Below are 57,671 nucleotides of genomic sequence, written 5' to 3' on the forward strand. Positions count from 1 at the left end.
CGCAGCCGACTGGAGCCCATCAAAAAGGTGGTCAAGATGCTGCGCCGTCACGAGACCGGCTTGCTCAACTTCAGCCAGCACAGAATCAGCAATGCCTGTGCTGAAGGATTCAACAGCGCCATCCGGCTCATCAAGGCCAATGCCCGTGGGTTTCGCAGCTTCACGAACTACCGGGCAAGCATTCTGTTTCATTGCGGTAAGTTGGATTTGGGTTGGGCGTGAGGAAAAAATCACAGTGAAATTAACGAAGAGCCAAACAGGTTGGATGGCAGGCCGATGACGGTATCGATGTGACCGTCCTTGAGCAACTTGGTGCGGATGCGTTCCTCGGCCCCGCCACGGAAGAGCACCCCATGCGGCAGGATGATCGCCATCACGCCCTCATCTTTCAGGAAATGAAAGCCGTGCAGCAGAAAGGCAAAGTCCGCCGCCGACTTGGGGGCCAGGCCGTGGTTCTTGAAACGCACGTCGTCCGCCTGGGCGTCGTTCGACTCCCAGCGGTAGCTGAACGGCGGGTTGGCCACGATGGCGTCAAAGGCGGGCTTTTTGGCCGGGTTCAGCTCGCGCAAGATGTCCCAGTCGTTGGTCAGCGTGTCGCCGTGAAAGATTTCGAACTCGGTGTCCTTCACCCCGTGCAGCAGCATGTTCATGCGCGCCAGGTTGTAGGTGGTGATGTTCTTTTCTTGCCCGTAAATCTTTCCAATACCATGCGGCCCCATGCGCTTGCGCACGTTCAGCAGTAGCGAGCCGGATCCGCAGGCAAAGTCCATCACGCTTTCCAGCCGCTGCTTGACGCCGGTTTTGGGCTCCTGGCTGTCCAGGGTGACGATGGTGGAGAGGATGTCAGAGATTTGCTGCGGCGTGTAGAACTCACCCGCCTTCTTGCCCGAGCCGGCGGCGAACTGGCCAATCAGATATTCGTAAGCGTCGCCCAGCGCGTCAATGTCGGTAGAAAAGTCCGCAAGCCCCTCGGCAATCTTCTTGATGATGGTGCAAAGCTTGGCATTGCGCTCCGGGTAGCCTTTGCCCAGCTTGGATGAACCCAGATCAATTTCAGAAAACAAGCCTTGAAACGTGCTCTCAAATGATTCTGTCTCTATGTATTTGAAGCCCGCCTGGAGCGTGTTGAGCATCTCGCCATTCTGGGTGCGGGCCATGTTAGCGATGCTGCTCCACAGGTGCGGCGGCTGGATAACGTAATGCACCTTGCGGCGCATCTGTTTCTCAAATGCAGTCACGTCGTCCGGGTTGTTGGCGTACCACAGGGCCAGCGGCACGCGGCGCTTGCCGCCCTCTTCCTCGTTGTTCACTTTTGGGTAGTCGCTGCCCAGCTCTTTCTTTGCAGCGGCCTCGTAGTTGTCTGACAGATAGCGCAGGAACAGGAAGGACAGCATGTAATCGCGGAAATCGTCCGCGTCCATAGCCCCGCGCAGTTGGTCGGCAATGGCCCACAGGGTCTTGCCCAGTTGTTTTTGGTTTTGTTCGGTCATGTTGGGTTGTGTCTTATTCGGTGGATGCGTCGGGCAGGTCCTGGAGCGCACCGATCAGGCGCTTTTCCCGCTCAATCTCTGCAATCAGCTCTTCCTCTGTTGGCAACACCCGCTGGTATTTGGAGGCAAAGAGCTGCTGACTCTCTTTGATCACCGAATACTTGACGACGGTTTCATCCTTGCTATCACAAAGAATGATGCCGATGGTCGGGTTGTCGTCCTCGCCGCGCTTGAGGTCATCGAACATGCGCACATACATGTCCATCTGACCAATGTCCTGGTGGGTTAGCTTGCCCGTTTTCAGGTCGATGATGACAAAGCACTTGAGCAAGTAGTTGTAGAAAACCAGATCAAGGAAAAAGTGACTGGTTTCGGTGCTGATGCGCATTTGGCGCGCCACAAACGAAAAACCCTTGCCCAGCTCCAGCAAGAACTTTTGTAGCTCATCAATGATGGCTTGCTCCAACTGACTTTCTTTGAGTTGGCCGGACTCGGGTAGCTGCAAAAACTCCAGCACATAGGGGTCCTTGATGAAATCCAGGTGTGCGGCTTTGTTTGCAGAGCCTGAGGATTGTGTTTGGGTGGACAGCAGACGCTGATAGTCCTTGGTCTGGATATGCCTCTCCAGCTGGCGCACAGTCCAGTTCTGAGCCCGTGTTTCCTTGCAGTAGTATTCAATGGCTTGCTGAGAATCGGTCCGAATGATCAAGCGCAAGTGGCTCCAGCTCAATTCTCTACACAGCGTGTAGAGAATCTGCTGATCAGGAAAGACCCGGTAGAACTGGCGAAAGTTGTACAAATTGGCATAAGAAAACCCCTTGCCGAAATCTGCCGTCAGAGCCATAGACAGCTCTTGCATCAACCGCGTGCCGTACTGGGCCTTGTGCTGCCCTTGCAGCTCCTCTTGCACGATCCTCTGGCCGATCAGCCAGTATGCCTCGACCATGGCCGCATTCACTGCCGACCGCGCTTTGCCGCGTGCTTGCTCCAGGATGTTTTTGATATCTGCGTGAAAAGCAGTCAATTCGGTCATGCAAGCATCTCCTGAACTGCCGGGGATTTCTTGACGGTTGACCTTTGATTCCCGGCTGCGGCAGTTGTCAACTGTTGGTTGACAACTGAAATTTGGGCCCGTAGGTCTTCGGTGCTGTAAATAATCGGGGCGCTCATGTCCTACTCCGCATGCAGCACAAAGTTGTACTTTGCTATGAGGCCGCTCATCACCTCTTCGAAGATATCCAAGTTGTCTTGAACGACGATGTCCGACTCGTAGTAGTAAACCTTCTTGTGCGACAACGCATTGACAATGTCTGCAACTCGGCTCGGCTCGTTGATTCCGATTTGATTCAGTACATAACTGAATTGCCCAACACCCAGGAACGATGCCACGTTCTCCAAAACCTGCCGCAACAACGCGAAGTGGTATGCACGGACGTCTTTGGCCCCGCGAGCCAGGGTCAGTACTTGAAGCACGCGCAGGTGGTACAAGAACACGTCGTTCCGGCAGTTCTCCAGTTCAAGCTCACCCGACTTCGCGCTCAAGATGTGCAACTTGTAGAGAGGCTTATTGTTCTTCTTGAACTTGTCGCTCTTTTCGCCCTTCGTAATCCAGTCACTCAGAATTGAGAACAGTCCAAGGTGGTGCGTTGTGACGATAATCTTGCGTTTCTCGAACTGCTTCTCAATGAGGTCGTACAGGGTCGCCGCCGTAACGAAGATGTTGTGGTCGTCCAGGCTGGAGACTGGGTCGTCGATAAAGAAATGGCGCGACTGTTTGTTGGCCCAGCCCTCAACTTCGAACAACGCGAGAAAAAAACACCAGACAAAAATTCTCTCTTCCCCGCGCGAAATCTTGATAGGCGGCTGCGGCAAGTCCGGGTTCTGGTTCGGGATGAAAAACGTAATCGACTCGATCCCCTTCTCCGGGTCGTCTTCATACGGGTCGAATGCAAACCCGAATTTAGGCTTATAGGCGTTGAGCTTGTCGCGAACGTTGTCCTCTGTCATTGAGGAGTGGAACTTGCTGAGACTACTTGGCAAAACGGCTAGCCGAACATTGGCCCCGTCGTTCTCTTCATCGTTGTTCCAGACAAAAAGATCTTCGCTGTAAGCGTTGTAGTAGACGCCGGTGTGGCTGCCGTCCTCTTGCTTGGTAGCGTTCTTGTATGCGACGCTGAGTTGCGTCTTTCCGGTCGCGTTGAAGGCGTACATGAGCATGATCCGCGCAGGATCATCCAGAAGCGACTTAGCAATGTCGTTGAGCATCATTTGAACGCCACCGGATATGGGAAGAGTTTTTGCATCAAACCCCTCTTGTGTATCTTTAGAGTTTCGAGTTGATGGGTTTCGGCAAAGATTGTTTCGTCGAGTGAGGACAGGCAATATGCGGTGCGCTTCTGCTCAGGCAATTCTGGCGTCATCAATTCGACAGACGAGAACAGCGATTTATTGACGATGGGAACGGCCTGCCTCCCTGCGAGGTTGGCAATCTTTTCTGCAATGCCGCTGAGCGCGTAGTAAACAAACCCTTCAAAATTCTCTGAACTCGGTATGACTGCATTGATTTGTTGGTTGGTGGCGCACTCTTCTCTGTTCTGTGCAATTTTACCAATAGTGGAGCCAATGCAAACGAACAAGATGCTGTCGGCCTCTATCGGGCGAGTCCCACTAAAACCAAGCGCAGTCAAGGTGGTTTTTGTCTTCTCAATGAATCTGCTGTCAGAGATATCTGCAGGCGAAACAAAAAGCCTGTCCCCACCGTAGTATTCCGGCTTGGCCGTGCTGGGGGTACTTCCAGTCACGACTTCACCGAGTTGCCCGATTGATTTGGGCGCCCAATCCCCCGCATCCCGAAACTCAGGAAACCGCAAACGCGGTTGGGTTTCGCCTTCGCGGGGGAAAAGCTGCTGCATCTGCCCTTGTTTATGGGTCTTGAGCGCGTCTACTTTGCGGGCTTGCTCGGCGATCAGCTCGTCCAACGAACTCAGGCAGTCGGCGATTTTTTGTTGTTCGGCGAGTGATGACTTCCCATTGGGGAGTGGAACAGGGAGTGCGCGCAGGTCGCTATCGTTAATGCTCAACGAACCGTGAGCACGAGCACCGACTTGAATGAACTTTCGCAACCACTGACCATGCAAATTTCCTTGGAACAGGTAATTCAGATAGCGAGGGTCTGGTGAATCCCCAATGACGCGGAAGCAGGTAAATATGCTGTTTGGCACAGCGGCAAGCTTGTCGCCAGAATACAGCGCGAGGAATCCCTCTGGGTACTCTTTGGTCGCGCTCTTGTTATAGGCAAAGTCGTATGGCTTTAATACCAAGTAGTTTTTGTAGGAGTCACCGGCAATGACTCGGCCAAACTTGTCCTCCTGGCTGACGAGTCCAACGCCGGATGTGATGCTCATGGGAACACATGTCTTGTCGCCAACCTTCTCCGTGCTGATCGAAGCTAGGGAACCCAGTTTTTCCTTTGTCCACTCACCAGCCCCCAGAAACTTCGGAAAACGCAGCGTGGGCACCAAAGATGCCTTTTCTTTACTGCTCATACGCACTCAGCCCAGAAATCTCACGCCCCTGAGCGCGTTTTATTAGCAAAGGCACCAGCTCTTTCATCAGCGCCAGTTCAGCCTGGGCACGGGCCTTCCAGCCCAAATCCAGCGGGGCCATGAGGTCGCTCAAGGCTTCGCCATCAAAAATCATGCGCTGCAAGATGCCGTCCACAAAGGCCTGCAGTGCGGCCGGGGCCAGCTGGTGCTGGGTGGCAATGGCGGTCAGCTCGGTGCTGTCTTTTTCTTTCTTGAAGCGGGTGTAACCCTCGCGGATGGCAGTCTCACTCAGGCCTTCCCCCGCCTTCAGGGTGTTGATGTAGGCGGCTATGTCGTCACGCTCGTTCATGAACTTGGCGTCGGCCTGGATGAGTCCAATGAGCTGCTCGCGGCTCATCTTCTGCTTGCCCGGCCCTTGCTGCGAGAAGCGCGACATGAGGCCCATGATGTAGTCATAGTCGACCACGGCGCTGGCAAACAGCACAAACTCAAAATCGAGCTGGTCCACGTCGGCCGCGTCGCCGCCTGCCTCTTTGTCGCCCCTGCCTTGTTGCGCCTTGAGGCGTTGGGCCGTATCAAGGTACACACCACGAAAGCCTTGCAGGTCTTCTGCGGGCAATATGTGCTCGATGGCGGTGGCGTTGTCGTCGGTCAGGTCGGTGTACTGGTCGAGCTGGGTTTTGAGGCGCTGCACTTCCTTGAAGTGGCTGATAAAGGCGGCGCGGGCATCATCGCCCTTGAGATTGGGCACGGCCTCGGGCGCGCAGGCCAGCCCTTGGGACTGCATGAAGTCCGCCAGCCTGGTAACAGCAGCGTCCAGCTTTTGAATGACGACCGGGGCCTTGTCCACCAGCCAGATTTCGCGGGCCTGCTCACCCGTCTTCTCGCCCGAGAACAGGGCAATAGCAGCGTCGACATTGCCTTGTTGCTGGCGAAAGTCGAGGATGTTGCCGTAAGGCTTGGTGCCGTTGAGCACGCGGTTAGTGCGTGAAAACGCCTGAATCAAACCGTGGTACTTGAGGTTTTTGTCTACGTACAGGGTGTTCAGGTACTTGCTGTCAAAGCCGGTGAGCAGCATGTCCACCACGATGGTGATGTCGATCTTATTGGCAGCTGGAAAGTCGGCATTGGGCCACTGCTGGTCTTTGATGCGCTGCTGCACGTCTTTATAGTATTCGTCGAACTCACTGACAGTATGGTTGCTGCCGAAGCGGGCGTTGTAGCTGGCGACGATGGCCTTAAGAGAGGCCTTCTTGCCCTCGGGGTCCACTTCGTTGTCTTCCTTTTCTTGCGGCAGGTCTTCCTGAATTTGCTTGACATCGGCATCGCCCTCGGCGGGCGGGGAGAAGACACAGGCGATGTTCAGCGGCTGAAAGTCGGGGTTGGCAAGCTGTTTGGCGGTTTGCAGCACGGCAAACAGGCCGTGGTATTCGATGGCGTCGTTGATGCTGTTGGTGGCCAGCAGGGCGTTAAAGCGGCGCCCAGCGGTGGCGGTGTCGTGCTTGGTCAAGATGGCTTCGATGACGGCTTTTTTGGCCAGGGCCTCGCCTGGCTTGGGCAGCTTCTTGCCTTCGGGTTTGAAGTAGTCCACATGGAAGCGCAGCACGTTAGCGTCTTCAATGGCGTGGGTGATGGTGTAGGCATGCAGCTGCTTTTGAAACAGGTTTTCTGTGGTTCTGAACTGCCCTTCATCCCCTTCGAACTGCTTGGCCGTGGCATTCTTTTCAAAGATAGGTGTGCCGGTAAAGCCGAAGAGTTGCGCCTTGGGGAAGAACTCCTTGATAGCATCGTGGTTCGCGCCAAACTGGGAGCGGTGGCATTCGTCAAAGATGAAGACGATGCGCTTGTCGCTCAGCGGCTCTAGCTGCTCTTTATAAGTGGCTTTGCCGTGTTTCTTTTGCTGCTTGTTGCGCTTGCTGGTATCAATCAGCGCCAGGCCCAGCTTCTGGATGGTGGTGACGATGACTTTGTCGGCATAGTCGTCAGACAGCAGCCGGCGCACCAGCGCGGCGGTGTTGGTGTTTTCCTCCACGCAGCCTTCCTGAAAGCGGTTGAACTCCTCGCGGGTCTGGCGGTCAAGGTCTTTGCGGTCCACCACAAAGAGGCATTTATCAATGTCCTCACGGTCTTTGAGAAGTGTGGACGCCTTAAAGGACGTGAGCGTTTTGCCGCTGCCGGTGGTGTGCCAGATATAGCCGTTGCCGCAGTTCTGCTGAATGCAGTCCACGATCTGCTTGACCGCATACACCTGGTAGGGCCGCATCATGAGCAGCTTTTGCTCGCTGGCCACCAGAACCATGTAGCGGCTCAAGGTTTGGCCAAGCGTGCATTTGACGAGGAAGGTATCGGCAAAACTGTCGAGCTGGGTAATCTTGTTGTTCGCCTCATCAGCAAACTGATAAATCGGCAAAAAGCGCTCGTCTTGGTTAAACGAAAAGTGGCGGGCGTTGTTGTTGGCGAAGTAGTAGGTGTTAGTGCGGTTGCTAACGATGAAGAGCTGCAGAAAGCACAGCAGGGTCTTGGTGTAGCCGTTGCCGGGGTCGTTTTTGTAGTCAACGATCTGTTCCATGGCGCGGCGCGGGTTGATGCCCAGGGTCTTGAGCTCAACCTGCACGCATGGCACACCGTTGATGAGGATAAGAACGTCGTAGCGATGGTGGCTGTTGTCGGTGTTGATGCGCAGCTGGTTGACGACCTCAAAGGTGTTTTTGCACCAGTCTTTGATGTTGACCAGGGTGTAGTTCAGCGGAGTACCGTCTTCGCGAGTGAAAGCATTTCGCTCGCGCAGGGTGCGGGCGGCGGTAAACACATCCGGGGTGACGATCTCGTCGAGCAGCCGCGCAAACTCACTATCGGACAGCTTGACGCGGTTGAGGGCTTCGAACTTTTCACGGAAGTTGCACTCTAGCGAGGCGCGGTCACGAATGTCCGCGCGGTACTCGTATTTGAGGCCTTGAAGCTTGCCGATGAAGCCGTATTCGATCTGCTCCTCTCTGACGACAGGACTCGGTGCGCGGGACGGCAGGTCGTAGGGGAGCTTGGATGAAGGCATGGATTGGCGATTGTCGTGATCGACTGATTAAGGGCTGTGCGCTTTGTGGATTACCCACGATTGTGACCGTTCAGCCTACGCATTTCTACCACCTCCACAGCAAAAAGCCCGAGCCGGTAAAGGCTCGGGCGTTGCAGGGGCGCCAGGATGCCTGTTCTACTTGCGCACCGGTGGTAAATCCGTACAGCTGCCATGCGCCACTTCAGCCGCCATGCCAATGCTCTCGCCGAGCGTCGGGTGCGGGTGGATGGTCTTGCCGATGTCCACCGCGTCGGCGCCCATCTCGATGGCCAGAGCCACCTCGCCAATCATGTCGCCAGCATGCGTGCCGACCATGCCGCCGCCCAGGATCTTCCCGTGGCCATGGGCCTCCGGGCTGTCGTCGAACAACAGTTTGGTCACGCCCTCATCTCGGCCATTGGCAATCGCGCGGCCGGAAGCCGTCCACGGGAACAGGCCTTTTTTGACCTTGATGCCTTGCGCTTTGGCTTCGGTCTCGGTCAAGCCCACCCAGGCGATTTCGGGGTCGGTATAAGCCACGCTGGGGATCACGCGGGCGTTGAAAGCGGCGCTGGCGAGTTCTTTGTTGCCTTGCAGTTCACCAGCAATCACTTCGGCGGCCACATGGCCCTCATGCACTGCCTTGTGTGCCAGCATGGGCTGGCCGACGATGTCGCCGATGGCGAAGATGTGCGGCACGTTGGTGCGCATCTGGATGTCGACGTTGATGAAGCCGCGGTCGGTCACGGCCACGCCGGCCTTCTCGGCAGCGAGCTTCTTGCCGTTGGGTGTGCGGCCCACGGCTTGCAGGACCATGTCATAGGTTTGCGGCGCAGGGGCGGTGCCGCCCTCTTCCGCTGCGGCAAAGCTCACTTCGATGCCGGCCTGGGTCGCCTTGGCGCCCACGGTTTTGGTCTTGAGCATGATGTTGTCAAAGCGTGGCGCGTTCATCTTCTGCCAGACCTTGACCAGGTCGCGGTCGGCGCCCTGCATCAGGCCGTCCAGCATCTCGACCACATCCAGGCGCGCACCCAGCGTTGAATACACCGTACCCATTTCCAGGCCGATGATGCCGCCGCCCAGGACCAGCATGCGCTTGGGCACTTCTTTGAGTGCCAGCGCACCGGTGCTGTCCACCACGCGCGCATCGTCCGGCATGAAAGGCAGGTGCACGGCTTGCGAGCCCGCAGCGATGATGCAGTTTTTGAACGCGATGGTCTGGCTCTTGCCGGTTTTTTCCTGGCCTTCGGCACCGCTGGTTTCATCGACCTGCAGGTGATTGGCGCCGACAAAGGCGCCGTAGCCGCGCAGCACCGTCACCTTGCGCATTTTGGCCATGGCAGCCAGGCCACCGGTAAGCTTGCCGACGACTTTTTCCTTGTGCGTGCGCAGCTTGCCAATGTCCAGCGTGGGTTCGCCAAAACTCACACCCAAGCTGTCAAAGTGTTTGACCTCGTCCATCACGGCGGCCACATGCAGCAGCGCCTTGGACGGGATGCAGCCGACATTCAGGCAGACGCCGCCGAGGGTGGCGTAACGCTCGACCAGCACCACCTTCAGCCCGAGATCAGCCGCGCGGAAAGCCGCTGAATAACCGCCGGGGCCGGCGCCCAGCACCAGCAGGTCGCAATCGAGGTCGGCATTGCCGGTGAACGTGGTGGCGGTGGGAGCGGGGACACCCTCACCCCGGCCCTCTCCCGCAGGAGAGGGAGTTGATGCCGGCTGTTTCATGCTACTCCCTCTCCCGCTTGCGGGAGCGGGCTGGGGTGAGGGCGCAGCGGCGGGGGCGGCAGCGGCGGCGGCCTCCAGCAACAGCACGACGCTTCCCTGCTTGACCTTGTCGCCCAGCTTGACCTTGAGCTCTTTCACGACGCCGGCCTGGCTGGACGGGATCTCCATCGAGGCCTTGTCGCTTTCGACCGTCATCAGGCTCTGGTCTGCCTTGATGGTGTCGCCAGGTTTGACCAGCAGTTCAATGACGGTGACCTCGTCGAAGTCGCCGATGTCGGGGATCTGGATGTCTATCAATGCCATGTCTCTTTTCTCCGCTTGAGGGGTCGGGGTCAGCTTACTTTTTGAGCTTGACCGTGAACAGTTCCGCCGGGCCGGCGGAGTTTTTGTCGAATTCGCAACCGGCGTTCATGCCGGCCATCGCCACTTCGCGCGCCGTTTTGGCCTTTTCCCAGGTCGCGTGCATGGCACCCAGCGCAAAGCTGCGTCCGGACCCTATGCCCCAGAACTCCTTGAACTCGAACACCTCGCGGTAGCTATACAGCCCATAGATGCCGCTGGCATTGGCGATCAGCACGCTGAACTGGCTGGACTCGTAAGGGTCGTTGTCGTCTTCTTTGGTCTGCAGGAAAAAAGCCTCCTTGAGCACCGGGTGCACCTTGTTGAAGGTGTCGAAGACCTCGTCCTTGCTGCCAAAGCGCAGCTGGTCCTTGGGCAGGGTGGCCAGGGCCTTGCGCAGCACCGGAAAATGCGCCACCGTACCGGCCATGCCGATGTAACTGGCGCCAGCCGGGGCATCCACCTTGAATATCTTGCTGTTGACCTCGTAGCGGCTGCCCAGACGCGTATCGCCAAAGGTGATGAGCGCGTCCGTGGCAATCACCGCCTGCCCGGCCTTCCTGACCACCACAAGGGTCGTCATTCCGGCAATCCCTTCAAGCAGGGGCCGCGGGACTGGCTCCGCCAGACCGCAGGAGCAGCGGCCCCCTCGGGGCTGGCGCCTTCGGCTCCGAACCTGCTTGAGCAGGTTTGGACAGGCGCCAGAAGCGAAGCCTCTGGCGAGCGGCGGCCTGCAAGGTGCAGCGAAGTACACGAAGTGACGAGCGTGGGGGTCAAAGCAGCACGCGGCGGAAGTCGGCCAGGATGGAACCGAGATAGGCGTTGAAACGAGCAGCACCGGCGCCGTCGATCACGCGGTGATCCCACGCCAGCGACAGCGGCAGCATCAGGCGCGGACGGAAGGCCCCACCTTCGTGGCTGGCGTCCCAGACCGGCTCCATCTGGCTCTTGGATACGCCGAGAATGGCCACTTCAGGCGCGTTGATGATGGGTGTGAAATAACGCCCCCCAATACCGCCCAGCGAAGAGATGGTGAAGCTCGCGCCCTGCATCTCGGCCGGCGCCAGCTTGCCGTCGCGCGCTTTTTTCGCCAGCTCGCCCATCTCCTGCGAGATCTGCATGATGCCTTTTTTGTCGACGTCCTTGAGCACAGGCACCATCAGCCCGTTGGGCGTGTCAGCGGCAAAACCGATGTTGTAGTACTGCTTGTAGACCAGCTGGTCGCCGTCGAGTGAGCTATTGAACTCGGGAAATTTCTTCAAGGCCGCGACGCTGGCCTTGATCAGGAAGGCCAGCATGGTGACCTTCACGCCTGACTTTTCGTTGTCCTTGTTGGTGGACACGCGGAAAGCTTCCAGGTCGGTGATGTCGGCATCGTCATGGTTGGTGACGTGCGGAATCATCACGTAGTTGCGCAGCAGGTTGGCGCCGCTGATCTTCTTGATACGCGGCAGGTCCTTGCGCTCGACAGCACCAAATTTGGCGAAGTCCACCTTGGGCCAGGGCAGCAGGTCCAGCCCTGCGCCGCCGCCGGAAGACGCGGGTGCCTTGGCAGCCTGCGCCTGGGTGCGCACCTCGCCAGCCATGACGGATTTGGTGAAAGCCTGCACGTCGTCCTGGGTGATGCGGCCTTTGGGGCCGCTGCCCTTGACCTCGGCCAGCGGCACGCCGAGCTCGCGCGCGAACTTGCGCACCGACGGTGAGGCGTGTGGCAAGTTGCCGGTGGGGGTGGAAGGTTCATGCGCGGGCACGGCGGCTGCCGGTGCGCTGGCAGGTGCAGGCGAAGATGCAGGGGCGGACGCCGGGGCGGCGGGGGCCGGCGCAGGCGAGCCGGCGGGCGCGGCCACGACGCCGTCGAGCAACAGCAGCACGTCGCCGACATTGATCTTGTCGCCGAGCTTGATCCTGATTTCTTTGACGACGCCCGCCTGGCTGGACGGAATTTCCATCGAAGCCTTGTCGGACTCGACGGTCGCCAGCGACTGCTCGGCCTTGACGGTGTCGCCGACCTTGACCAGCATTTCAATGACCACAACGTCCTTGAAGTCGCCGATGTCGGGCACCAGCACCTCCAGGGGGCCACTGTCTGCAGACGCTGGCTCTGCTACTGATTTTGTAGCTGCCGGCGCATGTGCAGCAGGGGCTGGTGCCTGTTTTTGTTCAGAAACCGGAGCGGCAGCAGGCGTGGCCGCGTCGGCGGACTCCAGCAACAGGACGACCGATCCTTGTTTGACCTTGTCGCCCAGCTTGACCTTGAGCTCTTTCACGACGCCGGCCTGGCTGGACGGGATCTCCATCGAGGCCTTGTCGCTCTCGACCGTCATCAAGCTCTGGTCAGCCTTGATCGTGTCGCCGGGTTTGACCAGCAGTTCGATGACGGTGACCTCGTCAAAGTCGCCGATGTCGGGGATCTGGATGTCTATCAATGCCATGTTCTTGTCTCCGTTCGCTCTGTTCGTTCGCTGCGCAGTGCTCAGGCGTAAAGCGGGTTGATCTTGTCGGCATTGATGCCGTATTTCTTGATGGCCTCGGCCACCTTGGCGACCGGCACGGTGCCGTCTTCACTGAGCGCCTTGAGCGCGGCCACCACGATGTAGTGGCGGTTGATTTCAAAGTGCGCGCGCAGCTTGCTGCGGAAATCGCTGCGTCCAAAACCGTCGGTGCCCAGTACCTTGTAGGTGCGGCCTTTGGGAATGAAGGGACGGATCTGCTCGGCGTAGGCCTTCATGTAGTCGGTGGAAGCGACCACCGGGCCGGCACTGGTTGAGAGCTGTTGCGTCACGAAGGGGATGCGGGGCGTGTCCAACGGATGCAGCAGGTTCCAGCGATCGGCGTCCTGGCCGTCACGCGTGAGTTCGTTGAAGCTCGGGCAGCTCCACACGCCCGCGGCGACACCCCAGTCCTTCTCAAGCAGTTCCTGGGCGGCAATGCTTTCACGCAGGATGGTGCCGCTGCCCAGCAACTGGACCGTTGGCGCCTTGGCGGCAAGGGCTGGCGCCTGTTTGCACAGGTACATGCCCTTGATGATCTGTTCTTCGGTGCCGGGCTGCAGGCCGGGCATGGCGTAGTTTTCGTTGAGCAGCGTCAGGTAGAAATACACGTTGTCCTGGCGCTCGACCATGCGCTTGAGGCCATGGTGCAGGATAACGCCGACCTCGTGCGCAAAGGTCGGGTCGTAAGAGACGCAGTTTGGAATAGTGCCGGCCAGTATGTGACTGTGCCCGTCCTCATGCTGCAGGCCTTCGCCGTTGAGCGTGGTACGTCCGGATGTGCCGCCCAGCAAAAAGCCGCGTGCCTGCATGTCGCCGGCAGCCCAAGCCAGATCACCGACGCGCTGGAAGCCGAACATCGAGTAATACACGTAGAACGGGATCATGATCCGGTTGTTGGTGCTGTACGAAGTGGCCGCCGCAATCCAGCTGCTCATGCCGCCGGCCTCGTTGATGCCTTCCTGCAGGATCTGGCCTTTCTTGTCTTCCTTGTAATACATCACCTGGTCTTTATCGACCGGCGTGTACTGCTGGCCGTCCGGGTTGTAGATGCCGATCTGCCGGAACAGGCCTTCCATGCCGAAGGTGCGCGCTTCGTCCACCAGGATGGGCACCACGCGCGGGCCCAGCGCCTGGTCGCGCAGCAACTGCGTGAGGAAGCGCACATAGGCCTGTGTGGTCGAGATTTCGCGGCCCTCGGCCGTCGGCTCGATCACCGACTTGAAGGTCTCCAGCGCCGGCACGCTGAAGCTTTCGTCGGCCTTGACGCGGCGGTGCGGCAAATAACCGCCCAGTGCCTTGCGGCGCTCATGCAGGTACTTCATCTCTGGCGTGTCATCGGCCGGTTTGTAGAACGGGATGTCGGCGAGCTGGCTGTCGGGGATAGGGATGTTGAAGCGGTCGCGGAAGGTCTTGATATCCTCGTCCGAGAGTTTCTTGGTCTGGTGGACGTTGTTCTTGCCCTCACCGATCTTGCCCATGCCAAAACCCTTGACGGTCTTGATCAGCAGCACGGTGGGCTGGCCAACGTGATTGACGGCGGCGTGAAAGGCTGCATAGACCTTTTGCGAATCGTGGCCGCCGCGGCGCAGTTCGAAGATGTCCTCGTCGCTCATCTTGGCGACCATCTCCAGCGTCCTCGGGTCCTTGCCGAAAAAATGCTTGCGGACATAGCCGCCGTCATTGGCCTTCATGGCCTGGTAGTCGCCATCGACCGTATCCATCATGATCTTGCGCAGCGCCCCGTCCTTGTCGCGCGCCAGCAGCGGGTCCCAGCTGCTGCCCCAGATCAGCTTGATCACGTTCCAGCCGGCGCCGCGGAAGTCGCCCTCGAGCTCCTGGATGATTTTGCCGTTTCCGCGCACCGGCCCGTCCAGGCGCTGCAGGTTGCAGTTGATGACAAACACCAGGTTGTCGAGCTTTTCGCGCGCTGCCAGGCCGATGGCGCCCATGGACTCGACCTCGTCCATCTCGCCGTCACCACAGAACACCCAGACCTTGCGGTTTTCAGTGTTGGCAATGCCGCGTGCATGCAGGTATTTCAGGAAACGCGCCTGATAAATCGCCATGAGGGGACCCAGCCCCATGGACACCGTGGGGAACTGCCAGAACTCGGGCATGAGCTTGGGGTGCGGGTAGCTCGACAAGCCCTTGCCATCGACCTCCTGGCGGAAGTTGAGCAGTTGCTCTTCGGTCAGGCGACCTTCGAGGTAGGCACGGGCATAAACACCTGGCGACACATGGCCCTGGATGTAGAGGCAGTCACCGCCATGGCCTTCACTTTCAGCATGCCAGAAATGGTTGAAACCGGCACCAAACAGGCTGGCCAACGAGGCGAAAGAACCGATGTGGCCGCCCAGGTCGCCGCCATCGGCCGGATGCAGGCGGTTGGCCTTGACCACCATCGCCATCGCGTTCCAACGCATGTAGGCGCGCAGGCGGCGCTCGATTTCAAGGTTGCCAGGAGAGCGCTCTTCCTGATCCGTCTCGATGGTGTTCACGTAACCGGTATTGGCCGAAAACGGCATGTCTATGCTGCCCTGGCGGGCATGCTCGAGAAGCTGCTCTAGCAGGTAGTGGGCGCGCTCGGGGCCTTCGCTCTCGATGACGGCGGTCAGGGCTTCCAGCCACTCCCGTGTTTCCTGGGCGTCCTTGTCGAGCGCGTCGTTCGCGGCCTTGCCTAAAGTGTCCACACGTGCCTGGTCCGGATTTGCAGCCATGGTTTTGTCTCCTGCTGTTCGCTAGGGTGCTAGCGTGGTGTTGAGTAGCGTCTTCATCACGTTTTAACGCAATTTAGATTCAAGCCCCTAGTTTCTCATAACTTTTATTAAATTTCAAATAGCGCATATTGATTTCATATTAAGAAATTTAGTGAGTAATTGAGAATTGACCTGCACACACCCGATAAATCCCCCGGTCGATGGCATTGCGTCCCTGGGGAATACACCCCGGCACAGCCATCTGTCCCTTAAACTTGACGGCCCACCATGACCGTCCCTTCACCCGCCCCCCCCGCCCGCCCGCCCGGCACCGCCCCGCTGGCCCGCTGGCGTCACTGGTGGCGCAAACAATCGCCTACCCGCCAGGACAGATTTGTCACGCTGGGCCCGCTGCTCGCCGTGATGCTGTTCCTGGCGGCCGTGATTGCGGCCTTCGCCTACTTGCGCATCGAGGAGATCGACCGCGAACAACAAGCCGTCAAACGGGATGTCGAATACGCCCAGCAGCGACTGCGCCTGCGGTTGCTGGAGCGCCAGGAACAGCTGATGCGCCTGGGCCGAGACGTGTCGAACAAGGAGCTGGACACCGAGGAGTTCGTCGCGCAGGCCGAGTCGCTGGTCAACCAGTACCCCGAGTTGCTGGCTGTGACCTGGGTGGACTCGCGCCGCAAGGTCAAGGCCACCTATGTCTCGCCAAGCGCCAACGTGGCGCAGGTACGCGCGACCGGCGACCAGCTCAAATACGGCGAAACAGAGGGTACGTTCAGCCTGGCGCGCGATTTGCGCCAGCCGGTTTACTCGCGCCCACTGACCACCCGGGACGATGCGAGCTACAACGGCCCCAGCCTGCAGTTGCAGGTACCGCTGGACGACCAGGGCAAGTTCGGCGGCGTGATCATGGGCGAATACGCGATCGACGGCCTGCTGCGCTTTGGCGTTCCAACCGAAGTCACCGCCAAATACGCGGTGGCGCTGCTCGACGACAAGGGCAAGTTGCTGGCCGGCAACCTGCCGCCACCGCGAAACACCGCCGCCAAACTGCTGCCCTGGTCTGACGAAGCCCAGGAGTACGAGATCCCGGTTTCTCCGGTCGGCAATGGCTTGCTGCTCAAGGCCCAGGGCTACCGGGCATCGCTCGGTGTCGTGGGCAGCGGTTTTTTCTGGCTGGTGAGCGCGCTGAGCGCCCTCACAGTCTGGATGCTGATGGGCACCTGGCGCCACACGCGGCGACGCGTGCAGGCGCAGGAGGCGTTGATCTCGGAAACCAACTTCCGCCGCGCCATGGAAAACTCCATGCTGACCGGCATGCGCGCGCTTGACCTGCAGGGCCGCATCACCTATGTCAACCCGGCGTTTTGCCAGATGACGGGCTGGAGCGAAGGTGAACTGGTGGGCCGCACCGCCCCCTTCCCCTACTGGCCCGAGCAGGACCGCGACACGCTGGCAGCGCGGCTGGACGACGAGTTGCACGGTCGGTCCACACCCGGCGGTTTTGAAGTGCGCATCAAGCGCAAAAGCGGCGCAATTTTCGATGGCCGCATGTATGTTTCGCCGCTGATCGATCCGCGCGGCCAGCAGACCGGCTGGATGACCTCGGTCACCGACATCACCGAGCCCAAACGCATTCGCGAGGAGCTCTCCAACTCCTATGAACGCTTCACCACCGTGCTTGAAGGGCTGGACGCCGCCGTGTCCGTCGCGCCGCTGGGCAGCGAAGAGCTTTTGTTTGCCAACAAGCTCTACCGCGCCTGGTTTGGCGGGGAGGTCTCAGGCCACATGAACCTGATTGCGCAGGCCGGCGTGCCGCCCGTGGCGCCCACCAACGACACGCTGGACCCCGTGGACGGACTGGCCGGCTTCCCGACCGACACCCTGACGACGGCCCAGACCGAAAACGCCGAAATTTTTGTGCCCGAACTCGGCAAATGGCTGGAAGTGCGCTCGCGCTACCTGACCTGGGTGGACGGTCGCCTCGCACAGATGGTGATTGCCACCGACATCACGCCGCGCCGCCACGCCGAGGAGCAGTCGGCCCAGCAGGCCGAACGCGCCCAATCGGCCAGCCGCCTGATCACCATGGGCGAAATGGCATCCAGCGTCGCCCACGAGCTCAATCAGCCGCTGACCGCCATCAACAACTACTGCAATGGCATGGTCTCGCGCATCAAGGGCCAGCAGATCAGCAATGAAGACCTGCTGGTGGCGCTGGAGAAAACGGCCAAACAGGCACACCGGGCCGGGCAGATCATCCAGCGCATCCGCTCCTTCGTCAAACGCAGCGAGCCCAACCGCACCGCGTCCGACGTGGCCACCATGGTCAGCAACGCCATGGAACTGGCCGACATCGAACTCCGCCGCCACAACGTGCGCCTGAGCCATTACATCGCTGCACGCCTGCCGCCCGTGATGGTCGACCCCATCCTGATCGAGCAGGTGCTGATCAACCTGATGAAAAACGGCGCGGAGTCGATCGCCCAGGCCAAGCGGCCCACGGCGCGCCGCAGCGTCGAGTTGCGCGTGGTGCCCAAACACATCGATGACCAGAGCGTGATCGAGTTCTCGGTGCTGGACTCGGGCAAGGGCCTGTCGCCTGAAGTCATGAGCCGCCTCTATGAAGCCTTCTACTCGACCAAGGCCGAAGGCATGGGTATCGGCCTGAAGCTGTGCCGCAGTATTGTCGAGTCGCACCAGGGCAGGATGCAGGCTGAGAACCTCTACAATGGCGACGAAGTGGTGGGGTGCCGGTTTACCTTCTGGATCCCCGTGACTCCCCTGCTTTCACCAGCCCTGGCTGCCACAGAAACACCGTCCCCTCCGGCCGGCGTTCACTGACAAGCTGTTTGATACCGTTTACGCAAAAGGTTTGGCATGAGCTTGATTCCAAAAAAAGGCACCGTGTATGTCGTCGATGATGACGAGGGTGTACGTGACTCGCTCCAGTGGCTGCTCGAAGGCAAGGACTACCGGGTGCGCTGCTACGACTCCGCCGAAACCTTCCTGAGCCGTTACGACGCGCGCGAAGTCGCCTGCCTGATCGTGGACATCCGCATGGGCGGCATGACCGGCCTGGAACTGCAGGACCGCCTGGTTGAACGCAAATCTCCTCTTCCCATCGTTTTCATCACCGGCCACGGCGACGTGCCCATGGCCGTGGACACCATGAAAAAAGGCGCGATGGACTTCATCCAGAAACCTTTTCAGGAAGAAGCCCTGGTCAGCCTGGTCGAACGCATGCTCGATCAGGCCAAGGAAGCCTTCAGCGAACACCAGCAGTCGGCCAGCCGCGACGCCCTGCTCGCCAAGCTGACCTCGCGCGAAGCGCAGGTGCTCGAACGCATCGTGGCGGGCCGCCTGAACAAGCAGATTGCCGACGACCTTGGCATCAGCATCAAGACGGTGGAGGCGCACCGCGCCAACATCATGGAAAAGCTCAATGCCAACACTGTGGCCGACCTGCTGAAAATCGCGCTGGGCTCGAGCGCACCCAAAGCCTGACCCCTTTCTTTCGCTATTGTTTCGATAGCTGCTTGCGCCCGTGGTTCATGGACCAGCGGGCGTTTTTACTTCAAAAATCGACACATGACTGCACAACTCATTGACGGCAATGCATTGTCCAAACAACTGCGCGGCGATGTCGCCCTGCGCGCCGCGGCCTTGCGCGCAAGAGGCGTGGTCCCCGGTCTGGCCGTGGTGCTGGTCGGCGAGAACCCGGCCAGCCAGGTGTATGTGCGCAACAAGGTCAAGGCCTGCCAGGAAAGCGGCCTGCACTCGGTGCTGGAGCAATACCCGGCCACGCTCAGCGAGGCCGACCTGCTGGCGCGCGTGGATGCGCTGAACCGGGACCCGGCCATTCACGGCATCCTGGTGCAACTGCCGCTGCCCGCGCACATTGATGCACACAAGGTCATTGAAGCGATTTCACCGGCCAAGGACGTGGACGGTTTCCATGTGGCCAGCGCCGGCGCGCTGATGGTCGGCCAGCCCGGCTTCTGGCCCTGCACGCCCTACGGCTGCATAAAGATGCTGGAAAGCCTCCATGACGGAAAAGGTTACGACCTGAGGGGAAAACACGCGGTAGTGATAGGCCGCAGCAACATCGTGGGCAAACCCATGGCGCTGATGCTGCTGCAAAAAAACGCCACCGTCACCATCTGCCACAGCGGCACCCAGAACCTCAAGGCCCTGACACTTCAGGCCGATGTGGTGGTTGCCGCCGTGGGCAAACGCAATGTACTGACGGCCGACATGGTCAAGCCAGGCGCGGTGGTCATCGACGTCGGCATGAACCGCAACGAGGCTGGCAAACTCTGCGGCGATGTGGATTTCGAAGGCGTCAGGGAAGTGGCCGGCTGGATCACTCCGGTGCCGGGGGGTGTCGGCCCCATGACCATCACCATGCTGCTGGTCAATACGCTCGAAGCGGCTGAAAAGGCCCCCACGGTTGCTCGCTTCGCGTAGCGCCCTGCCCCCCTAGGGGGCCGCTGCGCCTGCGGACTGGCAAAGCCAGATCCGCGGCTCCTGCTTGAAAAGAAGGGGGCAGTCTTTGGATACGCAGGCTAAGCGGCGTCCGCTTTCGTCGAATGGCTGAGGACCCACAGCGTCCAGCCGGCCGCCAGCCATTGCGCCACATACATCGCGGTGCCGAGGCCGTGCCAGAGCTTTAGATTGCCACCATCGGCGCGCGCGTTGACGATGCGCGGCGACATGCCAAACTCGACCAGCACCGCCAGCAGCAGCCCAACCACTACATATTTCATAGCAGCTTGCGCAGGAGGCGTAAGGGCCCCGGCCTCTTTTCCCTTAAGAAGCAGCAGCAAAAAGAAGGCACAACTGATGCTCAGCCAGGTCTGGGCCGTGAACAGTTTTGCAGCCATGGCGCCGGCGGCCGCAGGGCTGGGCAGGTGAATGAACAACATCGGCACCACGACAAAACCCAGACCGGTCAGGCTGCCCCACCAGAGGGCGGCCAGAAGGATGCTGATCCGTGGCTTCATGGGCCAGGCTAGATGTACATCACCGCGATGATTTCGTAACGCTTGATGCCGCCGGGCGCCTGCACCTCAGCGGTATCGCCCTCATCCTTGCCGATCAGCGCGCGGGCAATCGGCGAGCTGATATTGACGCGGCCTTCCTTGATGTCGGCCTCGTCCTCGCCAACGATCTGATAAGTCACCTTGTCACCAGTGTCTTCGTCCTGGAGCTCGATGGTCGAGCCAAAAACGACTTTACCGCCGGCGTCGACCTCGGACGGATCGATGATCTGGGCCGCCGACAGCTTGCCCTCGATTTCCTGGATGCGGCCTTCGATAAACCCCTGGCGGTCCTTGGCGGCATCGTACTCGGCGTTTTCGCTCAGGTCGCCCTGGGCACGCGCCTCGGAAATCGAGTTGATCACCCACGGGCGGTCAACGGTCTTGAGCTGGTGCAGTTCGGCCTTGAGCTTTTCTGCGCCCTTTTTTGTAATGGGAATGGTTGCCATGGTTTGAGTCCTCCAAAAGCGAAACCGCCACCAGTCACCCGGCGGCGGCGTCTTAACATGTTTGTCCTGGTGCCAGTTTAATGCATCTGCACCGGCACCGAATCGGTACTTGCCCCGATCAGACCAACTGGGCGTGCAGCTCCTGAATCGAGTGCACGGTCAGGTTGTCCAGGTACTTCATGCCCTCGACCGCCGCTTCGGCGCCAGCAATCGTGGTGAAGGTCGTCACCCTGGCCAGCAGCGCCGAGGTGCGGATCTGCCGCGAATCGGCAATCGCATTGCGGCGCTCTTCCACGGTGTTGATGACCAGCGCAATCTCGTTGTTCTTGATCATGTCCACCACGTGCGGTCGGCCTTCGGTGACCTTGTTGACCACACCGCAGGCAATGCCCGCGGCCGCAATCGCCGCCGCTGTGCCTTTGGTGGCCACCAGCTCGAACTTCAGTTCCGCCAGCGCGCGCGCCACGTCCACCGCGCGGGCCTTGTCATTGTTCTTGACCGTCAGGAAGACCTTGCCCGAGGTCGGCAGCTTGGTGCCGGCGCCGAGCTGCGACTTCACAAAGGCTTCTCCAAAGGTTTTGCCCACGCCCATCACCTCGCCGGTGGACTTCATCTCGGGGCCGAGAATCGTGTCTACGCCCGGGAACTTGACGAAGGGGAAGACCGCCTCCTTGACGCTGAAATACGGCGGTGTGACTTCTTTGCCAATGCCTTGTGAGGCCAGGGTCTGGCCGACCATGCAGCGCGCCGCGACCTTGGCCAGCTGGATGCCGGTGGCCTTGCTCACGAAGGGAACGGTGCGGGAAGCGCGCGGATTTACTTCCAGAACGTAGATCACGTCCTTGCCGTCCACATGCTGGATCGCAAACTGCACGTTCATCAGGCCGACCACGTTGAGGGCCTGGGCCATCGCGGCGGTCTGGCGCTTGATCTCTGCAATCGTGTCGGCAGCCAGTGAATACGGCGGCAGCGAACAGGCCGAGTCGCCACTGTGCACGCCAGCCTGCTCGATATGTTCCATCACGCCGCCGATGAAGGTCACGCCTTCGGAGTCGCGGATGCAGTCGACATCACATTCGATGGCGTCGTTCAAAAAGCGGTCCAGCAGCACCGGCGAGTCGTGGCTGACCTTGACGGCTTCGCGCATGTAACGCTCAAGGTCGCGCTGCTCGTGAACAATTTCCATGGCGCGGCCGCCCAGCACATAACTCGGACGCACCACCAGCGGATAACCAAGGGCAGCGGCTTTTTCCAGCGCTTCCGGCTCGGTGCGGGCCGTGGCATTGGGCGGCTGGCGCAGTTTCAGTGCATGCAGCAGTTTCTGGAAACGCTCGCGGTCTTCAGCGGCGTCGATCATGTCGGGCGAGGTGCCGATGATGGGCACGCCGTTTTTTTCAAGGTCCAGCGCAAGCTTCAAGGGCGTCTGACCACCGTACTGGACGATCACGCCCATCGGTTTTTCCTTGTCGACAATTTCCAGCACGTCTTCCAGCGTCAGCGGCTCGAAGTAGAGACGGTCCGAGGTGTCGTAGTCGGTGGACACGGTCTCGGGGTTGCAGTTGACCATGATGGTCTCATAACCGTCCTCGCGCATGGCCAGCGCGGCATGTACGCAGCAGTAGTCAAACTCGATGCCCTGTCCGATGCGGTTAGGCCCGCCGCCCAGCACCATGATTTTTCTATTGGTGGTCGGCGCGGCTTCGCATTCGCTGCCTTCAGCCTCGTAGGTCGAGTACATGTAGGCGGTATTGGTCGAAAATTCGGCTGCGCAGGTGTCCACGCGTTTGTAGACGGGGCGAACGCCCAGCGCCACGCGTTTTTCGCGGATTGCGGTGTCGGTGGTCTTGAGCTGTTTCGCCAGGCGACGATCAGAGAACCCTTTTTGCTTGAGGGCGCGCAGGGTGGTCGCGTCGATCTTGTCCAGCGCGGTGGTTTCCAGTTCCAGCTCGATTTTGACGATCTGCTCAATCTGAACCAGGAACCACGGGTCGATCTTGGTCAGGGCAAACACCTCATCAACGCTCATGCCCATGGCGAACGCATCGCCCACATACCAGATACGGTCGGGGCCGGGCGCGCCAAGTTCTTTTTCAAGCACTTCGCGGTCCTGCGTTTTTTCGTTCATGCCGTCCACGCCGACTTCCAGGCCGCGCAGGGCTTTCTGGAAGGACTCCTGGAAGGTGCGGCCCATGGCCATGACCTCACCGACCGACTTCATCTGCGTGGTTAGCCGCGAGTCTGCGGTCGGGAATTTTTCAAACGCGAAACGCGGGATTTTGGTCACCACGTAGTCGATGCTGGGCTCGAAACTCGCGGGGGTGGCGCCGCCGGTGATTTCGTTGCGCAGCTCGTCGAGCGTATAGCCGATGGCCAGCTTGGCTGCGACCTTGGCGATCGGGAAACCCGTGGCCTTGGATGCCAGTGCCGACGAACGCGAGACACGCGGGTTCATCTCGATCACGACCATGCGGCCGTCCTCCGGGTTGATCGAGAACTGCACGTTGGAGCCGCCAGTGTCCACCCCGATCTCGCGCAGCACAGCCAGACTCGCGTTGCGCAGAATCTGGTATTCCTTGTCGCTCAGAGTCTGGGCGGGTGCCACGGTGATGGAGTCGCCGGTGTGAACGCCCATGGGATCCAGATTTTCAATCGAGCAGACGATGATGCAGTTGTCGGCCTTGTCGCGCACCACTTCCATCTCGTATTCTTTCCAGCCGAGCAGCGACTCTTCGATCAGCAGCTCGTTGGTCGGCGAGGCTTCGAGGCCACGCTTGCAGATGACTTCAAACTCTTCCGAGTTGTAGGCAATGCCGCCGCCGGTGCCGCCCAAGGTGAAGCTGGGGCGAATGACCGTCGGGAAGCCCAGGGTCTTTTGCACCGTCCATGCTTCGTCCAGGCTGTGCGCAATGCCGGAGCGGGCCGAACCGAGACCGATCCTGGTCATCGCGTCCTTGAACTTCAGGCGGTCTTCGGCCTTGTCAATGGCCTCCGGCGTCGCTCCTATCAGCTCGACCTTGTACTTGTCGAGCACGCCGTTGTGCCAGAGATCCAGCGCGCAATTGAGCGCGGTCTGCCCGCCCATGGTCGGCAGGATGGCGTCTGGCCGCTCTTTGGCAATGATCTTCTCGACCGTCTGCCAGGTGATGGGCTCAATGTAGGTCACGTCGGCCGTGGCCGGGTCGGTCATGATGGTCGCGGGGTTGCTGTTGATCAGGATGACCTTGTAGCCCTCCTCACGCAGCGCCTTGCAGGCCTGCACGCCGGAGTAATCGAACTCACAGGCCTGACCGATGATGATGGGACCAGCGCCAATGATGAGAACGCTCTTGATGTCTGTACGCTTAGGCATGTTTGTGTTGCTCCATCAGTGCCGTGAAGCGGTCGAACAAATACGAAATGTCGTGCGGCCCGGGCGATGCTTCCGGGTGGCCCTGGAAGCAGAAGGCCGGCTGGTCGGTGCGGGCCAAGCCCTGCAAGGTGCCGTCAAACAGGCTGATATGCGTCGGGCGCAGGTTGGCCGGCAGTGTTTTTTCATCCACCGCAAAACCGTGGTTCTGGCTGGTGATGCTGACGCGCCCGTTATCAAGGTCCTTGACCGGGTGGTTGGCACCGTGGTGGCCGAACTTCATCTTGAAGGTTTTCGCGCCACTGGCCAGCGCCATGATCTGGTGGCCCAGGCAGATGCCGAAGGTGGGAATGCCGGTTTCGATCAGCTCGCGCACCGCGGCAATCGCGTAGTCGCAAGGCTCCGGGTCACCGGGGCCGTTGGCCAGGAAGATACCGTCCGGCTTGAGTTTGAGCACATCCGCTGCAGGCGTCTGCGCCGGCACCACCGTGATGCGCGCGCCGCGCTCAGCCATCATACGCAGGATGTTTTTCTTGACGCCGTAATCAAAAGCAACAACGTGAAATTTGGGTGTGATCTGCACACCGTAGCCGGCGCCCAGCTTCCACTCGGTCTGCGTCCATTCGCAGGTCTGCTTGACCGAGACCACCTTGGCCAGATCCAGGCCGGCCATGCTGGGCGCGGCCTTGGCCCCCGCTATGGCCTTGTCTTTGGCGGCTTGTGTCACGAACTCGCCGGGGGCCAATGTCAGGATGCAGCCGTTTTGCGCGCCCTGCGTGCGCAGGTGACGGGTCAGCTGGCGCGTGTCGATGCCGGCGATGGCAACGGTCTTTTCCTTGACCAAGTACTCGGTCAGGGTCATGTCCATGCGGAAATTCGAGGCCAGCAGCGGCAGGTCCTTGATGATCAGGCCGGCGGCATGGACTTTTTCTGCTTCCACGTCTTCAGCATTGATGCCGTAGTTGCCGATATGGGGATATGTGAGGGTGACGATCTGCTGGCAATAGCTGGGGTCGGTCAGGATTTCCTGGTAGCCGGTCATGGCGGTGTTGAACACCACCTCGCCGACGGTGGAGCCGGGGGCGCCTATGGAATTGCCGATAAAGACCGTGCCGTCTGCGAGCGCCAAAATGGCGTGAGGGGTATTTCCCTGTAGAGACAAAAGCACTGGGTTCTCCGGGTTGGTTACGGGTACGCCCAAGCGTGCTCAAGAAATGACTCTTGGTGACTGCTTTTGGAAGGGAGTTGGCTTGAATGCGCTAGGCGTACAGGGGTTTGCGGGAAAGCCCCTGATTATAGCCGAGCCGAAATTGCCCCACGCCCGTCGTTTCGCGTACGACGCTGGTGCCGAACGGGGAAATTGTCCAAAAGGCGTCCTCTGCAAACGCGTCGTATTGTCCCAAATCATTGCGCCACCCTCCAGTGCATGCGAGGATTCCCTGAGTTCGCGCGTTGGCGTTGTCGCTCACCGTTTTCGAACTGAGTCGATTGCTGTCCGTCAGGGCCTTGAGAACGATTAGGGGCCCATGTTGTCACTTCACGTCAAGGAAATGATTATGAACAAAGAACTTGCCACAGCCCTGATGGTGCTTGTCCTGGGGGCCAGCCATGTTGCGGCGCAAGAAGTCACCTATCGCAACAGCATCGCGCCGCTATGGAAAGCTCAATGCATCGCCTGTCATGGTGCGCCATCGCCTGAACGCGCTGATTTTTTGCTCGACGAGAAGGGTTATGAAGCCAGGTCTCAGGGGCCGCGCATGGATTCCTACGAGCGTTTCATCGCGTTTATCGCCTGGCCCGATACCGGGGCACTGATGCGCCGACTGGACGATGGAACCAGCCCGAACGCCGGCGGCAAACCAGGCAACATGAATCAATATCTCGGCTCTACAGCGCAAGAGCGTGCTGTAAATCTCAAGATCGTCAAAGCCTGGGTCGGCGACGGAGCCTGGAACCTCAACCGCTGGAACAAACGCGGAGAGGTGCCCGCTGTCACCAAAGAACAACTGGACAAGATCAAGGTGAAGTACTGATCTGCTGATTGCATTTCCCAATAGCAGGCAATTGGCTAACCGCACATGGCTCGCCGCCCTAAAGCGCCTTTCTTTGGGTTCAGCGTTTGGTGGTCTGCGCCAGGGCGCTGGCGTGCAGACAGATGGCCGCCGCAGCCGCCACATTGAGCGACTCCTCCCCGCCAGGCTGGCCGATACGCACCGACAGGCTGGCTCTGGCCACCAGGTCGTCGCTGACTCCCTGCCCTTCGTGGCCCATGGCCCAGGCGCAGGGCATGGGCAGCGCCTGCTGGTGCAGCAAGCTGCCGTGGTGCGAGCTGGTCACAAGGATGGGTACCGCGAGCGTGTGGAGGTCATCGGGCGCCAGCCCTTCGATCAGTTGCAACGCGAAATGTGCGCCCATGCCGGCGCGCAACACCTTCGGCGACCAGAGCGCCGCCGTGCCCTTGAGCGCCAGCACCTGGCTGAAACCAAAAGCAGCGGCACTGCGCAGCATGGAGCCGACATTACCGGCGTCCTGGACACGATCCAGAATCAGCGACGCTGCACCTGCCGACAACACGCCTGGCGCCGGCAGATCGATCACAAAACCCATGCGGGCCGGCGACTCCAGCGTACTGATGTCGGGCATCAGCACATCGGAAATCACTATTGTTTTGATAGCTGCCTGCGTCCATTCGGCAGGGGCTAATGGCCAAAATGACTCACAAAACACGGCGATGGCGGGCCGCAGCCCACGAGCCAGCGCCGCACGGCACAGGTGGTCGCCTTCCAGCCAGACCCGGCCCTGCTTGCGGTAGGCGGTGTTGTCCTGGGAGAGTCTGCGGATGTCCTTGAGCAAGGCATTGCCTTGCGAGCTCACAAAAACCGGCGCGCCCGCGCTCAACGCAGGACCTCGGCCACCGGGCTGAACGAGCGGCGATGCTGCGGGCATGCGCCATACTGGCGCAAGGCGGCCAGGTGTTCGGCGGTCCCGTAGCCCTTGTGGCCGGCAAAGCCGTACTGCGGGTATTCGAGGTGAAACTGCTCGCACCAGCGGTCGCGGTGAACCTTGGCAAGGATGGAGGCAGCAGAAATCGACGGTACCAGCGCATCGCCCCTGACGATGGCCTCGGCCAGGATGCTCAGCGCAGGCAGCCGGTTGCCGTCAACCAACACCTTCACGGGCTTGAGCCGCAGGCCTTCGACCGCGCGTTTCATGGCCAGCATGGTGGCCTGGAGGATGTTGAGCGTGTCGATTTCCTCGGCCGTGGCCATCGCGATTGAGCAGCACAAGGCCTTGGCACGGATCTCATCGTAGAGCTTCTCGCGCCGCAGCGCGGTGAGCACCTTGGAGTCGGCCAGGCCCTTGATGGGCTGCAGGTCGTCCAGGATCACCGCTGCAGCCACCACGGGGCCGGCCAGCGGCCCGCGGCCGGCTTCGTCCACACCGGCCCACAGGCCGGGTGTGTCCCAGGACAGCATGACCTGCTCAGCCTTCAAGAATGTTCTGGATCGCATCGGTGGCTATTCTCGCGGTATCGCGCCGCAATTCCTCGTGCAGCTTTGTAAATCGTTGTTCAACGGCTCGGATTTTTTCGGGTGCGGAAATTTTGGCAGCGATCCACTGCAGAACGGCTTCAGCCAGCGCTTCGGGCGTGGCGGCATTCTGCAACAGTTCAGGCACCACAAAATCCTGGCAGAGGATGTTGGGCAGGCCGACCCAGGGCTGCAGCTTCTTGCGGCGCATGATCCGCCACGACAGCCAGTTCATGTTGTAGGCAATCACCATGGGCCGCTTGTACAGGGCGGCCTCCAGCGTCGCGGTTCCGCTGGCGATCAGTGTCAGGTCACAGGCAGCCAGTACGGTGTGGGACTGCCCGCTGACGATTTGCACCTGGTCCAGCACCCCTGCCACCCGCGCCGCCTGCTCGATCTGCGCAAGCAGGGCAGGCACCGCCGGCACTATTATTTTGATAGCTGGTTGCGCCCGCCTGACAAGGGCTGCAGCCCGAAAAAACCTCTCGGCGAGATACTGGATCTCGGACTGGCGGCTGCCCGGCAGCAGGGCCAGCACGAGATCATCCGGTCGCAGGCCGAGTTTTTCCCGGGCGGCGGCCTGATCGGCCTGCAGCGGGATCATGCTGGCCAGCGGATGGCCCACATAGGTGGCGGCAATGCCGTGCTGCGCCAGCAAAGCGGGCTCGAACGGAAAAATGCACAACACATGATCGACACTGCGCCTGATTTTTTCGACCCGCTCTGCTCGCCAGGCCCACACCGAAGGGCTGATGAAATGCACGGTGCGGATGCCTGCGGCCTTGAGGTCGGCCTCGAGATCGAGGTTGAAATCGGGCGCATCGACACCGATAAACACATCGGGCGGTTCAGCCAGCAGTTTCTGCCTGAGCTGCGCGCGAATGCCGACGATCTCGCGGTAGTGCCGCAGGACTTCGACGTAACCGCGGACCGCCAATTTCCCGCTGGGCCACCAGGCCGTGAAGCCCCGGAGGGCCATCTGCGGCCCGCCTATGCCGACAGAGCGCAGGCCCGGCCAGCGCGCCCGGAATCCGTCAAGCAGCAGGCCTGCCAGCAAATCACCAGAGGTTTCACCGGCGACCATTGCCATGCGCGGGTCATCGGCCGTGGCGGGCCCGCCGGCCTCTGCACGGTTGGGCACAGGGACTGGTGCAACAGGCATCAGCGCCTAACGGACAATGCCGCGTTGCGGCGCAGCTTGCTGCAAAAATGAAAGCATCATCTCCACGTCCGGTGCCGAGTCTGGGTATTTTTCGCTCAGCCCGGCTATCTTCCCGCTGGCTGCCTCGAGGGTCAGGTCTTCGCGGTACAGGGCTTTGTGCATGGCCTTGACGGCCGCGATGCGCTCGGGAGAAAAACCGCGCCGGCGCAAACCCTCGTAATTCATCGAGCGGGCTTCGGCCGGCTGGCCCTGGCACATCACAAAAGGCGGCAGGTCGGCAAACAGCAGCGAACACATGGCTGTCATGCTGTGCGCGCCCAGCCGGACAAACTGATGCACCACGGTAAACCCGCCAAGGATCACCCAGTCACCCACCTGCACATGGCCGGCCAGCTGCGCGTTGTTGGCAAAAATGGTGTTGTTGCCGACGTCGCAGTCATGCGCCAGGTGCACATAGGCCATGATCCAGTTGTCGTTGCCAACACGGGTCACCCCGGTATCGCCGGGCGAGCCGATATTGAAGGTGCAAAACTCGCGGATGGTGTTGCGGTCGCCGACGACCAGCTCGCAGGGCTCACCCGCGTATTTTTTGTCCTGCGGAACAGCGCCCAGGGAGTTGAACTGGAAAATGCGATTGTCCTGCCCGATGGTCGTGTGGCCCTCGATCACGCAGTGGGCGCCTATGCTTGTACCGGAACCCACGCGCACATGGGGGCCGACCACGGTGTAGGGACCGACGCTCACCGAACTATCAAGCTCGGCCGACGGGTCGATCAGGGCGGTGGAATGTATGGCCATCATGAAAAAATGAACTGTTCAGCGGACAAGTCGGACAGCGGCGGCGCGGGCCGCCTTCCCGTCTCGCCGGGCCCGCGGGACCGGCCTTGGTCTGTGCTGAGCTTGCCGCAGGGCCAGACCGCAAGCGCAGCAGCCTCCCCGGGGAGCAGCGCAATATGCGAAGCGAAAAGCGCGGGGGTCATTCAGGCAATGGTGCGCATGGTGCACATCAGTTCGGCCTCGCAGACCATGTTGCCTTCCACATGCGCGACACCCTTGAACTTGAAGACACCCGCTTTGAGGCGCTCCAGGGTCACTTCCATGATCAGCTGGTCGCCGGGCTCCACCGGGCGCTTGAAACGCGCCCCGTCAATGCCGGCGAAGTAGTACACGGTTTTGTCGTCAGGTGTGACGCCCTGCAGGTCAAAGGCCAGCAAGGCTGCGGCCTGGGCCATGGCTTCAAGCATGAGTACGCCAGGCATCACCGGTCGGTGCGGAAAATGTCCCGTGAAAAAAGGTTCATTGATGGTGACGTTTTTCAGGGCCTTGATACGCTTGCCCTTGTCGAGTTCAAGCACGCGGTCCACCAGCAGAAAAGGATAGCGGTGCGGCAGCTGTTTGAGAATTTGGTGGATGTCCATCATGATTTTTCTTCGGTCTTTCCTGAGGCTGTGTCAGCCATTTGCTCCAGCGTCTTGATGCGTTCACGCAAGCCATGAAGCTGCTTGAGCGTGGCGGCATTTTTTTCCCAGTGCGCATTGTCGTCGATGGGAAACAGCCCGGTGTAGTGACCCGGCTTGCGGATGGAACGCGTCACCACCGAGGCAGCCGAAATGTGCACATGGTCAGCCAGGCTCAGGTGCCCCAACACCACCGCGCCGCCGCCCACCGTGCAATGGGCACCAATGATCGCGCTGCCCGCCACCCCGACACAACCCGCCAAGGCCGTATGTCGGCCAATATGTACGTTGTGGCCGATCTGGACCAGGTTGTCGAGTTTGACCCCGTCCTCAACCACCGTGTCGTGCAGGGCGCCCCGGTCAATACAGGTGTTGGCGCCTATTTCAACGTCGTTGCCGATGCGCACCGCGCCGAGCTGTTCGATCTTTACCCAGTGCCCGTCATGCGGTGCAAAACCAAAACCGTCGGCGCCTATCACGGCACCAGGATGCACGATACAGCGCTCTCCGATCACACAGCCATCGGCCAGCGTGACCCGGGCTGCCAGACGCGTACCCGCCCCAATGCGCGTATCAGCGCCCACGACGCCGTGTTCGCCAATACGCACACCCCCACCCAGCACCGCCCGAGCCCCAATACAGGCAAATGCGCCGACGGACACGTCGGGTGCGAGTTGCGCAAGGGGGTCGATCAGGGCACTCGGGTGTATGCCGCTTGCGCCAGTGGGCTGGTGGTGCTTCTTCCAGACCTGGGTGATCCGGGCGAAATAGAGGTACGGCTCGTCAACCACAACGCAGGCACCGCGCCGGGTAGCGGCTGGTGCGGCCTCCGGCCCCACCACCACACAGGCAGCGGCCGATTGGGCCAACTTGCCCTGGTATTTGATGTGGCTGAGAAAAGACAGCTCGGAGGGGCCAGCAGTCTCCAGGGGTGCAAGCCGTTCGATGAGGACATCGGGGTCGCCCACCAGCCTGGCGTCAAACTCGCCAGCCAGCGATGCGACAATGTCCCCGAGTCTGAGCGTCACACGTGGCCTGTGCCTGAACGCTTATCTGGCAGCGTTGAGCGCCTTGATAACCTTGTCGGTGATATCGTGCTTTGGATTGGCATAAACAGCCTCCTGCAGGACCAGGTCGTATTTTTCAGATTCTGCGACTGTTTTGACGACCTTGTTCGCACGCTCGATCACCTGCTGCAGTTCTTCGTTCTTGCGTGCATTGAGGTCTTCCTGGAACTCGCGGCGCTTGCGCTGGAAGTCCCGGTCCTGTTCCACCAGCTGCTTCTGGCGCGTGGCACGCTGGCTCTCGGACAAGGTAGGCGCTTCACGCTCAAACTTGTCCGCCAGTGTTTTCAGCTGCGCGCCCACATCGCCCAGGTCTTTCTCGCGTTTGCCGAACTCCTGCTCCAGTTTGGCCTGGGCTGCTTTGGCCGTGTTTGCTTCGCGGAAAATACGGTCAATATTGACAATGCCGATCTTGAACTCCTGAGCACTTGCTGCGCAGGTCAGCAAGGCCATCAGGGTGGCCAGGAATAACTTGGATGAGAAATGCTTCATTAGAACGATGTACCAATTTGGAATTGCAATCTCTGGATTCTATCTGTTGGCTTTTTGTTCAGGGGATGGGCAAATGCGAGGCGCAACGGCCCCAGAGGTGAAATCCAGCTGATACCGAAACCCACCGACGAGCGCAATTCGCCAAGATCGTATTTTTCGGTCTCACCAAAAACATTGCCGGCATCAACAAAGCCAAAAAGCCGCAATGTCCTGTCGTTGCCAGCGCCGGGGAAAGGCGCAAGCAACTCGGCATTCAGGGTGATCTTTTTTGGTCCGCCAATGGAGTTGCCCGCAGCCCCCGGCGCGTCGCGTGGACCCAAGGTACCGGGTTCATAACCGCGCACCGAACCCAGACCGCCGGAGTAGTAGTTCTTGAACACCGGGAAGGGCTGGCCATTGAGGCCCTTGCCCCAACCCAATTCGCCATTCAGGGCAATGGTGAACTGTTTGTTCAACGGGATGTACTGTTGAGCCTGGTAGTTGGCGCGCAGAAAACGTGCGTCGCCAGCAATACCCCAGTCGCCGTAAGCGCGCTGAAACCGGCCTTTGCTGGGAACCAAAGCGCTGTCACGGTCATCGCGCGACCAGCCCACCGTCAGCGGCACGCTATTGCTTTTGGCGCCAAAGTCACGAATGTAGGTCCGATAGACCGGCGGCAGATTGACCCCGGAAATATCAATCTGCTCCAACCCGCCACCGAAGTACACCGTGTCGAGTTCGCTGAAAGGCACGCCGAAACGCACGCTACCGCCGGTTGTCTTGATGGTGTAGTCGCTGGTCAGCGCGCCAAGCTGGCTGCTGTAGGGACGCGAAGTACGCGAGTAAATGTCAATCGTTCGCGAGATGCCATCGGCAGTGAAATACGGATCCACCGTGCTGATCACCAGTTGCCGGTTGAACTTGCCGGTGTTGACTTCCAGCCCCAAATAGTTGCCCGTGCCGAACGCATTTTCCTGTTTGAAACCAAAAACAAGAGACAACCTCTCGGCGCTGGAGAAACCGGCGCCGAGCTGGAGGTTGCCGGTGGGCTTTTCAACCACGGCCAGGTTAAGGTCCACCTGGTCCGGCGAGCCTGGGATTTCCTGCGTGTCAATGTTGACCTCAGTGAAATAACCCAGACGGTCCACGCGGTCGCGTGACAGGCGGATTTTGTCGCCGTCGTACCAGGACGACTCGAATTGCCTGAATTCACGGCGGACCACTTCGTCGCGCGTGCGGTTGTTCCCGCTGATGTTGATGCGCCGCACGTAGGCGCGACGCGATGGATCGCCCTGCAGCACAAAGGCCACACGGTTGTTGGTCCGGTCGATTTCCGGTTTGGCGTCAACCTTGGCGAAAGCAAACCCGAAGCTGCCGTAATAATCGGTGAAGGCTTTGACGGTATCCGCCACCTGGTCGGCGTTGTAGGCCTCGCCAGGTTTGATCGTCACCAGCGACTTGAACTCATCGTCGCGCTCCAGGAAGTTACCCTCGAGCTTGATGCCCGAGACGGTAAAGCGCTCTCCTTCGGAGATGTTGATGATCACCGAAATATCCTGCTTGTTCGGCGAGATGGCCACTTGCGTCGAGTCCACTTTGAATTCGAGGTAACCGCGCGTCAGGTAGTAGGAGCGCAGGGTTTCAATGTCGGCATTGAGCTTGGCGCGCGAGTACCGGTCGGACTTGGTGTACCAGCTCAGCCAGCCACCAGTGTTGAGGTCAAACAGGCCGCGCAGTGTGGATTCGCTGAAGGCCTTGTTGCCAACCACCCGGATTTCCTTGATTTTGGCAACATCGCCTTCGATGACGCTGAACGTCACATTGACGCGGTTGCGTTCAATCGGTGTGACCGTGGTCAGCACCTCGGCGCCGTACAGGCTGCGGTTGATGTACTGGCGCTTGAGCTCCTGCTCGGCCCGGTCGGCCAGCGCCTTGTCGAAAGGCCGCCCATCCGCAAGCCCGATATCACGAAGCGCTTTTTTAAGTACTTCCTTGTCGAACTCCTTGGCGCCGACAAAGTCCACGTCGGCCACCGTCGGCCGCTCTTCCACGATCACGACAAGCACATTGCCACTGACCTCCAGGCGCACATCCTTGAACAGGCCCAGCCCGAACAGGGCGCGAATCGCGCTGGAACCCTTGTCGTCGTTGTAGGTTTCGCCAACCCGGAAAGGCAGCGAAGCAAAAATGGTCCCCGGCTCAACACGCTGCAGGCCTTCAACCCGGATGTCGCGCAACGTGAACGGGTCCACGGCCCAGGCCGCCTGCGCGATCAAAAAGCTGGCCACCATTGCGGAGACGCTGCGGACCTTGAATCGTTTGATTTGTTTTTGCATGAGAAATATGGATTTAACCCAAAAGCCGGGTGACATCGTTAAACAGGGCAACAGACATCATGCCCAGCAAGATGGCAACGCCACCGCGCTGCAACCGGTCCATCCAGGCGTCAGACACGCTCTTGCCGGTTACCGCCTCCCAAAGATAATACATCAGGTGCCCACCGTCCAGAACCGGCAGCGGCAGTAAATTCAGCACCCCCAGGCTCACGCTGATGAGCGCCAGAAACAGCAGATAAGCACTCCAGCCTATGCTCGCCGACTTGCCGGCGTAGTCGGCAATGGTCAGCGGCCCGCTGAGGTTTTTCAGGGACGCCTCGCCAATCAGCATCTTGCCCATCATCTTGAGCGTCAGCACCGACACCTGCCAGGTGCGCAACGCGCCGTTCCACAAGCCGTCCAGCGGCCCATACCGGACCGTCACCATGGCCGGCGGCGTACCGACGTAGGCACCTATCCGGCCAATCGACTGCCCCGCCTCCTGCCTGATCTCCGGCGTCACCGGCAATTGAAAGGTCTTCCCTGCCCGCAGGACCTGCCAGGATTCGGTACCTTTGGAAGCACGTATGGTTTCACGCAACTGCTGTCCATCGACAATGGGCTGGTTGCCAATGCGCAGCACCACATCGTCCATGCGCAAATCCGCTTTTTGCGCAGCACCGCCGGGCATGACCTCGCCAATCACGGCCTGCGTCCAGGGACCGAGGATGCCTATCTTCCTGAAAAGCTGCGCGTCAGCATCAGCTGCATTGAGCTGGCCCAGCGGCAATAACACGCTGCGGGACGGGCCGATCGCATCGCCTTGCGCGGCACCAACACCGTCGGTGACCTCAAGGCGCACATCACGCCCGCCCAGCGCGGCGCGCGTCAGCCGCCAGCGCAGGTCTTCAAAAGAGCGCACCTCCTGCAGAGCCTCGTCGTCGAACGCGGCCTGCTGCACGCGTTCTCCGCCGCGCAGGCCGGCGCGTTCGGCGATGGACCCGGCCACCGGGCTGGCCAGCAAGGGCTGGGGTTCCTGCAGCCCGCTCCAGTTGACGATGGCATAAAGCACGATGGCCAGCAGCAGGTTGGCAGCCGGTCCGGCCGCCACAATCGCGGCTCGCGCGCCCAGGGGGCGGTTGTTGAACGCCAGATGGCGCTCGGCAGGATCCACCGGGCCTTCACGCTCGTCCAGCATCTTGACGTAGCCGCCCAGCGGCAACATGCCGATTGAAAATTCGGTGGGCCTGTTCTTGAGTCGCCAGGTGAAGATCGGCTTGCCAAAACCCACTGAAAACTTCAGTACCTTGACACCGCAGGCAACCGCCACGCGGTAGTGGCCGTACTCATGGATGGCGATCAGGATGCCCAGCGCAACAACAAAGGCGACCAAGGTCAGCATGGCAATACTCCGCTCAGGGCTTCAGGTTTGCGGCCAGTTGAGCCGCTGCAGCACGGGACTCCTCGTCCAGTGCCAGCAAGTCCGCGATACCGCGTATCTCGCCAGCACTCACAATATCCAGTGTCGCGCGGTTCACCGCGTGAATCTGGTCAAAGCGTATACGCTTTTCAAGAAAGGCGGCTACCGCCACCTCATTGGCCGCGTTAAGTACCGCCGTGGTGCCTGCCGGCCCGTCAAGCACCTCCCAGGCCAGTGGCAAACCGGGAAACAGCAAGTTATCGGGCTCGGAAAAGGTCATGGTGGCCAGCGCCCGGAAGTCCAGCGCCTGCGCACCCGAGCTGATGCGTCCCGGCCAGGCCAGGCCATAGGCGATCGGCACACGCATGTCCGGCGTGCCGAGTTGGGCCACCACCGAGGTGTCACGGTACTGCACCATGGAATGAATGATGCTTTGCGGATGAATGACAACCTCGATTTGCGCCGGTGCCAGCCCAAACAGGTAACGCGCCTCGATCACTTCGAGCGCTTTGTTCATCATGGTGGCCGAGTCCACCGAGATCTTGCGGCCCATGACCCAATTGGGGTGGGCACAGGCCTCGTCCGGCGTGACATCGCGAAGGCTGGCTGGCGCACGTGTGCGAAAAGGTCCACCGGAGGCCGTCAGGATGATCTTGTCGATGCGCTCGGCCCAGGCCGAGGGGTCTTCGGGCAGGGACTGGAAAATGGCGGAGTGTTCGCTGTCGATGGGCAGCAAGTGTGCGCCACCGTCACGCACAGCCTGCATGAACACCTCGCCCCCCACCACGAGGGCCTCCTTGTTGGCCAGCAGCAGGCGCTTGCCCGCGTTCGCCGCAGCCATGCAGGCGCCCAGCCCGGCCGCGCCCACAATCGCAGCCATCACGATGTCCACACGTTCGTCGGACGCTATGATTTCAAGAGCATCCGGGCCAGTCAGGACATGGGTTAAGAGCCCGTTTTTCTTTAGCTTTTCAGACAGTTCCCGGGCGTGGGGCGCACTCGCCATCGCAGCGTAATGCGGCTTGAAACGCATGCATTGGGCCAGCATCAGGTCCGTCTGCGTGGAGGCGCTGAGCGCAAAAACCTCGAAACGGTCGGGGTGGCCGGCGATCACGGCCAAGGTATTGACACCGACCGAGCCGGTCGAGCCCAACACGGTGACGCGTTGTTTGGCCAATGTCATAAGGCCCCGGTCACACAGTTACCAGCATCAGGGCCAGCGGCAACACCGGCACCAAGGCATCGACCCGGTCCAGCACGCCGCCGTGGCCCGGCAGCAGCGCGCTGGAATCCTTGGCACCGGCACTTCGCTTGACCAGGGACTCCACCAGGTCGCCCACCACACTGAAAGCCGCCAGGAAAATCATGGCAATCAGGGTCACCCACAGACCGTACTGCGCGGCAAGGCGTGCATACAGGCTTTGCCCGGTGGTGTCGAGCGCCAACCAGGCGATGCACATCACCAGCACACCCACCATGCCGCCCCAGACGCCCTCCCAACTCTTGCCCGGGCTGATCGCCAGGGCCAGCTTGCCTTTGCTGAAACGCCCACCCAGCGCCTTGCCGGCAAAGTAGGCGCCGATGTCGGCGACCCACACCAGCAGCAGCAGGGACAGCAGGAATTCAATGCCCATGAAGCGGGCCTGCGCCACCGCCAGCCAGGCCAGCCAGAGCGCCGCAATGCCGACCACCAGACGCAGCGTTCGCGGAATGCGCGTCCATCCGGCCACGCCGCCACGCAGCAACCAGGCGCCCACCAACACCCACGCGGCACCCGCCAGACGCCAGAGCAGCGGCAAGGGCTGGTTGAGCATGCCCAGGTCCCAGGACATGGCACACAGAATCACACAGGCGAACCCTGCAACCAGCGACGCGGTGGGTCCGTAGCCGTTTAACCTTCCCCATTCCCAGGCCCCGGCCGCAATCAGCAGCAGCGCCACGGCACTAAATGGTATGGGCGTTGGATAAAACAGCGCCGGCAGCAAAATGGCCAGCAGCAAAATGGCGGTGATCACGCGTTGCTTGAACATCAGGCAGCCTTCACGGTTGTTTGGGGGGTGCCAGGTGTGATCTGGCCAGATGTCTTGCCAAAGCGCCGCTCGCGGCTGGCATAAAAAGCAATCGCTTCATCCAGCGCAGCATCGTCGAAATCGGGCCAGAGCTTGTCCGAAAAATGCAGCTCTGAATACGCCGCCTGCCACAACAGGAAGTTGCTGATGCGCAGTTCGCCACCAGTGCGGATCAGCAAGTCCGGGTCCGGCACATGGGCCAACGACAACGCGCGGTCCAGCGCCATTTCTGTGATCTCCTCGCCGCTGGCCACGAGCTTGCGCGCGGCTTGGGCGATGTCCCAGCGACCGCCGTAGTTGAAACACACGTTGAGGACCAGGCGGCTGTTTTCTGCCGTGGCCGCCTCGGCCTGCGTCAGCCCTGCCCTGACCTTGTCGGAGAGCTGCTGGCGCTCGCCCACAAAATGCAGTTGCACGCCGTTGGCCTTGAGGGAAGGAACTTCCCGCGCCAGCGACAGCGCGAGCAGCTCCATGAGGCCGGAGACTTCCTCGGCGGGCCGGTTCCAGTTTTCGGACGAGAACGCGAACACGGTCAGCACACCAATGCCCCGGGCCATACAGGCCTGCACGCAGCGGTTCAGCGCGCCCACGCCCTGCTGGTGGCCAGCAATACGCGGAAGAAAGCGCCGCGTCGCCCAGCGGCCATTTCCATCCATCACGATAGCGACATGGTGCGGGACGGCGGTGGAATTTGTTCGGGCCATGTCAGCAGTCAGTCACTACGCACAGTGGACGGGCCGGGGGCAACTGTGTTTTCAAGCAGCGGCTGCGGGACTGGCTCTGCCAGACCACAGGCGCAACAGCCCCCGAGGGGCTGGAGCCTGCGGCTCCAAAGCTGCTTGAGCAGCTTTGGACAGGCGACAGAGGCGAAGCGTCTCGCGAGCCGCAGCCTGCAGGGCCTCGGGAACTGCGCGAAGCGAGTGAACGTGGCGGCAATCAGACCGCCAAGATGTCTTGTTCCTTGCCAGCGACCAGCTTGTCGACTTCTGCAATAAAACGGTCGGTGGATTTCTGCACGTCATCGTGGGCGCGGCGCTCGTCGTCTTCCGAGGCGAGCTTGTCCTTGACCAGTTTTTTGACGCCATCGTTGGCATCGCGGCGCAGGTTGCGGACCGCCACCTTGGCGTGTTCCCCTTCGCTGCGAACCACCTTGGTCAGCTCCTTGCGGCGCTCCTCGGTCATGGCTGGCATGGGCACACGGATCAAATCGCCCTGGGCGGCGGGATTGAGGCCGAGGTCGGAGTCGCGAATGGCCTTTTCAATCTTGGCGCCCATGCCTTTTTCCCAGGGCGACACACTGATGGTGCGCGCATCGAGCAGCGAGACATTGGCCACCTGGCTGATGGGCACCATGGAGCCGTAGTAATCCACGTGCACGGTGTCGAGCAGGCCAGGGTTGGCGCGGCCGGTGCGGATCTTGGACAGCGCCTGCTTCAAGGACTCCAGCGACTGCTGCATTTTCTGCTCGGTGCTGCTCTTGATATCAACAATACTCATGATGGAATCTCCGGATGGATCTTGTTTTGCAAAAGTTGTGCGGGGCCCGCAGCGGGCGCAAAAAGCATCAGACGTGAACCAGCGTTCCCTCGTCCTCACCCTGCACCACACGTTTGAGCGCACCGTGTTTGAAGATGCTGAAAATTTTGATAGGCAGTTTCTGGTCGCGGCACAGTGCAAACGCCGTGGCATCCATGACTTCGAGATTCTTGCCGATGGCCTCGTCGAAAGTGATGTTGGTGTAACGCGTGGCCGACGGGTCCTTCTTCGGGTCCGCACTGTAAACGCCATCCACCTTGGTGGCCTTGAGCACGATTTCCGCGCCAATTTCGGCGCCGCGAAGCGCAGCGGCGGTGTCTGTCGTGAAGAACGGGTTGCCGGTGCCCGCAGCAAAAATGACCACCTTGCCCTCTTCGAGGTACTGCAGCGCCTTGGGGCGCACATAAGGCTCGACCACACGCTCGATGCCGATGGCCGACATGACGCGCGGCGTGAGACCCGCCTTGTCCATGGTGTCCCCCAGCGCCAGCGCATTCATGACCGTGGCCAGCATGCCCATGTAGTCAGCAGTGGCCCGGTCCATGCCGACCGAGCCGCCCGCCACGCCGCGAAAAATGTTGCCGCCGCCGATGACCACGGCGACTTCCACCCCCAGACGCGTCACCTCGGCAATTTCTTCCACCATGCGCACAATCGTGGCGCGGTTGATGCCGAAGGCATCGTCTCCCATCAAGGCTTCACCCGAAAGTTTCAACAAGATTCGCTTGTAGGCTGGCATGAGGGGAATTCCTGTCGTTCTTGTGGGCGTAAGTTTAGCGGCCTTCCGGGTAAGCGGGGTAATCAGCCTGCCTTGGCGGCGGCCACCTGGGCAGCGACTTCGGCGGCGAAATCGTCGACCTTCTTCTCGATGCCTTCCCCAACCACATACAAGGTGAACGACTTCACGCTGGTGGCTTTTTCCTTGAGCATCTGCTCCACGGTCTGCTTGTCGTTCTTGACGAAAGACTGGTTGTGCAGGCTGACTTCCTTGAGGTATTTCTGCACGCCGCCTTCGATACGCTTGGCAACAATTTCGGGAGACTGGACAGGCTTGCCTGCAGCGGTGGCCACAGCGGCGTCTTCGGCGGCCTTGGCGGCGGCGACAGACCGCTCGCGTGCGACCAGTTCGGCCGGCACCTGGTCGCTGGACAGCGACACCGGCTTCATGGCCGCAACGTGCATGGCCACATCCTTGGCTGCGGTTTCGTCGCCATCAAACTCCACAACCACGCCGATACGCGTGCCATGCAGGTAGGAGGCCAGTTTGCCGCTTTCGAAACGCTTGAAGCGGCGCACCGACATGTTTTCGCCGATCTTGCCGATCAGGCCCCTGCGCACGTCTTCCACGGTCGGGCCAAAGCCGTCCAGGCTCATCGGCATGGCGCCGATGGCGGCGACGTCAGCCGGGTTGTTCTTGACGATGCCCCTGGCCACCGCGTCAGTAAAGGCGATGAAACTGTCATTCTTGGTCACAAAGTCGGTTTCGCAGTTGATCTCTACCAGCGCGCCCATGCCGCCTTCGCTGTGGTAGGCGATCACGCCTTCAGCGGTGATACGGGAAGCGGCCTTGCCAGCCTTGTTGCCGAGCTTGACGCGCAGGATTTCCTCGGCTTTTTCGAAGTTGCCTTCGGCTTCGGTCAGCGCCTTCTTGCACTCCATCATGGGGGCGTCGGTTTTTGCGCGCAGTTCTGCGACCATGCTTGCTGTGATTGCCATCTTTGGTTCTCCGTGTGTCGTGTTGACTTCAAATAAATACATGTGCCTCTGGAAAAGGCTGTGAAAAAGGGGCTACGCGAGCCCCTTTTTCGCGTCAGGCGCAGGGCCGGAACAATCAGGCGGCTGCGTTTTCCACTTCGACGAATTCGTCGGTGCTTTCAGCCGAGACCATCTTGACAACCTCATTGCCCGCACTGGCGCGGCCTTCGATGATGGCGTCGGCGATACCACGCGCATACAGCGCAACGGCCTTGGACGAGTCGTCGTTGCCGGGAATGACATAGTCAATGCCGAGCGGGGAATGGTTGGAATCGACCACACCGATCAGCGGGATGCCCAGCTTCTTGGCTTCGAGAATGGCGATCTTGTGGAAGCCCACGTCGATCACGAAAATCGCGTCGGGCAATGCAGTCATGTCCTGGATGCCGCCGATGTCTTTTTCAAGCTTTTCCATTTCGCGCTTGAAGGTGAGCTGCTCTTTCTTGCTCAGCGAGTCGAGGCCGACTTCCTGCTGCGCCTTCATTTCCTTGAGGCGCTTGATCGAGGTCTTGACCGTCTTGAAGTTGGTCAGCATGCCGCCCAGCCAGCGCTGGTCGACAAAAGGCACGCCAGCGCGTTTGGCTTCGGCGGATACCAGCTCACGGGCCTGGCGCTTGGTCCCGACCATCAGGATGGTGCCGCGGTTGGCCGACAGTTGCTTGGCAAACTTCATCGCGTCCTCGAACATCGGCAGCGATTTTTCGAGGTTGATGATGTGGATACGGTTGCGATGGCCGAAAATATACGGGGCCATCTTGGGATTCCAGAAGCGGGTTTGGTGTCCGAAATGGACGCCGGCTTCCAGCATTTCACGCATGCTTGTTGACATAGATTTACTCCAAAGGTTGTGTCTAAAATCAGCGCTTATCGCCCAAAGGAGCTTTTTAAAAAGTCCCGAGGGAAACACCTTGAATGGCTGATTTGCGATTTATTGCGCAAGCGGCCGAACAGCCTCTCGTACAACCCGCAGAGTATAACATCCCTGCCACTGTGGACACCCGGTCTGCGCTGCGTAGCCACCGACCCCGCGCCCGTGCGCGCCAACCCGCGCCTTTCGATATAAAAATGATAGCAGCCTGCGCCCGCCCGCCAAGGGCTCAAGCCCGATTAGACTGAAGTATTCATGCCTATGTCCTGTTCTGCCCTGACGACTCCCTGTTTGCCACAGGCCGCCCCGTGAAAGTCGCTGTTATAGGCGCCGGCATCATCGGCATCACCACCGCCTGGGAACTGGCCATGGACGGTCATGAAGTCACTGTTTTCGAGCGTCGCGGTGCGGCCGCCGAGGAAGGCAGTTTCGCCAACGCCGGCGTGGTCGCACCCGGCTACGTCACCCCGTGGGCAGTTCCCGGCATGCCGCGTAAGGTCCTGAGCCACCTGTTCAGCCGCCATGCCCCGGTTGCGCTGAGCTTGCCCCTGTCCGGCAGCGAGCTGGCCTGGATGTGGAAGTGGTGGCGCGCCTGCCGGCTGGAAACCTGCCTGACCAACCGCGCCAGGCTGCAGCGCCTGGCCGTCTACAGCCGGAACCGCCTGCACCACATCACCACCCAACTGCAGCTGGAGTACGACCGCAGCCCCGGCTACCTGGTGCTGTTGCGCTCGGAAGTAGACGCCAGGATGGTCGAGCCCGGCCTGCAGGTGCTGCGGGACGCCGGCGTGAGCTTCCGCCAGCTTGGCTCCGATGAGGCGCGCAAGGTCGAGCCGGCCCTGAACCCGGACACGCCTTTTCTGGGTGGGGTACACCTGCCTGATGACGAAGTCGCCAATTGCCGCCAGTTCGCTCTGTTGCTTAAAGCGCAGGCCCAGGGCCTTGGTGTCAATTTCGAGTTCAACAAGACTGTAGCCCTCATGGAAAAAGCGCAGACAGCTACACTTTTCATAGCAGGTGAAGCCGCGCCGCGTCACTTCGACGCGGTGGTGCTGTGCGCTGGCCTGGCGTCGGCGCAACTGCTCAGGCCGCTGGGCCTGAAGATTCCCATGGCCGCCGTGTATGGCTACTCCATCAGCGCACCCATCCGCGAACCTCTGAACGCGCCGCGCAGCGGGTTGATGGACGAACGTTACAAGGTTGCCATCTCGCGCCTGGGTAACCGGGTGCGTGTGGCGGGAAGCGCCGAGCTCGGTGGCGCGGCCGACAAAAAGCGGGCGTCGTCGGTGCGAACGCTGTACAAGGTGCTGCAGGACTGGTTTCCGGGCGCCGCCCACACCTCCGGCACCGGCGCCAGCGTGCAGGAGTGGAAAGGCGCACGGCCCATGCTGCCCGACGGCCCGCCCGTCCTGGGTGCCAGTGGCATCCCCGGCCTGTGGCTCAACCTGGGCCACGGCTCGAGCGGCTGGGCGCTCAGCTGCGGCAGCGCACGGGCCGTGGCCGACCTCATCGACGGAAAAACGCCAGACATTGACATGGACGGCCTGGGCGTTGGCCGCCTCGCGCGCTGACCGGTCAGCGGATAGGCGGGTCAGCGCCACAATGCCCTATGCAGAAAATCTCCACATCCACCGCCCTGACCCTGCCGCTGTACGGCGTGGCAGCGACGCGCCGGCTTGAGCAGCAGACGGCTGCAGCCCTGCCCCCGCACACGCTGATGCAGCGCGCCGGGCTTTCAGCCGCGCGCCTGAGCCTGGCGCTGGCGCCGCATGCGCAGCACCTCTGGATCGCCTGCGGGCCGGGCAACAACGGCGGTGACGGCCTGGAAGCCGCCCTGCACCTGCATCAGTGGGGCAAAACCGTCACCGTCAGCTGGCTGGGCGCACGAAGCGAACGCGAAGGCAAGCTGCCCGCCGACGCGCGGGTATCGCTGCAGCGCGCCCGCGCCGCCGGCGTGCCGTTTTCCGACGGTCCACCGCCAGACTGGGACTTCGCCATCGACGCCCTGCTCGGCATAGGCGCGACACCGCGAACCGGTGATACAAGCGCGGAAGCAAGCCAGCTGTCCCTGTGGCTTCACCGGCTGCGCAGCAGCAGCCAGCCCGTGCTGGCCTTCGACATCCCGAGCGGACTGCAGGCCGACACGGGTACCGATATTGCTCCTGAATCAATAGCTGCTTACGCCCGTACAAAAAGGGCTGGAGCCCGATTTTGCTTAAGTTTTTTGAGCCTGAAGCCAGGTTTGTTCACCGCCGCCGGGCGTGACCTCGCCGGTCAGGTCTGGTGGGATGATCTGGGCATCACCGCGCCACCCGACATGGCGCCCGACGCCTGGCTGGCCGGCCAGGACCGCGCTGGCCTCAGGGGCCGCGACCGGGCCAGCTACAGCAGCCACAAAGGCAGCTTCGGGGATGTGGCTGTCGTCGGCGGCGAGTCCGCCGGCGCTACCCACATGGCCGGTGCCGCCTTGCTGGCCGCCCGTGCAGCCCTGCATGCCGGTGCCGGCCGGGTGTTTGTCGCCCTGCTGGGTAGCCCCGCCATGAATGTGGACCCGCAACAGCCTGAACTGATGTTCCGCAGGCCTGACGCACTGGATCTGGCCCACCAGGTCGTCGTTTGCGGTTGCGGCGGTGGCGATGCCATCGCCCGCGTACTCCCGCTCATCCTGTCGCGGTCAGCGTCCCTGGTGCTTGATGCCGACGGACTCAACGCCGTCGCGCGCGACACGCAGTTGCAGACCCAGTTGCGCGCCCGCGCCGCCCGCGGCTGGCGCACCATTTTGAGCCCGCACCCGCTGGAGGCCGCGCGCTTGCTCTGCAGCAACACCGCCGCCGTGCAGGCCAACCGGCTGGACGCGGCGAGCCGGCTGGCTGCGCAGTTTCAGTGTGTGGTCGTGCTCAAGGGATCCGGCACGGTGATTGCCGCGCCCGGGGACATTCCCGTGATCAACCCCACCGGCAATGCCCGTCTGGCCACGGCCGGCACCGGCGACGTACTGGCAGGCATGCTGGGCGCTGCCCTGGCCGTCAGGCGAACGGCTTTTGAAGCCGCCTGCAGCGCGGTGTTGCGCCACGGCCAGCTGGCCGACGACTGGACGGCGCAGCATCCAGGGCGTCCCCTGACCGCTTCGCTGCTAGCCGAGAACCATCAGGCCGATCTGCAGCAACAGCAGCAGCACCAGCGCTGACAGGTCCACGCCACCAATCGCAGGAATCACCCGCCGCAAGGGTGCCAGCAAGGGTTCGGTCAGGCGGCCCAGCAGGACATAGATCGCCGAGCCGGGCTGCACCCACGAAATGATCGCAAACGCCAGCACGGCCACAAAGGCCACCTGCAAGGCGACGCGCAGCAGCATTTTCAGCGCCGCCAGCAGCAGGGCCGGCAGCAGCATGAGGTTCAGGCCCGACAAGTCCTGCAAACCACCGGCGAACACGCCGATCAGCAGTGCGACCAGCAGCGCAAAAACCAGCGACAGCACAAACGCCGCAAGCACGCTGGCCCAGTCCACACGGGACTGTGCCACGGCCTGGGGCAGGACACGCCGCATGGGTTTGACGATCCAGTCGGTCACGGCCATCACGAAGGTACCGGGCTGGGCACGCATGTTGATGCGCAGGTAATTCATCCAGGCGCGCAGCAGGGCCGCGCCTATCAGCACAAAAAAAAGTGTTTCAAGCAGGAAGACAAGAATCCGGATCAGCATGGCTCGTCAACGCCTCGGTTTCTTACTCGACTTGCGGATTGCACCGCTGGCCGATTTCTTGACCGCCGCCTTGAGCGCCTGGATAGGCGATACTGGCGCGCGGCTGCTGCCAGCACTGCCGCTGCGCGCGCCTGAACGCTGCTCGGTACGTTTGGCGCCGCGTTTTTCCCCGCGCTTGTCAGCCCGGGCATCACCAGCGCCGCGTGGCGGAGCACGGTCCTGCTCGGGCAGGTCAGCCGGACGCCCGCCCGTCTTGTCCTTCATGGCACGCGTCAACAGCTCTTCGCCCTCGCGCACCAGCCGGAAGTCGATCTTGCGGCCGTCGAGGTCGACCCGGCTGACCTGCACGCGCACGCGCGTGCCGATGGCGTAGCGAATGCCGGTGCGTTCACCGCGCAGTTCCTGGCGTGCCTCGTCAAAACGGAAGTATTCCCCGCCCAGCTCGGTGATGTGCACCAGGCCCTCGACATACATGGCGTCGAGCGTGACAAAGATGCCGAAGCCGGTGGCTGCCGTGACCACGCCGCCGAACTCCTCGCCCAGATGCTCGCGCATGTATTTGCATTTGAGCCAGGCTTCCACATCGCGGCTGGCTTCGTCGGCGCGGCGCTCGTTGGCGCTGCAATGCAGCCCCGCTGCGAGCCAGGCCAGCTGGTCCACACTGACTTTTTTGGGCTTTTGCGTGGGATCGCTGACCCGCGACGCCAGCCGTTTGGACAGCTTGGCCTCGGCCTCGCCCGGCGAGGGCAGGGTTGGCAGCTGGTACTTCGTCTGGTTCAGCACCGCCTTGATGACACGGTGCACCAGCAGGTCCGGGTAGCGCCGGATCGGGCTGGTGAAGTGGGTATAGGCCTCATAGGCCAGGCCGAAGTGGCCGTTGTTCATCGGCGTGTAAATTGCCTGCTGCATGGAGCGCAGCAGCATGGAGTGGATTTGCTGCGCATCCGGCCTGTCCTTGGTGGCGACCGCAATTTGCTGGAACTCGCCCGGCGCCGGGTCGTCGCTGATCGTCAAGCCCAGGCCGATGGCCTTGAGGTAATTGCGCAGCATGTCCTTTTTTTCGGGCGTCGGGCCTTCGTGCACACGGAACAGGCCCACATGTTTGCTTTGCGAAATATAGTCGGCCGAGCACACGTTGGCCGCCAGCATGGCTTCCTCGATCAGGCGGTGCGCAACGTTGCGGGTGCGAGGCACGATTTTCTCGATGCGCCCCGCATCGTCACAGACGATCTGGGTTTCGGTGGTTTCGAAATCCACCGCGCCGCGCACAGCACGCTCCTTGAGCAGAGCCTGGTAAACGTCATGCAGGTCCAGCAGGTGCGGCACCAGGGCCTTGCGCTGCGCCGCCTCCGGCCCACGCGTGTTGGCCAGGATGGCGGCAACTTCGGTGTAGGTGAAGCGCGCGTGGCTGAACATCACGGCCGGGTAAAACTGGTACGCGTGAACCTCGCCCTTGGCATTGACGAGCATGTCGCAGACCATGCACAGGCGCTCGACGTTGGGGTTCAGCGAACACAGGCCGTTGGAGAGCTTTTCGGGCAACATGGGAATCACGCGGCGCGGAAAATACACGCTGGTGGCTCGGTCGTAGGCGTCTACGTCAATCGCGCTACCGGTCTCGACATAGTGACTCACATCGGCAATCGCGACCAGCAGGCGCCAACCCTTGCCGCGCCCCACCTTGGCCGGTTCACAATAAACGGCGTCATCAAAATCTCGCGCATCCTCGCCGTCGATGGTGACCAGCGGCACATCGCTCAAATCCACGCGGTGTTTTTTGTCGCCAGGACGCACTGTGTCCGGCAGGGTGCGCGCCAGGGCCAGCGCCGCGTCACTGAACTCGTGCGGGACGCCGTATTTGCGCACCGCGATTTCAATTTCCATGCCGGGGTCGTCGATCTCGCCAAGCACCTCCTTGACGCGGCCTACCGGCTGCCCGAACAGCGCCGGCGGCTCAGTGAGCTGGACCACCACGATCTGCCCGGTTTTGGCCGTACCAGTTGCGCCTTTCGGAATCAGCACATCCTGCCCATAACGCTTGTCTTCCGGCGCCACCAGCCAGACGCCGCTTTCCTGCAGCAGCCGACCGATGATGGGGTTGGCCGAGCGTTCGATGATTTCGGTGACGCGGCCTTCCGGACGGTTTTTTCGGTCATGCCGCACGATGCGTGCCTTGACACGGTCCTTGTGCAGCACGGCGCGCATCTCATTGGGCGGCAGGTAAATGTCGGCTTCGCCGTCATCACGCTGAACAAAGCCATGGCCATCGCGGTGGCCTGATACGGTGCCCTCAAACTCGGCAAGCAGCCCGGCACCCTGGCCGGTACTTTGTGTAGTTGTTTTGATAAGTGATCTCTCTTTTTGAGATGGTTAAATTTGCAGGACCAGCCCCGGTAAAAGCAATAAACAAGTCGGTCGCGGGATGGCCCGTAGCGTCAGGGGGAGGCAATCAAAAAGGCTGCACTGCCAGTGAAAAATTTTGGACTTCGTTCCGAAAAATCGATTCCGCAATGGTACACTGCTGGCTGTGCCCGGGTGGCGGAATTGGTAGACGCGCACGGTTCAGGTCCGTGTATCGCAAGATGTGGAGATTCGAGTTCTCTCCCGGGCACCAGATACAAAAAATCCAGCAAAACTGGAGCCAAAAAGGCCGCTGTCAACCCAGCGGCCTTTTTGCTTTCAGGCCGGTAACCATGCACTGTTGCAGGCAATCTCAGACCGGCACAGCCACTAGGTCATGGCCCTGGGTACCGACAATCCGGGCCTTCGTAAATTCCCCGACCTTGAGCGTCTTGCTGATTTTTTCGGGCGGCAACAGTTTCACGACGCCGTCAATCTCGGGCGCATCGGCGTAACTCCGGCCCACGCCGCCTTTTTTACCCATGCCTGGGGCCGAGTCCACCAGCACCTGCATGGTCTTGCCGATGCGCTGCTGCAGCTTGTTGCTTGACACCGCCGCGGCCACTTCCATGAAACGCGCACGGCGTTCCTCGCGCAACGCCAGCGGCAGCATGCCGGGCAATTCATTGGCCTTCGCGCCATCGACCGGGCTGTAAGCGAAACAGCCGGCACGGTCTATCTTCGCTTCGTGCATAAAAGCCAGCAAATCTTCAAATTCTTCTTCCGTCTCGCCAGGAAAGCCGGCAATAAAGGTGCTGCGGATCACGATTTCCGGACACATCTCGCGCCAGCGCGCAATCCGCTCGAGGTTCTTTTCACCGCTGGCCGGCCGTTTCATGCGCTTGAGAACATCGGGATGGCTGTGCTGCAGCGGCACGTCCAGATAAGGCAACACCTTTCCGCTGGCCATCAGCGGAATCACCTCGTCCACGCTGGGGTAGGGATAGACATAGTGCAGGCGCACCCAGGCGCCATAAGGTTCGGCAATCTCGCCGAGTGTCTGTACCAGCTCCAGCATGCGGGTCTTGACCGGCTTGCCGTCCCAGAAGCCGGTGCGGTACTTGACATCGACACCATAGGCCGAGGTGTCCTGGCTGATCACCAACAACTCCCTGACGCCACCCTCAAACAACGCGCGTGCTTCATTGAGCACGTCGCCAATCGGGCGTGACACCAGGTCACCGCGCATCGACGGAATGATGCAGAAGGTGCAGCGGTGGTTACAGCCTTCGCTGATTTTCAGATAGGCGTAGTGCCTCGGCGTGAGCTTGATGCCCGCAATGCCAAACGAATTGGGCACCAGGTCCACAAAAGGGTCATGCGGTTTGGGCAAGTTCAGGTGCACCGCGTCCATGACTTCCTGTGTGGCGTGCGGGCCCGTGACGGCCAGCACGCTGGGGTGCATCTGCCGCACCAGGTTGCCGCCGCCGTCCCCCGCCTTGGCGCCCAGGCAGCCCGTAACAATGACACGCCCGTTTTCAGCCAGCGCCTCGCCAATCGTGTCCAGGCTTTCCTTGACCGCGTCGTCGATAAAACCGCAGGTGTTGACGATCACCAGATCGGCACCTTCAAAGGTTTTGGAGGTCTGGTACCCCTCGGCGTTGAGCTGTGTGAGGATCAGTTCCGAATCGGTCAGCGCCTTGGGGCAGCCAAGGCTGACAAAACCGACGCGTGGTGCCCTGCTGGCGGAAACGGATGGAACGGGGGAAAGGACGGAGCTCATGCCCTCTATTGTCTCAGAGCCCGCCTGCATGGACCGGCGCAGGGGTAAAACGCTAGCGGCGTGAATCAGCGCTTCAAGCCCATCGCAGCCAGCACTTGCTCGCTCTGCTTTTGCATCTGCTCCTGCATCTGCGTGAAGACCGTCTTGGATTGCTCGACATAACTACCCATCATCCCCTGCATCATGGGGGACTGGGTATTGATGAATTGAGCCCACAGCTCAGGCGTCAGCCCCTTGGACTGCTCGGACATCTGGACCTGCAGGTCCATGAAAGACTGGACGTTTTTTTCGAGGTAGCTGCCCATGAAGCTCTGCATCGCGTTGCCGTAAAAGCGGATGATGTTGCCCAGCACCGCTTCGGTGAACATGGGCGCGCCACCGGTTTCTTCCTCAAGAATGATCTGCAGCATGATGCTGCGTGTCAGGTCTTCGCCTGTTTTGGCATCACGCACCACAAAGTCGGCCGTGTCCATCACCAGCTGCTTCACATCGGCCAGCGTGATGTAGGTCGAGGTATCGGTGTCGTAGAGGCGGCGATTCGGGTACTTTTTGATAATGCGCAGTTTGCCCCCCTTGCCATTGCCCGCCGGCGCACTTTGCGGCGACGACGCCTGATCAGGGGCCTGGCTTCTGGAAGGACTGGTGGACTTGCTTTTTGGCACTGCGCTGACTCCTGGGATGGCTACCCGTGCAGCTGCACAGGTCGGATGGTCATTCTAGGAAGTATGCATACCAACGATCCCCTTGGTTTACCCTGTGTGCGCTGTGGAAGCCACAGGCAAGGAAAAAAATCAGGGAATTGGTAGGCGCGATTGGACTCGAACCAACGACCCCCACCATGTCAAGGTGGTGCTCTAACCAGCTGAGCTACGCGCCTACGGACTGTTCGACCTCGTCATTGTAGCAGGGCAAAATGTGTCTTTAGCCTCGCTCCGGATTTTTTGACAACAAATCAGCGCCTTCGCGCGGAACGCACGCCGCCAACCTCGGCGACGATAGCAAGAACCTGGTTGAGCCGACCTGACTCCGCCACCTCGACGGTGAAGGTCATTCGCGCCGTGCCGCCGCGGTTGTCCTTGACCGACTGGGTCTGAACCCCGATCACATTCATTTTTTCCTTGGCGAACACTTCCGAGATGTCACGCAGCAAGCCCTGGCGATCAGCGGCTTCGATGGCAACGTCCACCGGGTAAACCGAGCCACCGCCTTTTTTCGGCTGACTCCATTGCACCTCGATCACGCGGTCGGGGCTGCCGCTGGCCATGTTCCTGAAGTTGCTGCAATCGCTGCGGTGGATGCTCACGCCCTTGCCCTTGGTGACAAAACCCAGAATGACATCGGGCGGGGCAGGCTTGCAACATTTGGCCAGCTGGGTCAGCAGCGAATCGATGCCCACCACCAGCACGCCCCCCTTGCTGCCACGGTCACCGGTCTTTTCAGGTCTGGCCTTTTTTGCGAGCACATAGTCGTCCTGCGACGGCGCGGGCTCTGGCGGCTTGAGCATGTTCTCGATCGTGCGCAGGGACAGCTCGTCCTTGCCCACTACTTCAAACAGTTCATCGGCGCTTTTGAAGCCGAGCTGGGCTGCCAGATCTTCCAGCTTCATCGCCGTCCGGCCTTCGCGCTGCAACAGTTTCTCAACCGCCTCACGGCCGCGCGCCACCGTCTGCGTCATGGCTTGGGCGTTGAACCACGCACGCACTTTGGACTTTGCACGGTGGCTCGCCAGAAAGCCCAGCTCAGGGTTGAGCCAGTCGCGCGAGGGGCCGCCTTCCTTCGTCGTGACGATCTCCACGGTCTGCCCGTTTTGCAGGGGTGTATTCAGCGGCACCATGGCACCGTCCAGGCGCGCGCCGCGGCAGCGGTGACCCAGGCTGGTATGCACACTGTAGGCAAAGTCCAGCGCCGTTGCGCCTTGCGGCAGCTCGACCACGGCCGCATCCGGCGACAGCACGTAGATGCGGTCTTCGAACAGGCCCTGGTTGGCCTCACGCGCCTTGGCGGACGCCGGCCCGGACAGATCCCGCTCCCAGGCCAGCAATTGGCGAAGTACGGCGATTTTCGCGTCGTATTCGCTGCTGGCCGACACCCCGCTGTAGCCCTTGGTGCCGGCTTCCTTGTAGGCCCAATGCGCAGCCACGCCATGCTCGGCATGGTCGTGCATGGCCTGCGTGCGTATCTGGATCTCGACCGCGCGTTGCTGCGCATCGCGCACGACCGTGTGCAAGGACTGGTAACCATTGGATTTTGGTTTGGCGATGTAGTCGTCGAACTCCCCTTCCACCGGCGTGAAACTGGCGTGCACAAAGCCCAGCGCCGCATAACAGCCTTTCACGTCGGCGGCGATGACGCGCAGGGCACGGATGTCGAAGACTTGGTCAAAATCAAGCGACTTGCCGCGCATCTTCTTGACAATGCTGTAGATGTGTTTGGGTCGGCCCTGCACCAGTGCCGCGATGCCGCTGCTGTTCAGCTCGCGCTCCAGCTGTGCCCGCAAGGCCTCCATGAAACCCTCGCGCTCGGCGCGTTTTTGATCGAGCAGGCGCGCGACGTGTTTGTAGGTATCGGGTTCGAGAAAGCGGAAGGCCAGGTCCTCCATCTCCCATTTGATCTGCCAGATACCCAGACGGTTGGCCAAGGGCGCGAACACATGCAGCGACTCGCGCGCCATCGCCAATGGCGCCGGCTGCCGAACGGATGCGAAGTGGCGCAGCGTCTGCAGACGCGACGCCAGCCGCAACATGACGACCCGCAGATCGCGCGAGAACGCCAGCAGCATCTTGCGCACGTTTTCAGTCTGTGCGGCAGTGTCTTCCGTCAGCTGCGCCTTGGCATCGGAGGCACGGGCCTGCTTTTGTACATGGACCAGCTTGGTGGTTTCAATGGCCAGCGCCGCGAAGTTGGCGCCAAAGGCCTTGGCAATCACCTCCTGCGGCCTGTTCAGGTGCGCGCAGGCGTGCACCAGGTACGTGGCGGCCTGCATCGCCTCGGAACCGCCTATGGCCCGGAGAATCGCTGCAACCGCGTCCGCATGCGCCAGGATGTTTTCACCGGTGTCCAGTGTTTCGCTGGCGATCAACGGCTCGGCGAAGGCGCGGGCACGCATCAGCGCGTGCGGCTGGTCCGGCAGGCTGCCCGCAGTCGCCGTCACGATGGAGGCATTGGCAAGGACAGGCAAAGCGCCCTGCCCGGCCGCAGTATGTTTCATGAAAGGTCAGTCAGCTTTGCGGAAATACTTCAAACCAGAAGAAAATCACCCACCGCACTGACCTGATCCATGGCTACCAGGGTCGGGGCATGGCCCACTCCGTCGAACTCCACCAGATGGGCTTTCGGGCCACGCTGCGTCATGGCCAGCGCCGTGGCGTGGCTGAGCAGATCCGATTGCGCACCCCGCAGGATCAGCGTTGGCGCATGAACGTTGTCGTACAGCTGCCAGAGCATGGCCTCGCCTTGTCGTGCCGAGGTTTCGGTCACAGCGCGCACAGGCACCGCAATAGCCGGGTCGTAGTGCAGCATCATGCTGCCATCGGTCGCGCCGGGCACGGGTTTGACCATGTAGCGCGACAAAGCCAGCCACTCCTCCGGCGTATGCGGGCCAAAACTGGTTGAGATGGCCCACATCGCGTCGGCAGCCTGCTGCAGCGATTCGAAATGACCAGCTTTCCCCAGATAAGCTGCAATGCGCGTGATGGCCTGCCATTCGATGGCCGGGCCCACATCATTGAGCACCAGCTTGTGGATGTGTACCCCTGGGCTTGCCAGTGCGCTTGCCGCAGTGCTCTCCGAAGACGCGCTTGCGTCCTGGGACGGCCCCGCAGAACTCGAACCCTGCTGTCCAGCAATGGCCAGGCCAATCAGCCCGCCCATGCTGGTGCCGACCCAGTCCAGGATCGAGATGGGGGCTTGTTGATGCAAATGGGCCAGCAACACCATCATGTCCGCGGCGTACTGGGGGATGTGGTATCCCATGGGGTCCTTGAGCCAGTCGCTCTGACCGCGGCCAACCACGTCGGGACACACCACCCGAACCTCATCAGCCAGGTATGTCGCCAATACGTCAAAATCGCGCCCCTGGCGCGACAGGCCGTGAACACACAACACCACATGCGGGTTGGCCGGATCTCCCCACTGCCAGTAAGCCATGCGATGGCTGCCCGAAGCATCGGGGCAGGTTACGTAGTTCAGCGTAGGTTCGGTCATGGCCAGGGGAATCCGGGTTCGAGGCTTGATAATTGTCATCACCGCTTTTCCAGCGTTTCATTGGCATCGTAAATCATCCGGAGAAAACTTCATGCTCAAAGGTAAAACTGCACTCGTCACCGGCTCGACCAGCGGCATCGGCCTGGGGATCGCGAAAGCGCTTGCGGCACAGGGCGCCAACATTGTCCTCAACGGGTTTGGCGACGCCGAAGGCCCGCAGGCAGAAATCGCTGCACTGGGCGCCAAGGTGCTCTACCACGGTGCAGACATGAGCAAGCCTGCCGAGATTGAAGCCATGATGAAGTTCGCGGCCGCGCAGTTCGGTCAGGTCGATATCCTGGTCAACAACGCCGGCATCCAGCATGTCGCCAGAGTAGAAAACTTCCCCGTGGAGCGCTGGGATGCCATCATCGCCATCAACCTGAGCAGCGCCTTCCACGCTACCCGCCTGGCGCTGCCGGCCATGCAGGCGGCCAACGCTGGCAAGGGCTGGGGCCGCATCATCAACGTAGCGTCGGTTCATGGCCTGGTGGGCTCGGCCGAAAAATCCGCCTATGTCGCGGCAAAACACGGCATCGTCGGCCTGACCAAGGTCACTGCTCTCGAAAATGCTACCTCCGGTGTCACTTGTAACGCCATCTGCCCGGGTTGGGTGCTGACGCCTCTGGTGCAAAAGCAGGTAGACGCCAAAGCCACAGCCGGTGCCATGTCGAATGAAGATGCCACGCGCCAGTTGCTCGGCGAAAAGGAGCCCTCCATGCAGTTCACCAAGCCGGAAGAACTTGGTGCACTTGCGGTATTTTTCTGCTCGCCGGCCGGTAACAATGTACGCGGGGTTGCCTGGAACATGGACGGCGGCTGGGCCGCTCAATAGACACGCTACAGAGCCAAGGCTGACATGCCAGCCCCGGAAAGCCGCTCCTGGCCCTTCGCATTGTCCTGCACGCAGGACTTGGTCGGTCGGTCTGGGGGCAGGACTGGGCCATGAAAAAAGCCCCAAGTCGCAAGGACTTGGGGCTTGTGTTCTGGTGGGCGGTGCAAGTTTCGAACTTGCGACCCCTGCAGTGTGAATGCAGTGCTCTACCCCTGAGCTAACCGCCCTGTCGGTCAGCCTTAAATTATAGCGGTTTTGTCATGCAGTATCGAAAGCGCGCCAGACAGTTTTGCCTTTGCTGGCCTTGTCAATGTCAGCAAGCAGTGTTTCATGGACCTCCAGTTCCTGCTCGTTGGCGAGCAGCAGCGGCAGGTCGAACCCGCTCAAGTTGATAACAACCGTGTTCTCGCCGTCACCGCTGGAACTCCCCACCTCCATCACCAGCGTGTTTTGCCCACGCGTCAAGTTGATGTACACATCGGCGAGAAGTTCGGCATCGAGCAAGGCGCCATGAAGGGTACGGCCGGAATTGTCGACCTCCAGCCGGTCACACAAGGCATCGAGCGAGTTGCGCTTGCCGGGGAAAAGCTCCTTGGCCATCATCAGGCTGTCGGTAACTTTGGCCACACATTGCGCAATCGGCGGCAGACTCGCCAGCTCAAGCTCCTTGTTCAGAAAGCTCACATCAAAAGGCGCGTTGTGAATGATGATCTCGGCGCCCTGCAGATAAGCAAGAAGCTCCTGGGCGACCAGCGCGAACTTCGGCTTGTCCTTCAGGAAATCGTTGCTGATGCCGTGGACCTTGAGTGCGTCCTCATGGCTGTCACGCTCGGGGTTCAGGTAGAAGTGCTTGTTGTTGCCGGTCATTTTGCGGCTCAGCAGCTCCACACAACCGATTTCAATGATGCGGTCACCGTTTTCAGCGGAAAGGCCTGTGGTTTCGGTATCAAGGACGATTTGGCGCATGGGTCAATGGTAACGGCGTCGGCAACAAGGAATCAATGCTTTTCCTTGGCATGGTTGATCGAGTATTTGGGAATCTCTACCGTTACATTGTTCTGGGCCAGCAACGCCTGGCAGCTCAGGCGCGAGTTGGGCTCCAGCCCCCAGGCACGGTCGAGCAGGTCTTCCTCGGTTTCATCGAGCTCGTTGAGCGATCCAAAACCCTCACGCACGATCACGTGGCAGGTGGTGCAGGCCGCGCTCATGTCACACGCGTGTTCGATGTTGATGTTGTTGTCGAGCAAGGCTTCGCAAATGGAGGTGCCTGCAGGTGCCGAGACCTCGGCGCCATTCGGGCAGTACTCGGGATGGGGCAATATTTTGATAATGGGCATGGGGTGGGTTCTTCAAACCGTGGCTATGTTTTTGCCGGAAAGCGCCTGACGGATACCGCAGTTCATGCGTTGCGCGGCAAAATTTTCGGTTGCGTCAGCCAGCGCCTTGACGGCTCTTTCGATCTGCGCCGCATCACCCTGCTGGCGCGTACTTGCGAGCTCTGCCATCAGGCGGTCGATTTCCAGCTTCTCGTCGGCAGCCAGCAAATCACCATCGGCGGCCAGGGCACTTTGCGTGGCCAGAAGCATGCGGTCGGCATCGACCTGCGCCTCGGCCAGCGCGCGTGCCTGCATGTCCTGTTGGGCGGTCGAAAAACTTTCCTGCAGCATGCGCGCAATGTCGTCGTCGGACAAGCCATAAGAAGGCTTCACATCAATGCGCGCCTCCACGCCACTGACCTGCTCCTTCGCGTTGACACTGAGCAGGCCGTCAGCATCAACCGTGAAAGTAACCCGGATGCGCGCCGCACCGGCAGCCATGGGGGGAATGCCGCGCAGCTCGAAACGCGCCAGGCTGCGGCAGTCGACCACCAGGTCGCGCTCGCCCTGCACCACATGCAGGGCCAACGCGGTCTGCCCGTCCTGGTAAGTGGTGAAGTCCTGTGCCATGGCTGTCGGGATGGTCTGGTTACGCGGCACGATACGCTCGACCAGACCGCCCATCGTTTCAATGCCCAGCGACAGGGGGATCACATCGAGCAGCAGCAACTCGCTGCCGACGCGGTTGCCTGCCAGTTGATGGGCGGAAACGGCCGCACCCAGTGCCACCACTTCATCGGGGTTCAAATTGGTCAAAGGCTCACGGCCGAAAAAGCTGGCAACCGCGCGGCGCACCTGCGGCATGCGTGTGGAACCGCCCACCAGCACGACACCCTGGATATCGTCTTTGCCCAACTGGGCATCACGCAAGGCCTTGCGAGCCGCGCCCAACGTGCGTTGGGTCAGCGAGGCAGTGACCGCTTCAAAGTCCGCAGCTTTCATGTCAAAATGGACGTTAGCCCTTGCCAGTCGGGCGGAGAATGCTACTGAATTTGCAGCAGACAGCGCCTCCTTGCAGGCCCGCGCGGCTTGCAGCAACGCAGCCTTGTCACCCGCAGTCAGCGTGTCCGCCGCCAGCCCGGCCTTGACCAGCACCCATTCGACCAGTGCGCGATCGTAGTCATCGCCGCCCAGGGCGGAGTCGCCGCCCGTGGCCACCACTTCAAACACTCCCTGGCTCAAGCGCAGGATGGAAATGTCAAAGGTGCCACCTCCCAGGTCGTAGATGGCATAAACACCTTCGCTGGCATTGTCCAGGCCATAGGCAATGGCTGCCGCCGTCGGCTCGTTGATCAGACGCAGCACGTTGATGCCCGCCAGTTGCGCGGCGTCCTTGGTGGCTTGACGTTGTGCGTCGTCGAAATACGCGGGAACCGTGATGACCGCGCCAAAAATATCATCGTTGAAGGTGTCTTCGGCCCGGTAGCGCAGGGCTGCCAGAATTTCAGCACTGACTTCGACCGGGCTTTTTTCGCCCGCAAGCGTCTGCACAGCCACCATGCCGGGCTTGTCGATCAACTCATATGGAAGTTGCGCACGGCCGGCGATGTCCTG

45 protein-coding genes, 3 tRNA genes and 1 pseudogene (1 of these 49 running past the window's edge) are annotated in these 57,671 nt (G+C 60.9%); 9 read left to right on the forward strand and 40 right to left on the reverse strand.

The genetic code is table 11. The annotated features are described in order from the left end of the window. Positions 1–222: transposase (locus tag ACESMT_RS15275; protein WP_372827449.1), on the forward strand; the 222-nt coding region annotated here is incomplete at its 5' end. A 23-nt stretch (positions 223–245) separates the two neighbouring features. On the opposite strand, the pseudogene ACESMT_RS15280 reads toward ACESMT_RS15275, so the two are convergent. The 9 genes and pseudogenes from ACESMT_RS15280 to aceE all read right to left on the reverse strand — a co-directional run. Then, positions 246–1,490, reverse strand: a pseudogene (locus ACESMT_RS15280) (type I restriction-modification system subunit M); the annotation flags it as partial. 13 nt (positions 1,491–1,503) lie between these two features. After that, complete coding sequence (locus ACESMT_RS15285) at positions 1,504–2,523, reverse strand: YhcG family protein (protein ID WP_372827450.1); 1,020 nt, start codon at positions 2,521–2,523, stop codon at positions 1,504–1,506. 140 nt (positions 2,524–2,663) lie between these two features. Further along, complete coding sequence (locus tag ACESMT_RS15290) at positions 2,664–3,755, reverse strand: AAA family ATPase (RefSeq protein ID WP_372827451.1); 1,092 nt, start codon at positions 3,753–3,755, stop codon at positions 2,664–2,666. Further along, positions 3,755–5,035, reverse strand: a complete 1,281-nt coding sequence (locus ACESMT_RS15295; protein WP_372827452.1) for a restriction endonuclease subunit S — start codon at positions 5,033–5,035, stop codon at positions 3,755–3,757. Before ACESMT_RS15295 ends, ACESMT_RS15290 begins: the two co-directional genes overlap by 1 nt. Further along, positions 5,025–8,087, reverse strand: coding sequence for a type I restriction endonuclease subunit R (locus tag ACESMT_RS15300; RefSeq protein WP_372827453.1), 3,063 nt, complete (start codon positions 8,085–8,087; stop codon positions 5,025–5,027). Before ACESMT_RS15300 ends, ACESMT_RS15295 begins: the two co-directional genes overlap by 11 nt. A 156-nt stretch (positions 8,088–8,243) precedes the next feature. Beyond that, positions 8,244–10,121 carry a dihydrolipoyl dehydrogenase gene (gene lpdA, locus ACESMT_RS15305; protein WP_372827454.1) on the reverse strand — a complete coding sequence of 626 codons (1,878 nt, stop codon included), beginning with the start codon at positions 10,119–10,121 and terminating at the stop codon, positions 8,244–8,246. Between the two features lie 34 nt (positions 10,122–10,155). Beyond that, on the reverse strand, positions 10,156–10,740 hold the full coding sequence (locus ACESMT_RS15310) for an MFS transporter (protein ID WP_372827455.1): 585 nt from the start codon (positions 10,738–10,740) through the stop codon (positions 10,156–10,158). 190 nt (positions 10,741–10,930) lie between these two features. After that, on the reverse strand, positions 10,931–12,589 hold the full coding sequence (aceF, locus tag ACESMT_RS15315; RefSeq protein ID WP_372827456.1) for a dihydrolipoyllysine-residue acetyltransferase: 1,659 nt from the start codon (positions 12,587–12,589) through the stop codon (positions 10,931–10,933). A 41-nt stretch (positions 12,590–12,630) separates the two neighbouring features. Further along, complete coding sequence (aceE, locus tag ACESMT_RS15320; RefSeq protein ID WP_372827457.1) at positions 12,631–15,366, reverse strand: pyruvate dehydrogenase (acetyl-transferring), homodimeric type; 2,736 nt, start codon at positions 15,364–15,366, stop codon at positions 12,631–12,633. A 267-nt stretch (positions 15,367–15,633) separates the two neighbouring features. Between aceE and ACESMT_RS15325 the strand changes: the two genes are divergently transcribed. From ACESMT_RS15325 to folD, 3 genes are all read left to right on the forward strand, one after another. Then, on the forward strand, positions 15,634–18,198 hold the full coding sequence (locus ACESMT_RS15325) for a PAS domain S-box protein (RefSeq protein WP_372827458.1): 2,565 nt from the start codon (positions 15,634–15,636) through the stop codon (positions 18,196–18,198). 36 nt (positions 18,199–18,234) lie between these two features. After that, positions 18,235–18,861 (forward strand): response regulator transcription factor, encoded by a 627-nt coding sequence (locus tag ACESMT_RS15330; protein WP_188708366.1) that lies wholly within the window; start codon positions 18,235–18,237, stop codon positions 18,859–18,861. An 84-nt stretch (positions 18,862–18,945) separates the two neighbouring features. Next, positions 18,946–19,824, forward strand: a complete 879-nt coding sequence (gene folD, locus ACESMT_RS15335; protein WP_372827459.1) for a bifunctional methylenetetrahydrofolate dehydrogenase/methenyltetrahydrofolate cyclohydrolase FolD — start codon at positions 18,946–18,948, stop codon at positions 19,822–19,824. Positions 19,825–19,922: 98 nt separating this feature from the next. On the opposite strand, the gene ACESMT_RS15340 is transcribed toward folD, so the two are convergent. From ACESMT_RS15340 to carA, 4 genes are all read right to left on the reverse strand, one after another. Next, on the reverse strand, positions 19,923–20,360 hold the full coding sequence (locus ACESMT_RS15340) for a DUF4149 domain-containing protein (RefSeq protein ID WP_372827460.1): 438 nt from the start codon (positions 20,358–20,360) through the stop codon (positions 19,923–19,925). Positions 20,361–20,368: 8 nt separating this feature from the next. After that, the gene (gene greA / locus ACESMT_RS15345) at positions 20,369–20,845 is read right to left on the reverse strand and encodes a transcription elongation factor GreA (protein WP_372827461.1); all 477 of its coding nucleotides are present in this window, start codon (positions 20,843–20,845) and stop codon (positions 20,369–20,371) included. A gap of 118 nt (positions 20,846–20,963) precedes the next feature. Next, entirely contained in the window at positions 20,964–24,194 is a 3,231-nt protein-coding gene (carB, locus tag ACESMT_RS15350; RefSeq protein ID WP_372827462.1) for a carbamoyl-phosphate synthase large subunit, read from the reverse strand. Next, a complete protein-coding gene (carA, locus tag ACESMT_RS15355; RefSeq protein WP_372827463.1) occupies positions 24,187–25,359 on the reverse strand; it encodes a glutamine-hydrolyzing carbamoyl-phosphate synthase small subunit in 1,173 nt (390 codons plus the stop codon). The genes carB and carA overlap by 8 nt, the downstream gene beginning before the upstream one ends. A gap of 388 nt (positions 25,360–25,747) precedes the next feature. Here carA and ACESMT_RS15360 point away from each other — a divergent pair, with 388 nt between their 5' ends. Further along, the gene (locus ACESMT_RS15360) at positions 25,748–26,224 is read left to right on the forward strand and encodes a cytochrome C (RefSeq protein ID WP_372827464.1); all 477 of its coding nucleotides are present in this window, start codon (positions 25,748–25,750) and stop codon (positions 26,222–26,224) included. A gap of 79 nt (positions 26,225–26,303) precedes the next feature. On the opposite strand, the gene ACESMT_RS15365 is transcribed toward ACESMT_RS15360, so the two are convergent. From ACESMT_RS15365 to rpsB, 16 genes are all read right to left on the reverse strand, one after another. Next, positions 26,304–27,089: a TrmH family RNA methyltransferase gene (locus tag ACESMT_RS15365; RefSeq protein WP_372827465.1), complete on the reverse strand. Its 786-nt coding sequence runs from the start codon at positions 27,087–27,089 to the stop codon at positions 26,304–26,306. Beyond that, entirely contained in the window at positions 27,086–27,703 is a 618-nt protein-coding gene (rnhB, locus tag ACESMT_RS15370) for a ribonuclease HII (RefSeq protein WP_372827466.1), read from the reverse strand. Before rnhB ends, ACESMT_RS15365 begins: the two co-directional genes overlap by 4 nt. Then, complete coding sequence (gene lpxB, locus ACESMT_RS15375) at positions 27,675–28,805, reverse strand: lipid-A-disaccharide synthase (protein ID WP_372827516.1); 1,131 nt, start codon at positions 28,803–28,805, stop codon at positions 27,675–27,677. Before lpxB ends, rnhB begins: the two co-directional genes overlap by 29 nt. A gap of 84 nt (positions 28,806–28,889) precedes the next feature. Continuing rightward, positions 28,890–29,684 carry an acyl-ACP--UDP-N-acetylglucosamine O-acyltransferase gene (gene lpxA, locus ACESMT_RS15380; RefSeq protein WP_372827467.1) on the reverse strand — a complete coding sequence of 265 codons (795 nt, stop codon included), beginning with the start codon at positions 29,682–29,684 and terminating at the stop codon, positions 28,890–28,892. Positions 29,685–29,863: 179 nt separating this feature from the next. Next, positions 29,864–30,304: a 3-hydroxyacyl-ACP dehydratase FabZ gene (fabZ, locus tag ACESMT_RS15385; protein ID WP_372827468.1), complete on the reverse strand. Its 441-nt coding sequence runs from the start codon at positions 30,302–30,304 to the stop codon at positions 29,864–29,866. Further along, positions 30,301–31,368, reverse strand: coding sequence for a UDP-3-O-(3-hydroxymyristoyl)glucosamine N-acyltransferase (gene lpxD, locus ACESMT_RS15390; RefSeq protein WP_372827469.1), 1,068 nt, complete (start codon positions 31,366–31,368; stop codon positions 30,301–30,303). Before lpxD ends, fabZ begins: the two co-directional genes overlap by 4 nt. Positions 31,369–31,389: 21 nt before the next feature. Further along, entirely contained in the window at positions 31,390–31,896 is a 507-nt protein-coding gene (locus ACESMT_RS15395) for an OmpH family outer membrane protein (protein WP_372827470.1), read from the reverse strand. After that, entirely contained in the window at positions 31,896–34,211 is a 2,316-nt protein-coding gene (gene bamA / locus ACESMT_RS15400) for an outer membrane protein assembly factor BamA (RefSeq protein ID WP_372827471.1), read from the reverse strand. Before bamA ends, ACESMT_RS15395 begins: the two co-directional genes overlap by 1 nt. Positions 34,212–34,224: 13 nt before the next feature. Continuing rightward, a complete protein-coding gene (gene rseP / locus ACESMT_RS15405) occupies positions 34,225–35,592 on the reverse strand; it encodes an RIP metalloprotease RseP (RefSeq protein WP_372827472.1) in 1,368 nt (455 codons plus the stop codon). A gap of 13 nt (positions 35,593–35,605) precedes the next feature. After that, positions 35,606–36,793 (reverse strand): 1-deoxy-D-xylulose-5-phosphate reductoisomerase, encoded by a 1,188-nt coding sequence (gene dxr, locus ACESMT_RS15410; RefSeq protein WP_372827473.1) that lies wholly within the window; start codon positions 36,791–36,793, stop codon positions 35,606–35,608. A gap of 10 nt (positions 36,794–36,803) precedes the next feature. Then, positions 36,804–37,640: a phosphatidate cytidylyltransferase gene (locus ACESMT_RS15415; protein WP_372827474.1), complete on the reverse strand. Its 837-nt coding sequence runs from the start codon at positions 37,638–37,640 to the stop codon at positions 36,804–36,806. After that, positions 37,640–38,383, reverse strand: a complete 744-nt coding sequence (gene uppS / locus ACESMT_RS15420; RefSeq protein WP_372827475.1) for a polyprenyl diphosphate synthase — start codon at positions 38,381–38,383, stop codon at positions 37,640–37,642. Before uppS ends, ACESMT_RS15415 begins: the two co-directional genes overlap by 1 nt. A gap of 232 nt (positions 38,384–38,615) precedes the next feature. Further along, positions 38,616–39,176, reverse strand: coding sequence for a ribosome recycling factor (frr, locus tag ACESMT_RS15425; protein WP_372827476.1), 561 nt, complete (start codon positions 39,174–39,176; stop codon positions 38,616–38,618). Positions 39,177–39,243: 67 nt separating this feature from the next. Continuing rightward, entirely contained in the window at positions 39,244–39,954 is a 711-nt protein-coding gene (pyrH, locus tag ACESMT_RS15430; protein ID WP_372827477.1) for a UMP kinase, read from the reverse strand. Positions 39,955–40,016: 62 nt separating this feature from the next. After that, a complete protein-coding gene (gene tsf, locus ACESMT_RS15435) occupies positions 40,017–40,931 on the reverse strand; it encodes a translation elongation factor Ts (protein ID WP_372827478.1) in 915 nt (304 codons plus the stop codon). A 115-nt stretch (positions 40,932–41,046) separates the two neighbouring features. After that, positions 41,047–41,799, reverse strand: a complete 753-nt coding sequence (gene rpsB / locus ACESMT_RS15440; protein ID WP_372827479.1) for a 30S ribosomal protein S2 — start codon at positions 41,797–41,799, stop codon at positions 41,047–41,049. A 347-nt stretch (positions 41,800–42,146) separates the two neighbouring features. On the opposite strand from rpsB, the gene ACESMT_RS15445 reads away from it, so the two are divergent. Together ACESMT_RS15445 and ACESMT_RS15450 are read left to right on the forward strand one after the other, a co-directional pair. Beyond that, positions 42,147–43,409, forward strand: a complete 1,263-nt coding sequence (locus ACESMT_RS15445; protein ID WP_372827480.1) for a D-amino acid dehydrogenase — start codon at positions 42,147–42,149, stop codon at positions 43,407–43,409. Between the two features lie 38 nt (positions 43,410–43,447). Further along, a complete protein-coding gene (locus tag ACESMT_RS15450; protein WP_372827481.1) occupies positions 43,448–45,025 on the forward strand; it encodes an NAD(P)H-hydrate dehydratase in 1,578 nt (525 codons plus the stop codon). Here ACESMT_RS15450 and ACESMT_RS15455 read toward each other — a convergent pair. Then, positions 44,972–45,541, reverse strand: a complete 570-nt coding sequence (locus tag ACESMT_RS15455; protein WP_372827482.1) for a YggT family protein — start codon at positions 45,539–45,541, stop codon at positions 44,972–44,974. The genes ACESMT_RS15450 and ACESMT_RS15455 overlap by 54 nt on opposite strands. Before the next feature lie 6 nt (positions 45,542–45,547). Further along, the gene (gene rnr / locus ACESMT_RS15460; protein WP_372827517.1) at positions 45,548–47,848 is read right to left on the reverse strand and encodes a ribonuclease R; all 2,301 of its coding nucleotides are present in this window, start codon (positions 47,846–47,848) and stop codon (positions 45,548–45,550) included. Between the two features lie 222 nt (positions 47,849–48,070). On the opposite strand from rnr, the gene ACESMT_RS15465 reads away from it, so the two are divergent. Further along, a tRNA-Leu gene (locus tag ACESMT_RS15465) sits at positions 48,071–48,155 on the forward strand. A gap of 99 nt (positions 48,156–48,254) precedes the next feature. Here the strand turns inward: ACESMT_RS15465 and rimO are convergent. The 5 genes from rimO to ACESMT_RS15490 all read right to left on the reverse strand — a co-directional run bounded on the left by rimO (position 48,255) and on the right by ACESMT_RS15490 (position 53,867). Beyond that, the gene (gene rimO, locus ACESMT_RS15470) at positions 48,255–49,664 is read right to left on the reverse strand and encodes a 30S ribosomal protein S12 methylthiotransferase RimO (protein ID WP_372827483.1); all 1,410 of its coding nucleotides are present in this window, start codon (positions 49,662–49,664) and stop codon (positions 48,255–48,257) included. Positions 49,665–49,729: 65 nt separating this feature from the next. Next, positions 49,730–50,227, reverse strand: coding sequence for a polyhydroxyalkanoate synthesis repressor PhaR (gene phaR / locus ACESMT_RS15475; protein ID WP_372827518.1), 498 nt, complete (start codon positions 50,225–50,227; stop codon positions 49,730–49,732). A 237-nt stretch (positions 50,228–50,464) separates the two neighbouring features. After that, positions 50,465–50,541, reverse strand: a tRNA-Val gene (locus ACESMT_RS15480). A 75-nt stretch (positions 50,542–50,616) separates the two neighbouring features. Further along, positions 50,617–52,872 carry a bifunctional (p)ppGpp synthetase/guanosine-3',5'-bis(diphosphate) 3'-pyrophosphohydrolase gene (locus tag ACESMT_RS15485; protein WP_372827484.1) on the reverse strand — a complete coding sequence of 752 codons (2,256 nt, stop codon included), beginning with the start codon at positions 52,870–52,872 and terminating at the stop codon, positions 50,617–50,619. A gap of 29 nt (positions 52,873–52,901) precedes the next feature. After that, positions 52,902–53,867, reverse strand: a complete 966-nt coding sequence (locus ACESMT_RS15490; RefSeq protein ID WP_372827519.1) for an alpha/beta fold hydrolase — start codon at positions 53,865–53,867, stop codon at positions 52,902–52,904. 91 nt (positions 53,868–53,958) lie between these two features. Here ACESMT_RS15490 and ACESMT_RS15495 point away from each other — a divergent pair, with 91 nt between their 5' ends. Continuing rightward, positions 53,959–54,741, forward strand: coding sequence for a 3-hydroxybutyrate dehydrogenase (locus ACESMT_RS15495; protein ID WP_372827485.1), 783 nt, complete (start codon positions 53,959–53,961; stop codon positions 54,739–54,741). A 152-nt stretch (positions 54,742–54,893) separates the two neighbouring features. On the opposite strand, the gene ACESMT_RS15500 is transcribed toward ACESMT_RS15495, so the two are convergent. The 4 genes from ACESMT_RS15500 to hscA form a co-directional block, all read right to left on the reverse strand. Continuing rightward, positions 54,894–54,968: transfer RNA gene (locus tag ACESMT_RS15500), tRNA-Val, on the reverse strand. A 31-nt stretch (positions 54,969–54,999) separates the two neighbouring features. Further along, the gene (dnaQ, locus tag ACESMT_RS15505; protein WP_372827486.1) at positions 55,000–55,707 is read right to left on the reverse strand and encodes a DNA polymerase III subunit epsilon; all 708 of its coding nucleotides are present in this window, start codon (positions 55,705–55,707) and stop codon (positions 55,000–55,002) included. A gap of 32 nt (positions 55,708–55,739) precedes the next feature. Next, positions 55,740–56,078, reverse strand: a complete 339-nt coding sequence (fdx, locus tag ACESMT_RS15510; protein ID WP_372827487.1) for an ISC system 2Fe-2S type ferredoxin — start codon at positions 56,076–56,078, stop codon at positions 55,740–55,742. A gap of 12 nt (positions 56,079–56,090) precedes the next feature. Further along, positions 56,091–57,671, reverse strand: the 3' portion of a protein-coding gene (gene hscA, locus ACESMT_RS15515) for a Fe-S protein assembly chaperone HscA (RefSeq protein WP_372827488.1). Its footprint extends 294 nt past the window's final position; the window shows 1,581 of its 1,875 coding nt (coding positions 295–1,875); its start codon lies off the right edge, out of view; it ends in the stop codon at positions 56,091–56,093.

This window comes from Polaromonas sp. (assembly GCF_041689105.1).
In the GTDB taxonomy this organism is placed as follows: Bacteria; Pseudomonadota; Gammaproteobacteria; order Burkholderiales; family Burkholderiaceae_C; genus Polaromonas.

Coding starts and splice junctions, on each gene's coding strand:
- ACESMT_RS15325 (WP_372827458.1), top strand. CDS start 15,634: ATGACCGTCCCTTCACCCGCCCCCCCCGCCCGCCCGCCCGGCACCGCC.
- dnaQ (WP_372827486.1), bottom strand. CDS start 55,707: ATGCGCCAAATCGTCCTTGATACCGAAACCACAGGCCTTTCCGCTGAA.
- lpxA (WP_372827467.1), bottom strand. CDS start 29,684: ATGATGGCCATACATTCCACCGCCCTGATCGACCCGTCGGCCGAGCTT.
- lpxB (WP_372827516.1), bottom strand. CDS start 28,805: ATGGTCGCCGGTGAAACCTCTGGTGATTTGCTGGCAGGCCTGCTGCTT.
- rseP (WP_372827472.1), bottom strand. CDS start 35,592: ATGCTGACCTTGGTCGCCTTTGTTGTTGCGCTGGGCATCCTGATCGCC.
- ACESMT_RS15395 (WP_372827470.1), bottom strand. CDS start 31,896: ATGAAGCATTTCTCATCCAAGTTATTCCTGGCCACCCTGATGGCCTTG.
- rnhB (WP_372827466.1), bottom strand. CDS start 27,703: ATGCGATCCAGAACATTCTTGAAGGCTGAGCAGGTCATGCTGTCCTGG.
- folD (WP_372827459.1), top strand. CDS start 18,946: ATGACTGCACAACTCATTGACGGCAATGCATTGTCCAAACAACTGCGC.
- ACESMT_RS15290 (WP_372827451.1), bottom strand. CDS start 3,755: ATGCTCAACGACATTGCTAAGTCGCTTCTGGATGATCCTGCGCGGATC.
- uppS (WP_372827475.1), bottom strand. CDS start 38,383: ATGGCCCGAACAAATTCCACCGCCGTCCCGCACCATGTCGCTATCGTG.
- ACESMT_RS15450 (WP_372827481.1), top strand. CDS start 43,448: ATGCAGAAAATCTCCACATCCACCGCCCTGACCCTGCCGCTGTACGGC.
- pyrH (WP_372827477.1), bottom strand. CDS start 39,954: ATGCCAGCCTACAAGCGAATCTTGTTGAAACTTTCGGGTGAAGCCTTG.
- ACESMT_RS15285 (WP_372827450.1), bottom strand. CDS start 2,523: ATGACCGAATTGACTGCTTTTCACGCAGATATCAAAAACATCCTGGAG.
- ACESMT_RS15295 (WP_372827452.1), bottom strand. CDS start 5,035: ATGAGCAGTAAAGAAAAGGCATCTTTGGTGCCCACGCTGCGTTTTCCG.
- frr (WP_372827476.1), bottom strand. CDS start 39,176: ATGAGTATTGTTGATATCAAGAGCAGCACCGAGCAGAAAATGCAGCAG.
- ACESMT_RS15495 (WP_372827485.1), top strand. CDS start 53,959: ATGCTCAAAGGTAAAACTGCACTCGTCACCGGCTCGACCAGCGGCATC.
- lpdA (WP_372827454.1), bottom strand. CDS start 10,121: ATGGCATTGATAGACATCCAGATCCCCGACATCGGCGACTTCGACGAG.
- rpsB (WP_372827479.1), bottom strand. CDS start 41,799: ATGTCAACAAGCATGCGTGAAATGCTGGAAGCCGGCGTCCATTTCGGA.
- aceE (WP_372827457.1), bottom strand. CDS start 15,366: ATGGCTGCAAATCCGGACCAGGCACGTGTGGACACTTTAGGCAAGGCC.
- ACESMT_RS15300 (WP_372827453.1), bottom strand. CDS start 8,087: ATGCCTTCATCCAAGCTCCCCTACGACCTGCCGTCCCGCGCACCGAGT.
- ACESMT_RS15360 (WP_372827464.1), top strand. CDS start 25,748: ATGAACAAAGAACTTGCCACAGCCCTGATGGTGCTTGTCCTGGGGGCC.
- fdx (WP_372827487.1), bottom strand. CDS start 56,078: ATGCCCATTATCAAAATATTGCCCCATCCCGAGTACTGCCCGAATGGC.
- ACESMT_RS15415 (WP_372827474.1), bottom strand. CDS start 37,640: ATGTTCAAGCAACGCGTGATCACCGCCATTTTGCTGCTGGCCATTTTG.
- ACESMT_RS15485 (WP_372827484.1), bottom strand. CDS start 52,872: ATGAAACATACTGCGGCCGGGCAGGGCGCTTTGCCTGTCCTTGCCAAT.
- ACESMT_RS15340 (WP_372827460.1), bottom strand. CDS start 20,360: ATGAAGCCACGGATCAGCATCCTTCTGGCCGCCCTCTGGTGGGGCAGC.
- carB (WP_372827462.1), bottom strand. CDS start 24,194: ATGCCTAAGCGTACAGACATCAAGAGCGTTCTCATCATTGGCGCTGGT.
- tsf (WP_372827478.1), bottom strand. CDS start 40,931: ATGGCAATCACAGCAAGCATGGTCGCAGAACTGCGCGCAAAAACCGAC.
- greA (WP_372827461.1), bottom strand. CDS start 20,845: ATGGCAACCATTCCCATTACAAAAAAGGGCGCAGAAAAGCTCAAGGCC.
- dxr (WP_372827473.1), bottom strand. CDS start 36,793: ATGACATTGGCCAAACAACGCGTCACCGTGTTGGGCTCGACCGGCTCG.
- ACESMT_RS15330 (WP_188708366.1), top strand. CDS start 18,235: ATGAGCTTGATTCCAAAAAAAGGCACCGTGTATGTCGTCGATGATGAC.
- bamA (WP_372827471.1), bottom strand. CDS start 34,211: ATGCAAAAACAAATCAAACGATTCAAGGTCCGCAGCGTCTCCGCAATG.
- ACESMT_RS15490 (WP_372827519.1), bottom strand. CDS start 53,867: ATGACCGAACCTACGCTGAACTACGTAACCTGCCCCGATGCTTCGGGC.
- ACESMT_RS15310 (WP_372827455.1), bottom strand. CDS start 10,740: ATGACGACCCTTGTGGTGGTCAGGAAGGCCGGGCAGGCGGTGATTGCC.
- ACESMT_RS15455 (WP_372827482.1), bottom strand. CDS start 45,541: ATGCTGATCCGGATTCTTGTCTTCCTGCTTGAAACACTTTTTTTTGTG.
- aceF (WP_372827456.1), bottom strand. CDS start 12,589: ATGGCATTGATAGACATCCAGATCCCCGACATCGGCGACTTTGACGAG.
- rimO (WP_372827483.1), bottom strand. CDS start 49,664: ATGAGCTCCGTCCTTTCCCCCGTTCCATCCGTTTCCGCCAGCAGGGCA.
- fabZ (WP_372827468.1), bottom strand. CDS start 30,304: ATGATGGACATCCACCAAATTCTCAAACAGCTGCCGCACCGCTATCCT.